This is a genomic window from Enterobacter sp. I4 (assembly GCF_022669095.1).
GTDB lineage: Bacteria > Pseudomonadota > Gammaproteobacteria > Enterobacterales > Enterobacteriaceae > Enterobacter > Enterobacter pasteurii.
Window position 1 is genome coordinate 223,284 of sequence record NZ_JALBUO010000003.1, and the last position, 57,671, is coordinate 280,954.

The following is a 57,671-nucleotide window of genomic DNA, read 5'->3' on the forward strand; positions in this document are numbered from 1 at the left end:
CGTGGGCAGGCAGCCTTGTGTCCGTGACCAAGCTCTGGCAACGCCACAAGCATATCGCACTGCGAGCATAGAATATGCCGATCGGCATGGTGCTGGTCACACATAGTTTATCCCTGTTTATGCGCCGTTTTTCAGAGACTCAAGATACTCCCAGCGCTCAAACGCTTCCTCCAGCGCCTGCTCGGCCTGGGAGAGCTCAGCCAGTACTTTCTGAGTATAGTCGTGAGGCTGCGTAAAGAATGACGCATCAGCAACCTGAATCTGCAGCGCTTCCAGCGCGGCTTCCAGCTCTTCCAGACGCTGCGGCAGGCCTTCCAGTTCGCGCTGCAGGTTATAGCTCATTTTAGCCGGTGATTTTTTGGCCGTTTCTGCTTTTGCAACAACGGGTTCCGCTACGCTTTTGGTCCTGGCCTGTTTTTGCGCCATGGACTGGGATTGCTGCCCGCGCGCGTCGTGATAGCCGCCAACGTACTGACCAATCCGGCCTTCGCCTTCGAAGATCCAGCACTCGGTCACGGTGTTATCCACGAACTGACGGTCGTGGCTAACCAGCATCACCGTGCCCTGATAGCCATCAATCAGTTCTTCAAGCAGCTCCAGCGTTTCGACATCCAGGTCGTTCGTCGGTTCATCGAGGATCAGTAAATTGCTTGGTTTCAGGAACAGACGCGCCAGCAGAAGACGGTTACGCTCCCCGCCGGACAGCGCGCGCACCGGGGTCATGGCGCGTTTTGGATGGAACAGGAAGTCCTGAAGGTAGCCCAGCACGTGGCGCGGCTTGCCGTTAACCATCACCTCCTGCTTACCTTCGGCAAGGTTATCCATCACCGTGCGGTCTGGATCCAGCTCGGCGCGGTGCTGGTCGAAGTACGCCACTTCCAGCTTGGTGCCGCAGTGAATACGGCCGCTGTCGGCCTGGAGCTGGCCCAGCATCAGCTTCAGCAGCGTGGTTTTACCGCAGCCATTCGGGCCGATAAGCGCAATTTTGTCGCCGCGCTGTACCTGCGCGGAGAAATCGTTCACCAGCACTTTACCGTCGACCGAATAGTTAACGTTTTCCATTTCGAAGACAATCTTGCCGGAGCGGGACGCCTCTTCAACCTGCATTTTGGCGCTGCCCATCACCTCACGGCGTTCGCTGCGTTCGCGACGCATCGCCTTCAGGGCGCGAACGCGGCCTTCGTTACGGGTACGACGCGCTTTAATGCCCTGACGGATCCACACCTCTTCCTGCGCCAGCTTGCGGTCGAACTCAGCATTTTGCAGTTCTTCCACGCGCAGGTTCTCTTCTTTCTCCAGCAGGTAGGTATCGTAATCGCCCGGATAGGTCACCAGCTTGCCGCGGTCGAGATCGACGATGCGTGTCGCCATATTGCGGATAAACGAACGGTCGTGCGAGATAAAGATAATGGTGCCGTTAAAGGTTTTCAGGAAACCTTCCAGCCAGTCAATCGCTTCGATATCCAGGTGGTTCGTCGGTTCGTCCAGCAGCAGCACCTTAGGTCCGCTCACCAGCGCACGGCCCAGCGCCGCTTTACGCAGCCAGCCACCGGACAGCGCCGACAGCTCCATATCCGCTTCGAGGCCAAGCTGCGCCAGCACTTCGTTAATGCGGTTTTCCAGCTGCCACAGGCCGTGGTGATCGAGCATCTCCTGCACCTTAGCCAGCTCGTTGAGATTCTTGTCGCTCGGGTCAGTCATCACCAGATGCGAAATCTCGTGGTAGCGCTTCAGGTATTCCGCCTGCTCAGAAATACCTTCCGCCACGAAATCATAAACGCTGCCGGTGACGTTGCGCGGCGGATCCTGTTGCAGACGAGAGACGATCAGATCCTGTTCGTAAACAATGCGTCCATCGTCCAGCCCCTGCTCGCGATTGAGGATTTTCATCAGCGTCGATTTGCCCGCGCCGTTACGGCCAACCAGGCAGACGCGCTCGTTATCTTCGATATGCAGCTCTGCATTATCGAGAAGCGGCGAGTCGCTGAAGGAGAGCCACGCGCCGTGCATACTAATTAAAGACATTTATTTTTCCTTTCAGACCGCGGAGATAAGCCAGCAGTTGTGGATTTGACGGTTACGGGCAAAGTCCTGAGACAGCGTTTTTTGGCTGATTTCTTGTGCTTTCAGTCCCAGTTCGGCCAGGCCGTCGTGATCCATGCGGAATCCGCGCTTGTTGTTCGAGAACATAATGGTGCCGCCCTTACGCAGCAGGCGCTTCAGGTCGGTCATCAGGCGCAGGTGATCGCGTTGAACATCAAAGCTATCCTCCATGCGCTTGGAGTTAGAGAACGTCGGTGGATCGATAAAGATCAGATCGAACTGTTCATCCGTATCGCGCAGCCAGCCCAGCACGTCCGCCTGCAACAGACGATGCTGACGCCCGGTTAAGCCGTTGAGACGCAGGTTACGCTCCGCCCACTCCAGATAGGTGCGGGACATATCCACCGTGGTGGTGCTGCGCGCGCCGCCAAGCCCTGCATGCACGCTGGCGCTGCCGGTGTATGAGAAGAGATTAAGGAAATCTTTGCCTTTGCTCATCTGGCCCAGCATGCGGCGGGCGATACGGTGATCGAGGAACAGGCCGGTATCAAGATAGTCGGTCAGGTTAACCCACAGGCGAGCGTTATATTCGCCCACTTCGATGAAGTCGCCCTTCTCGCCCATTTTCTGATACTGATTTTTACCTTTCTGACGTTCACGGGTTTTCAGCACCAGCCTGTTTGGCGAAATGCCGAGCACGGCGATGGTCGCCGCAATGACGTCCAGCATACGCTGACGCGCTTTTTGCGCATCAATGGTTTTCGGCGGGGCATACTCCTGAACGACCACCCAGTCCGCATAGCGGTCAACCGCCACGTTGTATTCCGGCAGGTCAGCGTCGTACAGGCGATAGCATTCGATCCCTTCCTGCTTCGCCCACTTCTCAAATTTCTTCAGGTTTTTGCGCAGACGGTTGGCGTAATCTTCCGCTACGCCGGAGGGCTTGCTGTCCGCCGCCGTCTCGGCCAGATGGTAGTTTTTCTGCACGCAGTCCAGCGGGCCGTTTTTCGCCTTGTACTGGCGATCCGCACGCAGTTGCAGGCAGCTCAGCAGCTCCGGCGAGGCGCTAAACAGGGAGAGATTCCAGCCGCCGAAATGCGCTTTCATGTTGCGGCCCAGCAGGCTGTGCAGCGCAATCAGCGCCGGCTCGCTGCCCAGACGTTCGCCGTAAGGCGGGTTGCTGATCACCGTACCGTACGGGCCCTTAGGCAGCGGGTTGGTCAGGTTCGCAACGTCCTTGACGTCAAATTGAATCAGCTCGCCAATCCCGGCGCGGCGGGCGTTGCTGCGGGCGCGTTCAATGACGCGGGCATCGCTGTCCGAACCATAAAAGCGAGACGTGTACTCCGCCAGCCCCTTGCGCGCGCGGGTCTGCGCGTCGTCCTTCACCTCTTTCCAGAGGGCTTCATCGTGCTGTGCCCAGCCTTTAAAGCCCCACTGTCCACGGTGCAGGCCTGGCGCACGGTCGGTAGCCAGCATCGCGGCTTCAATCAGCAGCGTGCCGGAACCGCACATCGGATCGAGCAGCGGCGTACCCGGCTGCCAGCCGGAGCGCATGACGATGGCCGCAGCCAGCGTTTCTTTGATGGGCGCCATCCCGGTGCGGTCGCGATAGCCGCGCAGATGCAGGCCCGCGCCGCTCAGATCCAGGGATATGCTGGCGGTGTCGCCGTTCAGCCAGACGTTGATACGCAGATCCGGATTTTCGCGGTCAACGTTCGGGCGTTCCTTATTTCGACGCGTGAAGCAGTCGACAATGGCGTCTTTGACGCGCAGAGCACCGTACTGGCTGTTGCGGATCTCATCGTTGACGCCGTTGAAATGCACCGCAAAGGTGGCGTCCGGGGTGAAGATCTCTGTCCAGTCGATCATCTGTACGCCGGTGTAGAGATCAAGATCGCTGTAGACCTTGCACTCTTTCATCGGCAGCATGATGCGCGACGCCAGACGGCTCCACATCAGGCTCTGGTAAATAAGCCGCGTGTCGCCCTCAAAATGGACACCACCCTGAACCACCCGGCACTCTCTCGCGCCCAGGCCTTCCAGTTCAGTTTTTAACAGCTCTTCCAGCCCACGGGCCGTACTGGCAAACAGAGAATTCATATCGTCACTTTTACTCTTAGAAAATTGTCGCGCATTATAGCTAATATGGCGTGTATGTCATAAAGTTGAAGGCTTATTTTCTTTTGCGGGAGTGTGCAGTGGCGACGTTATCCAGGCTTTTTATTCATCCGGTGAAATCCATGCGCGGTATCGGCGTTACGCACGCGCTGGCCGATATAAGCGGATTTGCCTTCGATCGCATATTTATGGTCACCGAGCCTGACGGTACGTTCATTACGGCACGCCAGTTCCCGCAGATGGTTCGCTTTACCCCTTCCCCGCTTCATGACGGTTTGCACCTGACCGCGCCGGACGGATCGAGCGTGGTGGTTCGCTTTACCGATTTTGCGCCGGTGGATGCGCCAACGGAGGTGTGGGGGAATCATTTTACCGCGCGTATCGCCCCGGACGCTATAAACCAGTGGCTGAGCGGCTTTTTCTCCCGTAACGTTCAGCTGCGCTGGGTTGGGCCAGCCCTGACCCGTCGCGTTAAGCGCCACAACGCGGTCCCCCTCTCCTTCGCGGATGGTTTTCCATTCCTGCTGACCAACGAGGCCTCGCTTCGCGACCTACAAAACCGCTGTAAAGCCAGCGTGCAGATGGAGCAGTTTCGCCCGAATCTGGTGGTGACCGGAGCGGATGCCTGGGATGAAGATACCTGGAAAACGATCCGCATCGGCAGCGTGATTTTTGACGTGGTGAAACCGTGCAGCCGCTGTATTTTCACCACCGTCAGCCCGGAAAAAGGCCAGAAGCATCCTTCCGGCGAACCGCTGAAAACGTTGCAGTCATTCCGTACCGCGCAGGACAGCGGCGACGTCGATTTCGGTCAGAACCTGATCCCCCGCTCAAGCGGCGCGATCCGCGTGGGCGACGAGGTCGAAATTCTTACCCGCGGTCCGGCACGCGTGTATGGCGCAGGTCAGGAAGAAGAGATGATCGACGCCGTGACCAACGTCGCTTCCGCGGTGGATATTCACTGGGAAGGCAAGGTTATCCGGGGTAACAATCAGCAGGTACTACTGGAGCAGCTGGAGCAGGCGGGTATTCGCGTACCGTATTCCTGTCGGGCGGGAATTTGTGGATGCTGCCGCATCAGGCTGGTAGACGGTGAGGTGAGTGCTCTGAAGAAATCCGCGATTGGCAATGACGGCACGATCCTGTGCTGTAGCTGCGTACCGAAAACGTCCGTACAGCTGGAAGCTTAAACCGCCTGTTCGAGGCTGAAGGAATCTACGCGCAGCTGTGGCTTCAGCCTGTCGTTCATTACCTTGATGGCATCACCTAACTGCATCACTCGCCCGGCAATGGTCACGCCGGGCTGTGCCAGCAAACAGAGCGCGGCGTTTTCGCCGGGTTCAACCACCAGCAAACTCACCTCTTCTTCGGTATCGCTCAGGCTCACGCTGGCCGCATCGCCCGTGGCCGGGGTCCAGCTCATGCCGTGCGCGAGGAAATGCCAGCTTTTCGGCATTTGGGGTTTCAGGAAGCGGATTGCCACCAGCGCGTTTAATACCAGTTCGGCGCGCTGTTCTTTGGAGAGATCGAGATCGCGGCATTTTTCTTCAAAAGAGAAATAGAGTGCGGCATCGTCAACGCAAAAGCCTGAGGGGGCAAACGCGTCTGGCGTGAGCATCCGGCGCGCAAAACGAGAGCGAAACAACATGCCATTGGCTAAGTCGAGCATCATTCGGTCATGCTCTTCGCAATAATACCAGCGCCAGTTATCGTCAGGTTTAATTCGCATGTTTCTCTCCCGTCCCCAAACGTCCTGTACTAAAAATGTCCTGTTTGCCGCTTCGTTTATAACACTAGTAATAAAAGACTATAATGTCTAAATAAGCAACAATGACGGAATATAAAACAACCAGGGCTGGAAATAAAGCCCTGGTTGTCTGATTAAGAGAAAAGATTAGATATGGGTGACAATTTCTTTAATCAACGGCGGCCCTTTAAAAATAAAGCCGGAATAAATTTGCACCAGCGATGCGCCCGCCGCCATCTTCTCACGCGCAGCGATGACGGAATCAATGCCGCCCACCCCAATAATCGGCAGCTGGCCTTTTAATTCCGCAGAAAGTGCGCGAATAATTTCGGTGCTTTTTAATTGTACCGGACGGCCGCTTAAACCACCCGCTTCGTCACAGTTTTTCATTCCCTGAACGAGGGATCGATCGAGCGTCGTATTGGTCGCAATAACACCATCAATATTATGGCGAACTAAACTGTCGGCAACCTGGATCAATTCTTCAGGAGAAAGATCCGGGGCGATCTTAACCGCGACCGGAACATATTTATGGTGGCTCGCCTGCAGCTCCGTTTGTTTATTTTTAATGGCGCTGAGAAGATCGTCGAGCGCTTCGCCATATTGTAATGAACGCAGCCCTGGGGTGTTTGGTGATGAAATATTCACCGCGATATAACCGGCATAGGCGTAGACTTTTTCCATACAAATCAGATAGTCATCTTTACCCTGCTCGACTGGGGTGTCTTTATTTTTACCGATATTAATACCCAGCACGCCATCAAAATGGGCTTTTTTTACGTTCTCTACCAGATGATCGACACCGAGGTTATTAAAGCCCATGCGGTTGATCAGCCCTTCGGCTTCGACCAGGCGGAACAGGCGCGGCTTGTCGTTACCCGGCTGCGGGCGCGGCGTCACCGTCCCGATTTCGATCGAGCCAAAGCCCATCGCACCGAGTGCATCAATGCATTCGCCATTTTTATCCAGGCCGGCCGCGAGGCCCAGCGGATTCTTGAAGGTCAGGCCCATGCACTGCACAGGTTTTTCCGGCACGTTCTGGCGCACCAGCGCCGCGAAAGGCGTTCCGGTAATGCGGCGTAACTGCTGAAACGTCAATTCATGAGCGCGCTCTGGATCGAGCTGGAAAAGGGCTTTACGAACGAAGGGGTAGTACATGAACTCTCCTGGATTCCCGGTGTGCAAACCGGGAGGGGATTATGTGCGATCCGGCACGGAAAGGGAATTGACCTGTGGCAAAAAAAAGCCGGGTAAAACGCAATCGTTTCCTTCGGGAAGACTTCTTATGCATTTTTTGGCATTTCACCTGAGGATAAATCATTTAGTGGAATAACGGCGCAATGTCACACTCCTGAAAATTGTTATGAATGTTAGATAAAAGCAAACAATTAGTTATAAGGAGCAACCATGCGCGTCATTACTCTGGCCGGAAGCCCGCGCTTCCCCTCTCGCTCCAGCGCCCTGCTGGAATACGCCCGCGAAAAGCTTAATGCTCTGGATGTGGAGGTATGCCACTGGAATCTGCACAATTTCGACCCTGAAGATCTGCTCTACGCCCGTTTTGACAGCCCGGCGCTGAAAGCCCTGACAGAACAGCTTAAAGGTGCGGATGGACTGATCGTCGCGACGCCCATTTATAAAGCCTCTTTTTCGGGTGCGCTGAAAACCCTGCTCGATCTGCTGCCCGAACGCGCGCTGGACGGCAAGGTCGTCCTGCCGCTGGCCACCGGCGGTACCGTGGCCCATTTGCTGGCGGTGGATTACGCCCTCAAGCCCGTTCTGAACGCGCTGAAGGCGCAGGAGATCCTGCACGGCGTCTTCGCAGACGACTCACAGGTGATTGACTACCAGCACAGGCCACACTTCACCCCGAACCTGCAAACCCGCCTCGACAGCGCGCTTGATACCTTCTGGCACGCCCTGAACCGCCGGGAACGCCATGCAGAGGCACGTCGTCAACCACAAGGAGTAGCGCATGTTTAAAATCCTTACCCGTATCAGGCTGGCGGGCCTGCTGGCAGTCGCGTCGCTGGCACACGCGGCGGAGGCCGCACCGGAGAGCCTGCGCATTGGCTATCAGAAAGGCAGCGTCAGCATGGTGCTGGCGAAAAGCCATGCGCTTTTGGAAAAACGCTTCCCGGACACCACATTCTCCTGGGTCGAATTCCCTGCCGGCCCCCAAATGCTGGAGGCGCTGAACGTCGGGAGTATTGATTTAGGCAGCACCGGCGACATTCCGCCGATCTTTGCGCAGGCAGCCGGGGCGGATCTGGTTTACGTGGGCGTTGAACCCGCGAAGCCAAAGGCAGAGGTGATCCTGGTGCCGGAAAATAGCGGGATTAAACGCGTCGCCGATCTGAAAGGGCATAAGGTTGCTTTCCAGAAAGGCTCAAGCTCGCACAACCTGCTTCTGCGCGCGTTGCAGGAGGCAGGCCTGTCGTTCACCGATATACAGCCCGTTTACCTGACGCCAGCCGATGCGCGCGCGGCGTTCCAGCAAAAGAACGTTGATGCCTGGGCTATCTGGGATCCGTACTACTCTGCCGCCCTGCTGCAGGGCGGCGTGCGGGTGCTGAAAGACGGCACGCCCCTGAAACAGACGGGTTCGTTCTACCTGGCAGCGCGTCCGTACGCCGAAAAGAACGGCGCCTTTATTCAGGAGGTGCTCGATACCTTCACGCAGGCCGATTCGCTGACCCAGACCCAGCGTCAGCAGAGCGTAACGCTGCTCGCGAAAACCATGGGCTTGCCTGAGCCGGTGATCGCCACCTACCTTGACCACCGTCCACCAACCACCATCGCCCCGGTTGACGCACGCGTTGCCGCCCTCCAGCAGCAAACGGCAGATCTTTTTTATCAAAACCGCCTGGTTCCAAAGCAGGTAAATATTCGCGAACGCATCTGGCAACCCGCCGGCATTGAAGGAAAAAAATCATGAGTCTGAATCTTTTCTGGTTTTTACCCACCCACGGTGATGGACGCTATCTTGGCACAGAAGAAGGCGCTCGCCCGGTCGATCACGGCTATCTTCAGCAGATAGCACAGGCGGCAGACCGCATCGGTTTTACCGGGGTGCTGATCCCGACGGGCCGATCGTGCGAGGATGCCTGGCTGGTTGCCGCCTCAATGATCCCCGTCACCCAGCGTCTGAAATTCCTGGTGGCGCTGCGCCCGAGCGTGGTATCGCCAACCGTCGCGGCGCGTCAGGCGGCAACGCTGGACAGGCTATCCAACGGGCGCGCGCTGTTCAATCTGGTCACCGGCAGCGATCCGCAGGAGCTGGCGGGAGACGGCGTGTTCCTCGATCACACCGAACGTTATGAAGCCTCCGCCGAGTTCACACGCGTCTGGCGGCGGCTGCTGGAGGGTGAAACCGTCACCTTCGAAGGAAAACATATCCACGTTCGGGATGCGAAACTCTACTTCCCGCCGGTTCAGCAGCCGCGCCCTCCCCTCTATTTCGGTGGTTCATCGGACGTGGCGCAGGATCTGGCGGCTGAGCAGATCGATCTCTATCTGACCTGGGGCGAGCCGCCTGCGCTGGTGAAGGAAAAAATCGCCCAGGTACGCGCTAAAGCGGCTGAACATGGCCGCAAGGTGCGCTTCGGTATTCGCCTGCACGTGATTGTGCGCGAAACCAGCGAAGAGGCCTGGCAGGCCGCCGACCGGTTAATTTCCCATCTGGACGACGACACCATCGCCAGGGCACAGGCGGCGTTTGCCAGTACCGACTCCGTGGGTCAGCACCGGATGGCGTCGCTGCACAACGGCAGGCGAGAAAATCTGGAAATCAGCCCGAACCTGTGGGCCGGCGTAGGTCTGGTGCGCGGCGGCGCCGGTACGGCGCTGGTAGGTGACGGCCCAACCGTAGCGGCACGCATCAATGAATACGCGGAGCTGGGCATCGACAGCGTTATCCTCTCCGGCTATCCGCATCTGGAAGAAGCATACAGGGTGGGCGAACTGCTGTTCCCGCATCTGGATGTCGCTGTTCCGGACATTCCGCAGCCGCGGCAGCTTCAGCTGCAGGGCGAAGCGGTGGCGAACGCGTTTATTCCGGGAAAAGTCGCGCAAAGCTAAGGAGCCTCTATGTCCGCAAATGCACAAAAATGGCTGCTGCGCGCCGCGCCGTGGTTCTTGCCCGTCGGCATTATCCTCGTGTGGCAGCTGGCATCTTCAACCGGCTGGCTGTCGAGCCGCATCCTGCCCTCTCCGGAGGGCGTTGTCGAAGCATTCTGGTCGCTAAGCGCCAGCGGCGAGCTGTGGCAGCATCTGGCTATCAGCTCCTGGCGTGCGGCAATCGGTTTTTCGATTGGCGGCAGCATCGGCCTGACGCTTGGGCTGATCAGCGGTCTCTCCCGCTGGGGAGAGCGGCTGCTGGACACCTCCGTGCAGATGCTGCGCAACGTGCCGCACCTGGCGCTGATCCCGCTGGTCATCCTGTGGTTTGGCATAGATGAGAGCGCAAAAATCTTTCTCGTGGCGCTGGGGACGCTGTTCCCGATCTATATCAATACCTGGCATGGGATCCGCAATATCGATCGCGGCCTGGTGGAGATGGCCCGCAGCTATGGCCTGTCGGGTTTTGCCCTGTTTACGCATGTCATTCTGCCGGGCGCCCTTCCCTCCATCATGGTCGGCGTGCGTTTTGCGCTCGGCCTGATGTGGCTGACCCTGATCGTGGCGGAAACCATTTCGGCTAATTCCGGCATTGGCTATCTGGCGATGAACGCCCGGGAGTTTCTGCAAACGGACGTGGTGGTGGTTGCCATTATCCTTTATGCCCTGCTCGGCAAGCTCGCAGACGTCAGCGCCCAGTGGCTGGAGCGTACCTGGCTGCGCTGGAACCCGGCCTATACCGCTCAGGAGGCGAAAGCATGAATACTGCACGACTGAATCAGGGAACACCGTTGCTGTTAAGCGGCGTAACCAAACGCTACGGCGAAAAAACCATTCTGAACGCGCTGGATCTGCATATTCCCGCCGGACAGTTTGTGGCCGTTGTCGGCCGCAGCGGCGGCGGAAAAAGCACCCTGCTGCGTCTTTTAGCCCGGCTGGAAGCCCCCAACGGGGGTGACATTCTGGCGGGCACCACGCCGCTGGCCAACATTCAGGACGATACGCGCATGATGTTTCAGGACGCGCGCCTGCTGCCGTGGAAAACGGTGATGGATAACGTCGGGCTTGGTCTGAAAGGCAGCTGGCGGGAGGAGGCCCGGCAGGCACTCGCCGCGGTCGGGCTGGAGGATCGCGCGGGTGAATGGCCTGCGGCGCTGTCGGGCGGTCAGAAGCAGCGCGTGGCCCTGGCGCGGGCATTAATTCACCGTCCCGGCCTGCTGCTGCTTGATGAACCGCTCGGCGCGCTCGATGCCCTGACGCGGATCGAGATGCAGGATCTGATTGCGTCCCTCTGGCAGACGCACGGCTTTACGGTGCTGCTGGTGACGCACGACGTCAGCGAAGCCGTGGCGATGGCCGACCGGGTGCTGTTAATAGAAGAGGGAAAAATTGGTCTGGATCTGACGGTGGACATTCCACGCCCTCGCCGCGTAGGCGCTGCAAGACTGGCAGAGCTGGAGGCGGAAGTGCTGGACAGGGTAATGAAGCGTGGGGTGAACGAGCGCGCGTTGATTAAAGCTAATGCCTGATGCCCTCACCCCGGCCCTCTCCCACAGGGAGAGGGAGGGTTAAGCTTTCTATCAGGCCAGCGCCTTCGCAATCTTTTCGTACAGATCGCCAGAGAGGTTTTCCAGCCCTTTCAGCTGCTCAAGCGCGGCTCGCATTTTCGCCTGACGCTGCGCGTCGTAGCGCTTCAGGCGGATCAGCGGCTCAATCAGGCGAGACGCCACCTGCGGGTTACGACTGTTCAGCTCGGTGAGCATTTCCACCATGAACTGATAGCCGCTGCCGTCTTCAGCATGGAACGCGGCCGGGTTGCTGCTGGCAAACGCGCCAATCAGCGAGCGAACGCGGTTCGGGTTGCTCATGGTGAACGAACGGTGCCTGAGCAGGCTGCGGACCTTGCTCAGCGCATCGGCCGCCGGGCTGGTGGCCTGCAGGATGAACCATTTGTCCATCACCAGACCATTCTCGTGCCACCTGTCGTCGTACTCCTGCATCAGCGCGTCACGGCACGGCAGCTCGGCGGCAACGCTCGCCGCCAGCGCGGCCAGCGCATCCGTCATGTTATCCGCTTCGTGGTACTGCTTGCTTACCAGCACGTTTGCCAGCTCGGCTTCACCAAACGCAAGGTAGCGCAGGCAGGTATTGCGCAGGGAACGCTTGCCAATGTCCGCATGCTCCACGCGATAGGCGTCCAGCCTGTTGGCGTTATAGATGGCGAGGAATTCATCCGCCAGTTCGGTCGCCAGCGTGCGGGTCAGCGCTTCACGCACGGCCACAATCGCAATCGGGTCAATGATGTCGAACAGCTCCGCGATTTCGGTCGCGGACGGCAGCGTCAGAATTTCAGCCGCCAGCGCCGGGTCAATCTTCTCATCCAGCAGTATGGCGCGGAAGGCATCTGCCACATGCACCGGCAGCGTCAGCGGCTGGCCCTGCTGGTAACGGTTGACGTTCAGCTTGATGTACGTCGCCAGCAGGCTTTGCGCCGCATCCCAGCGAGAGAAATCATTGCGCGCGTGACGCATCAGGAACGTCAGCTGCTGATCGCTCCACTTGTACTCCAGCTTAACCGGCGCGGAGAACTCACACAGCAGCGCAGGAACCGGCTGGAAGTAGACGTTATCGAAGATAAAGGTCTGCTCCGCCTGGGTTACGTTCAGCACGTTATGTACCGGATGCCCGCCCTTCTGCAACGGGATCGCGTTGCCTTCGTTGTCGTACAGTTCAATGCTGAACGGAATGTGTAGCGGATGTTTTTCCTCCTGCTCGGCCGTTGGCGGCGTGCGCTGGCTGATGGTCAGCGTGTACTGCTCGGTTTCCGGATTGTAATCGTCTTTCACGGTGACAATCGGCGTTCCGGCCTGGCTGTACCAGCGGCGGAAATGAGAGAGATCGACGTTGGACGCGTCTTCCATTGCCTGCACGAAGTCGTCGCAGGTGGCCGCGCTGCCGTCGTGGCGCTCGAAGTAGAGCTGCATCCCTTTCTGGAAGTTCGCTTCCCCCAGCAGGGTGTGGATCATACGGATAATTTCAGCGCCTTTCTCATACACCGTCAGGGTGTAGAAGTTGTTCATCTCAATCACTTTATCCGGGCGGATCGGGTGCGCCATTGGGCTGGCGTCTTCCGCAAACTGCAGGCCGCGCATGGTGCGCACGTTGTTGATGCGGTTCACCGCCCGCGAGCCGAGATCGGAGCTGAACTCCTGATCGCGGAAGACGGTCAGGCCCTCTTTCAGGCTCAGCTGGAACCAGTCGCGGCAGGTGACGCGGTTCCCGGTCCAGTTGTGGAAATATTCGTGACCGATGACGCGCTCGATATCGAGATAGTCTTTATCGGTGGCGGTATCGGTACGCGCCAGCACGTATTTGGAGTTAAAGACGTTAAGGCCCTTATTCTCCATCGCGCCCATATTGAAGAAGTCGACGGCGACAATCATATAAATGTCGAGGTCGTATTCGAGGCCAAAGCGCTCTTCGTCCCACTTCATGGAGTTGATGAGGGAAGTCATCGCCCACGGCGCGCGGTCAAGGTTTCCACGGTCGACGAAGAGCTCCAGCGCCACTTCACGGCCAGAGCGGGTTTTGAAGGTGTCGCGCAGAACGTCGAAATCCCCTGCCACCAGCGCAAACAGGTAGCACGGTTTCGGGAACGGATCCTGCCACTGCACCCAGTGACGGCCATTCTCCAGCTCGCCTTCGCCAATACGATTACCGTTGGAGAGCAGGAACGGGTACAGCGCTTTATCGGCAATAATTTTCGTGGTAAAGCGCGCCAGCACGTCCGGGCGATCCAGATACCAGGTAATGTGGCGGAAACCTTCTGCTTCACACTGGGTACACAGGGCTACGCCTGACTGGTAAAGCCCTTCCAGCGCGGTATTGGCGGCAGGGCTGATTTCATTCACGATGCGCAGCGTAAAGCGTTCCGGCAGGTTGTCGATGACCAGCTGGTTGCCTTCTTCTTTATAGTCTGACCAGGCTTCATCATTAATATGCAGGGAGACCAGCGTCAGGTCTTCACCATCCAGACGCAGCGGCACGGCCGTCGCGCTCTGGCGCGTCACCTGGCTTTCCGCCGTCACAACGGTTTTTGTAGCATCCAGGTCAAACGTCAGATCGATATCGCTAATCAGGTAATCCGGCGCACGGTAGTCGTGGCGGTATTTGGCTTGTGGCTGTTGTGTCATAGAAAACCTTATGCATCGTTTGTCGAGTAACGATTCAATATATTCCTGTTGTGTAAAACGCGCTATGCAGAATGTTCATCTTTTCAGGCACAACGACCTTTTTTGCTACATTTTTATAACACGGGGCACGAAATGCACTCGACCATAAAGTGTGCTTATGTTGTGATCGGGGTTCAATAAATCATTAAACAAGGTATACTCCGGAGTTGTTTATTGTACTAAACGCTCCCGTGAGAGGATGCTACAGCGCACCTATGACTCAATTCGCTTCTCCGGTTCTGCATACGTTGCTGGATACCGACGCGTACAAGCTGCATATGCAGCAAGCCGTGTTTCACCACTATCATGATGTTCATGTTGCGGCGGAATTTCGCTGCCGGGGTGACGACTTGCTGGGTATCTACGCAGACGCCATTCGTGAACAGGTCGATGCCATGCAGCATCTGGCGCTGCAGGATGACGAATATCAATGGCTTTCTGGCCTGCCGTTCTTCAAAACGGACTATCTGAACTGGCTGCGCGACTTCCGCTATAACCCGGAACAGGTCACCGTCTCGAATGATAACGGCAAGCTGGACATCCGCCTGACCGGCCCGTGGCGCGAAGTGATCATGTGGGAAGTGCCGCTCCTGGCCGTAATCAGCGAGCTGGCCCACCGCTATCGTTCCCCGGAAACCGGCGTTACCCAGGCCGTTGCCGCGCTGGAAAATAAACTCGTTGAGTTTAACCAGCTGACCGAAGGGCTGGATATGTCTCGCTTCCGGCTGATGGACTTTGGCACGCGCCGCCGCTTCTCACGCGACGTGCAGGAAGCCATCGTCAGACGCCTTCAGCAGGAGCCGTGGTTTGTTGGCACCAGCAACTACGATCTGGCGCGTCGCCTGGATTTAACCCCAATGGGCACCCAGGCGCACGAATGGTTCCAGGCACACCAGCAAATTAGCCCTGACCTCGCTAACAGCCAGCGCGCGGCCCTCGCCGCGTGGCTTGACGAATATCCGGATCGGCTCGGCATTGCCCTCACCGACTGTATTACCATGGACGCGTTCCTGCGCGACTTTGGTCCTGAATTTGCTGAACGCTATCAGGGCTTACGCCATGACTCCGGGGATCCGGTGGAATGGGGTGAGAAAGCCATTGCCCATTACGAAAAATTGGGTATCGACCCGATGAGTAAGGTGCTGGTCTTCTCCGATAATCTCGATCTCGCGAAAGCCGTTGACCTTTATCGCCACTTCTCCTCTCGGGTGAATCTTAGCTTCGGGATCGGTACGCGCCTGACCTGCGATATCCCTCAGGTGAAACCGCTGAACATTGTCATAAAACTGGTGGAATGTAACGGTAAGCCGGTGGCGAAGCTATCCGACAGCCCGGGCAAAACCATCTGCCATGACAAAGCGTTCGTTCGCGCATTACGTAAAGCCTTCGATCTGCCCCTGGTGAAAAAAGCCAGCTAACCGCTTCGGGGAGCCTCCATGGCTCCCCTTCTCTTATTTATTTCTTATTTCTTCTCTTAAGACTGCGAAATTTACTTGTCTGATAGCGGATGGCAGGTAACATAGATATCCCCCCTATAAGGGCGGACAAGTGTTTATTTTTTCCGACTATTAACAGAGAGAATATTATGAGCGTTGTGCCTGTAGCCGACGTACTCCAGGGCCGTGTCGCCGTTGACCAGGAGGTCACCGTGCGCGGATGGGTGCGTACTCGTCGAGATTCTAAAGCTGGCATCTCCTTCCTCGCCGTCTATGACGGTTCCTGCTTTGATCCTGTACAGGCCGTCATTAATAATTCTCTGCCCAATTACAATGACGACGTTCTGCACCTGACAACAGGCTGTTCCGTGATCGTTACCGGCGTTGTGGTGGCTTCTCCGGGCCAGGGTCAGAGCTTCGAAATTCAGGCGACTGCTGTGGAAGTAACCGGCTGGGTTGAAGATCCGGATACCTACCCGATGGCAGCAAAGCGTCACAGCATCGAATATCTGCGTGAAGTCGCGCACCTGCGTCCGCGCACCAACCTGATTGGTGCGGTTGCCCGCGTGCGTCACACCCTGGCGCAGGCGCTGCATCGCTTCTTTAACGAGCAGGGTTACTTCTGGGTTTCTACCCCGCTGATTACCGCATCCGACACCGAAGGTGCAGGTGAAATGTTCCGCGTTTCAACGCTGGATATGGAAAACCTGCCGCGTACGCCGGAAGGTAAAGTCGACTACGACAAAGACTTCTTTGGTAAAGAAGCCTTCCTGACGGTATCCGGTCAGCTGAACGGTGAAACCTATGCCTGTGCGCTGTCCAGGATCTATACCTTCGGCCCAACCTTCCGTGCGGAAAACTCCAACACCAGCCGCCACCTGGCGGAATTCTGGATGCTGGAGCCGGAAGTGGCCTTTGCCGACCTGAACGACGTTGCGGGCCTGGCGGAAGCGATGCTGAAATACGTGTTCAAAGCCGTTCTTGAAGAGCGCGCAGACGACATGAAATTCTTCGCTGAGCGTGTGGATAACGATGCCATCGCCCGTCTTGAGCGCTTTGTCTCCGCGGACTTCGCGCAGGTAGATTACACCGATGCGGTTGCTATCCTGGAAAAATGCGGCGAGAAGTTCGAGAACCCGGTTTACTGGGGCGTGGATCTCTCCTCCGAGCACGAACGTTATCTGGCAGAGAAGCACTTTAAAGCGCCGGTTGTTGTGAAAAACTATCCGAAAGACATTAAGGCGTTCTATATGCGCCTTAACGAAGACGGTAAAACCGTTGCCGCGATGGACGTTCTGGCACCGGGCATCGGTGAAATCATCGGTGGTTCCCAGCGTGAAGAGCGTCTGGATGTGCTGGATGCGCGTATGCAGGAGATGGGTCTGAACCCGGCTGACTACAGCTGGTATCGCGACCTGCGCCGCTACGGTACCGTTCCGCACTCCGGTTTCGGTCTGGGCTTTGAGCGTCTGATTGCCTACGTTACCGGTGTTCAGAACGTGCGTGATGTGATTCCGTTCCCGCGCACGCCGCGTAACGCAAGCTTCTAACCGACCTTCTTACCTATGGCCAGCAAACGCTGGCCATTATTTTATCCTGCAATGTCAGTTTTCGTCAGTCGAAAGTCAGCGTCTTTAAAACACAACCCCGCGATAACCTCTACCTGTTACGTTTTGTTTCCACGAAATATCTGTGAACAAAAAAACAACCTCATTCTTATTGCGCTTAATACATTTCTTAATTAATAGCACAAAAAACAACCAAACCCAGAGCCATCCGGACGTCTTATTACGGTCATAAGAAAATACACACCGTTTAGCTTCTGTTTATAAGTAATGCATTTAGCAAAATTAAAGATAAGCAAATCATATATATAGGGATAAAGGAGATGTTAAATTCGCCAGATGCCGCTGAAATTTGAGGTGCTTCACAAAGTTCCCTAAAATACACATTTAGTTACACATGATTTCTTTTTGTAACCGAATCTTGAAGATTGTAGCACTTTCAGTGTAGCGAAACGCTTCTATGAATGGAAAGATGCCTGTCAGATACAAAAAGACACCTAACTCTCATCAATAGTTCCGGAAATATTTATTGACAGAATTTATTGACGGCGGTGGCGAGTGTCATAAAAAAACCAATGAGGGTAATAAATAATGATGAAGCGCAATATCCTGGCAGTGGTAGTCCCTGCCCTGCTGGTAGCCGGTGCAGCAAACGCTGCTGAAATCTATAACAAAGACGGCAACAAATTAGATCTTTACGGTAAAGCAGTTGGCCTGCACTACTTCTCTGACTTCGCAGGCAACGATGGCGACAAAACTTATGCGCGTCTGGGCTTCAAAGGCGAAACTCAGATCAACGACCAGCTGACTGGTTACGGTCAGTGGGAATACAACTTCCAGGGTAACAACTCTGAAGGCGGCGATGCACAGGACGGCAACAAAACCCGTCTGGCATTTGCAGGTCTGAAATTCGGTGATGCAGGCTCCTTCGACTACGGTCGTAACTACGGCCTGGTCTATGATGCAATCGGCATCACCGATATGCTGCCTGAGTTCGGTGGTGATACCGGCGCGAGCGATAACTTCTTCGCAGGCCGTACCGGTGGTCTGGCAACATACCGCAACAGCAACTTCTTCGGCCTGGTCGATGGTCTGAACTTTGGCCTTCAGTACCTGGGCAAAAACGAGCGTGATGACGCATTACGTTCTAACGGTGACGGCTGGGCGACCTCTCTGAGCTATGAATACGAAGGCTTCGGCATTGTTGGTGCTTATGGTGCGGCTGACCGTACTGATGCACAGCAAACCAGCCTGGCCTGGGGCGAAGGCGATAAAGCTGAGCAGTGGGCAACCGGTCTGAAATATGACGCGAACAACATCTACCTGGCGGCAGTGTACGGCGAAATGCGTAACGCAGCACGTCTGGACAATGGTTTCGCTAACAAGTCTCAGGACTTCTCTGTCGTTGCTCAGTACCAGTTCGACTTCGGTCTGCGTCCATCCATCGCCTACTACAAATCTAAGGCGAAAGACGTAGAAGGTATCGGTGACGAAGACTACATCAACTACATCGACATTGGCGCGACCTACTACTTCAACAAAAACATGTCCACCTATGTTGACTACCAGATCAACCAGCTGAAAGACGACAACAAGCTGGGCATCAACAACGACGACGTTGTCGCTGTGGGTCTGGTTTACCAGTTCTAATCAGCACACCGCATTGTTATATGCTTAATAAACAGGGCTTCGGCCCTGTTTTTTTTATTTGTGCAGATAAAACTTAGCGACTTTTGAAAAGCCGCACGCTTTTCGTCGCAAACGGTTGGCATTTTGTAAATCTACCGTTAACCTGATAGCGGATTTCACTTCTGTAATCACAATGGAACTTCGTCATGTTTGAGAACATTACTGCCGCTCCTGCCGACCCAATTCTGGGCCTGGCCGATCTGTTTCGTGCCGACGACCGCCCTGGCAAAATCAACCTGGGTATTGGTGTATATAAAGATGAAACCGGCAAAACTCCGGTACTGACCAGCGTTAAAAAAGCTGAGCAGTACCTGCTGGAAAACGAAACCACCAAAAACTACCTCGGTATTGATGGTATTCCTGAATTTGGTCGCTGCACCCAGGAGCTGCTGTTCGGCAAAGGCAGCACCATTGTGAGCGAAAAACGCGCCCGCACGGCCCAGACCCCTGGCGGTACCGGCGCACTGCGCGTGGCGGCAGATTTCCTGGCGAAAAACACCTCCGTGAAGCGCGTGTGGGTGAGCAACCCAAGCTGGCCTAACCATAAGAGCGTATTCAATTCCGCGGGTCTGGAAGTGCGTGAATACGCCTACTACGACGCGGTAAACCACGCTCTGGACTTTGACGGTCTGCTGGCAAGCCTGAACGAAGCCCAGGCGGGCGACGTGGTGCTGTTCCACGGCTGCTGCCATAACCCAACCGGTATCGACCCTACCCTTGAGCAGTGGGAACAGCTGGCTAAGCTGTCCGTTGAAAAAGGCTGGCTGCCGCTGTTCGACTTCGCCTATCAGGGCTTTGCCCGTGGTCTGGAAGAAGACGCCGAAGGCCTGCGCGCGTTCGCTGCGGTGCATCAGGAGCTGATCGTAGCCAGTTCTTATTCCAAGAACTTTGGCCTGTATAACGAGCGCGTGGGAGCCTGTACGCTGGTAGCCGCTGACGAGCAAATCGTCGATCGCGCCTTCAGCCAGATGAAATCCGCGATCCGCGCTAACTACTCCAACCCACCAGCACACGGTGCATCTGTGGTCGCGACGATCCTGAGCAACGATGCGCTGCGCGCTATCTGGGAACAGGAGCTGAACGATATGCGTCAGCGCATTCAGCGCATGCGCCTGCTGTTTGTGAACACGCTGGCAGAGAAAGGTGCCGATCGTGATTTCAGCTTCATCATCAAGCAGAACGGCATGTTCTCCTTCAGCGGCCTGACCAAAGAGCAGGTGCTGCGTCTGCGTGAAGAGTTTGGCGTGTACGCCGTTGCCTCTGGCCGCGTAAACGTTGCAGGCATGACGCCTGACAACATGGCGCCACTGTGCGAAGCCATTGTCGCGGTGCTGTAATCTGCATCCACAAAAAAGCCTGCATAAGCAGGCTTTTTTTATTTCTGGTTACCAGACAGGCATTTCATCCTGAAGGAACGGGTTGTGTAACCGCTCATGGCCCAGCGTCGACATCGGCCCGTGACCCGGAATAAACGTCACGTCATCGCCCAGCGGCAACAGCTTCTGCTTAATCGACTGAATCAGCTGACCGTGATCGCCGCGCGGGAAATCGCTGCGTCCTACGCCGCCTTTGAAAATCACGTCACCGGAAATCAGCAGCCGCGACTGGTCGTCAAAGAAGACGATATGGCCGGGCGTATGCCCGGGACAATGCAACACCTGTAAAGTCACATTCCCTACGTTAACGCGCTCACCTTCGTTCAGCCAGCGGTCAGGCGTCAACGGCTGACACTCGTCCAGGCCAAACATGCGGCTTTGGGCGGGTAACCCCTGCAGCCAGAACTCATCTTCTTTTTCCGGGCCGATAATCGGCACACCGTAGTGTTCAGCCAGTTCAGCCGCTGCCCCAACATGGTCGAGATGACCGTGGGTCAGTAAAATCTGTACCAGCGTCACGCCGCTGGCAGCGACTTCCTGCCTGATTGTCCCGGCGTCACCGCCGGGATCGACAAGCGCGGCCAGCCTGGTTTGTTCGCACCAGATCAATGAACAGTTCTGTGAGAACGCGGTAACCGGAATAATACGATAGTTCATACTGCTCCTGTGTTTCGTTATTACCAGTGCCGAACCGGCCCGGTATCAATATGCACAAAGTTGCTACGTGGGTAGTATCCTACACCACCTGCGCGCATAGATAACGCCGCTTTGCGAATATTGGCTAACGAAACGCCTTCAATATGGAAATCCATCGCCTGCCCTTTCGTGTGGTAGCTTTTTTTCGCTACCCCACGGCTGTGGGCGCGCAGTTCATTGTTGGTGTCCAGAGAGCGGTAGCCAGAAATGAGCTGCACCGGCCTTTTGGTGCCCAGCAGGCCCTGCAGGCGGAAAAGCTGATCGAACAGTCCAGGGTCGATGGCTTTGATTTTATTCGCGCGGAAATCACGGAAAAAATGGTTGAGTCTTGCTAATTCATCCTGAATATAGCCTCTGCCATCGAAAAACTCCGCCTTAAGCGTCTCACCAGTATGCAGATTGTTGAGCGTTAAAATACGCGGACGAGGTGTCGAGAGGGTGGCAAATGCTGGCGTCGGAAGGATAGCCGCTGCGCCCAGCGCAACGCCACCTAACGCCAGCAATTTGCGGCGATTAGCGTCAAATTTGTCCATGATAATCAGGTCTACAGGTAAAAGAAATTGTCAACATGCTTAGCGCACGAAGGGCACCTTAACTGGCAAAGCCTGATACGTCAAGGCGCCCAACCCCAGCAAATACGCGGCCTGTAGCCAGATCGCCCCGTATTCACCATAACTTACGACAATCATTTTCCCCGAACTGCTTCATTTACCTGATTAATTGTTCCGCTTTTGGCAAAATTTGTGCGCCGGATCGCGCTGTCTGATCATAATTGTAAATATCTGTGCGGTACTGGGTGCGCCCGTCCGCGCCCACAAACGCGGTGAGATAATACAGGTTGACCGGAATATTGTGGCGGATATTGACGTAACGGGTATCCCCCTGCTTGAGGGCATCGGAGATCCGCGTGTCGTTCCAGCCCGCATCCTGCAACAGCATATTCGCCAGCTCCGATGCCTTATTCACACGCACGCAGCCTGAGCTGAGCGCGCGGGCATCTTTCTGGAACAGGTTATGGTTCGGCGTATCATGCAGATAGATAGCGTCCGAACTTGGCATGTTGAATTTATAGCGCCCCAGCGAGTTATGCGCACCCGGCGCCTGCTGGAAACGGAACGGCAGGTTCGACGGCGTAATCGTTGACCAGTCTACCATCCACGGATCGATCGTCTCTTTGCTGTTCCAGCCGCGGATCACCGTATAGTTATGACGCTCAAGATAGCCAGGATCGTTCCAGACCTTAGGCAGAATATCCTTGCGCGCCAGCGTTGGCGGCACGTTCCACGGCGGGTTCACCACCACGTTATTCAGGGCGCTGCTCATCATCGGCGTTTTCCGGTCAGGCCGCCCCACAATCACCCGGGAGGCCAGCACCTCGCTACCGTCCTGATAGTAGACCAGCGAATAAGCGGGAATGTTAACCATAATGCCGGTGGATAAGGTCCCCGGGAGCAAGCGCAGGCGCTGGATATTTAACGCCAGTACCCCAGCGCGCTGAGCCGGCGAGACGTTCAGCCAGTCGCGGGTGGATGGACCGATTACCCCGTCTGCGCCCAGACCCTGCGCGGCCTGGAACTGCTTAACCGCCGCGACCAGTTCGCGATCGTAGGCGGCGGGTTTGTTGCTCAGCGCAACGGCCTTTTTCTCTTTTACCGGGGCCGACGGGCTGATGACCGCGTTTTGCGTATCGTCGCCAGGCAGCGCAATCTTAGGACCGTTTTCGAGAATGCCGGAGCGTTTCATAATTTCGCGGATCGCCGGGACATCGCTGCTCCACTGCCCCGGACGAAGCGTGGTTGTCCCACGTACCTGAGGCCACGGGCGGGAATCCGCTACCAGCTCAAGCAGCGACTGATGCATGGTGGCATATTGCGGATGGGCAGGCGCCAGGCTTGCGATAAAGCGCGGCAGGTCACCGTTGTCCAGCGCCAGCTGCCACTGGTTAATCACGGACAGCGCAGGAGTCGCCAGCCTGTACGGCTTATTGCTGTAGAGCCAGCGGTTGCCGTTCACCGAAATGCCCGCCACAAACTGCAGGTAGCCCATCATAGCATCAGACAGCACCACGTCACGCGCCTGGCCCGTGACGGCGGGATCGGTGAGGAGTTCAACCCAGGTCGTGAACTGCGGCTGAAAACCTGCAATCGCCACTTCTGCCAGCTGCTGCTGGAAGGCGCGCACTGCATCCCGGTTTTCCCACATCGGTTTCATATCGCGCGCAGCGTACAGCAGCGTAAGCTGGTTGATATAGGCAGGAGTATAGCCCGCAGGCAGCCCGGTCATGAGCTGCTGGCGTAGTGATTCAGTATCGATGCCTTCCGGCAGCGGTTTAATGCCGGCCATAATGGCCGTCGCCGGAGACTGATCCAGCGGCTGTGACAGCGACGTCGGCTGCGCGCCCATCGTCGCAGAGCTGTCAGTCGGCACAATTTCAGGCTCGTCGGCCTGAGCGGTAAACAGTGGAGCAAACATCACTGTCAGGCACAAACTCAGCGCAGACAGCTGACGACCACGATTTTTCTTAAGCAACATCCCTTGCCCCCTGTTTTTACGACATGCCCAGTGTACTGGAGCTTTCCTTCAGTATAGGAAGGCATATACGCTGTTGCCTTACCTTATGTAAAGAAGTTTAAAGATAACGCAGCCCTGAACACAAGTTAAGTGAATAAAAAAAGCGGCGCATCAGCGCCGCCCTTTGTAATAACCCGCCTTACGAAGCGTCAGCCGTGCCGGGTAATGATTCCGGAGGCTGCGGCGCGAAACCGCGCAGGCCGACGACGTGTACGTGTTCACTGTTCTGGAACACCTTACGCACCAGTTTATAGGTCGTGCCTTTTTCCGGGCTGATGTTTTCCGGCGCCGCAATGATGAGCTGCATATCAAGTCGATCGCAAAGCTCAAACAGCGTGGCGATGGAGCGGGCATCAAGACGCGCGGCTTCATCGAGGAACAGCAGACGGCATGGAGAGATGTCTTTACCGCGCAGACGACGCGCTTCATCTTCCCAGCTCTGCACCACCATCACCAGAATCGACATACCGGTACCGATCGCTTCACCGGTAGAGAGCGCACCGGATTCAGCGCGCAGCCAGCCGTCGGAGCCACGGTTAACCTCAACCTCCATCTCGAGATAGTTGCGGTAATCCAGCAGCTCTTCACCGATGGTTTGCGGGGTACGCTGGCCCATGTCAATCTGCGGATTCAGGCGCTGATACAGTTTCGCCAGCGCTTCGGAGAAGGTCAGGCGGTTACTGTTAAACAGATCCTGATGCTGCTCATGCTGTTCAGACAGCACGTCCAGCAGCGTGGAGTGCGCTTCACGCACGTTCACGTTCAGCCGCACGCTGTTGACCTGGCCAAACGACACGCTTTGCAGGCCCTGGTTCAGCTGGCGGATACGGTTCTGCTCGCGCTGAATGGTTTTACGAATAATATTCGCCACGCTGCGGGAGCTGATAGCCAGCTTCTGCTCGCGGGAGGTCAGCTCTTCCGTCAGACGCCCCAGTTCGATCTCCATCTGCTCGATGGCTTCAACCGGATCGTCGGTGCGGATGATGTCCTGACGAATACGCTCGCGCAAGTGCTGATAAACCGCCACGAAGAACTGGATTTTGCGCTCGGGGCGCTTCGGATCTTCGGACATGCGCAGCACATCGCGCAGGTGTTCGTTGTCCGCCACGGCCAGACGCAGCGCACCCAGCGCCTTATCCGACATAGAACGCAGCTCATCGGCTGACAGATACGCCAGCTCGCGACGGTGCAGACGACGTTCCACGTTATTGTCTTTCACCATGCGCATCACCGCGCACCAGCCCGCCTTCGCGGTCACGACCTGTTCACGCATTTCGTGATAGTCGCGCTCCAGCTTGCGCAGGCGACGCGTCAGGTTGTCCATTTCCGCTTCACAGAAGGTCAGCGCTTTTTCCAGCTGGTTGCGACGCGCGCGGTTGTTGCTGAGCTGTGCATGCAGTTCATCGCGTCGGATACGGGCGCGCTCTTCCGCACCGCTGTCGGCGCGCACGCCGATGTCCTGAAGCTCTTTATGCAGGTCGTTTAGCAGCTCTTTCTTGGTGTCGAAGGAGCTTTTCAACGATGCCATCACCTGGCTGTACTGGCTCAGCTGTGCGGCGTGAGTACGCATCGCCTCACGCGCGCGGGTACGTTCCGCTTCGGCCTGCTCAAGACGCTGGCGCAGCTTTTCATTGAGATCGCTGTTCCCGCTCAGCATTTCTGCTGAATCGGAGTAGCCGAAGTGCGCGCGACGTTGCACCACTTCCGTCAGGGCAAACGCCTGCTGACGCGCTTCGCGCTGCACCTGCTGTGACCAGGCGTAATCTTCTTTTAACTGCTCAAACTGTTCCGGATCGCTCTGGAGAACGGAGACCATCGGCTCCAGTTTTGCCAGCTGGTTGCCGTGCTGCTGCACAAAGCGCGCCGCTTCCTGCGCTTCGTCAAGGCGTTCCTGAATTTCATCCACGCGATCGGCGAGGGTATCGTCCGCCAGCAGGTTCAGGCGCGGCAGAATGCGGTTAAGCGCAGCAACACCCTCTTTCGCCTGTTCGAACTGCACGCGGCTCTGCTGGTTGTCATTTTCATGGCTGGCCAGCGCGCGCTCCAGTTCACCACGGCGGGTGTTGAGCTTGCGAATTTCCGCTTCCGGATCGGGCTCAAAGGCCACGCCCAGATGGCTACCGATAAAGCGGCTGAACGCCTGATGCAGACGCTGCGTTTTCTGCACATCGAACGACAGCGTCGCAAAACGTTCAGAAAGCGTTTCACGCTCGGCGTGCAGGGTTTCAATACGGTTTTCACGGGCGGCGCGGCCAAACAGCGGCAGTTCCGGGAAGCGCGAGTAGCGCCACTGGCGATCGGCGATTTTCACCACCACCGCTTTTTCCAGCTCGTCTACGCTGAATACGCTGTCATCAAACGACTGCGGATCCCCTTCGATGAGGTAGAGATCTTCCGGGCAGTCCTCAAGCCCTGCGAGCTGCTCAGAAATCAGCGACAGATCCGGCACCACAATCGCGTTACGGGACGGACCGTACAGCGCGGAGAAGTACGGCGCATCGTCCAGGCCGACGTCGTCGTAAATTTCAGACAGCAGCACGCCGCCGAAACGCTCGGCTAACGCATTCAGACGCGGATCCTCTGACCCGCCCGGCTGGCTTAAGCGCTCAATTTCTTCATCGACGTCACGCTTGCGCGCGCCCACCTCGTCACGCTCAACAATCGCTTCACGCTCGCGCTCCAGCAGCTGTTGCATGTATTCGGTGACGTCCTGGCTGGAGGTAAACTCCTGGCCACACTGCTCGCTGAGCTGGTTCAGGCTGCTTTGCGCGGCCAGCCAGACTGGCGCACGTTGTAATAGCGTCTTCGAGCGGGACTGGAGCTGCTCAAGCTCCTGACGCAGCGTCATGCGCTGTTCGCTGGCATTCGAGACGGTATCGGACAGGGCCGCGATACGCGCCTCCAGCTCCTGATGCAGGGCTTCAAGCTCGTCGAAATCGTAATTTTTACCCTGACGCTTGCAGAAATCCGCCAGCAGACGTTCGGCTTCCTGCTGCTCGCGCAGGCGCTGTTCCAGCTCGTTCAGACGCATGCGCAGCGGCTGCACCTGCTCGGCCAGATGGCGCTGGTTCACGCCGTCGCGCAGCAGTTCACGGGCAACGTCCCACGCTTCGTTACGCGCCAGCGGGCCGTTGATCGCCACCACCAGCTGGTACGCCTGCTCAAACTGGCTGTGCGCCGTCTGGGCCACGCTCATTTTCTGATCGAGAGAGAGCAGTTTTTCCGTGGCTTCCTGCTCTTTCGCCTGGAAGGTATCCAGCCATTCGTCGGCGCTTTCCGGGGTGAGATCGGGCAGATGGCAGAGCGCTTTTGCACGCTGCAACGCCTGCAGCGCCTGGTTGTACTGGATCGCGCGGGTCTGCTGCACGTCCAGCGCCTGCTGGTAGTCAGCGAGCTGGCTTTTCAGCTCATCCACTTCCAGCTCGGCGGCTTCGGCGCGGGCTTCGTTCTCTTCCTGCAAATCGGCGGCTTCCGCCACCACTTCATTTTGCTCTTCGAGACGAATTTGCAGCTCATCGAGATCCGCTTCGTAGCGCTCGATTTTTTCCTGCTGGCGCAGCGCGGTTTGCACCAGGTTAAGGTGATCGCTGGCCGCCTGGTAATCGGCTTCCAGATCCCCTTCGGCGCCGTTGTGCTCGCCCAGCTCACGCGCCATTTCGACGTGCTTATACTGCTCGGCCACCAGCTGTTTGCGGGAGGTAAACAGCTCGCGACGATACTCTAGCGCCTGATCGAGATGAATGCGGCGCTCGTTGGCGTGGCGCATATAGTCTGCCGCCACGTAGTTAGTGGCTTCGCTGATCAGGTGTTTAAACAGATCGCGGTCAGACTGCGTAACGCGAATCGCTTCCAGCGTCATGCGGTTTTCACGCAGCGCGGCTTCCATATCCTGGAAGGCCTTACGCACGCCGCTGTTTTCCGGCAGCAGGTAGTCGCGCAGGGAGCGGGTAATGGCGCTGGAGATACCGCCGTACAGGGAGGCTTCGATCAGGCGGTAGTATTTACTACGATCGGACGCGCTGCGCAGACGGCGGGCAACCACGCCCAGATCGAACATCAGGGAGTGGTAGTCGGTAATAGAGTTGAACTGCTTGAACTGAACGCCTTCAATGGCTTCGAGCTTGTCTTTCAGCTCCTGAAGCGTCAGGACGCGCGCCTGGCGTTCATTCAGGGTTTCCGTCAGCAGCGCGGTCGGCTGTACGGACGTTGGCAGCCCCTGAATCGCAAACGGCTTGATATCCACTTTACGATCGCGCCCGGCGACCTGTTGCAGACGAACCCCCACGACCACGCGCTGGTGACGGGAGTTGATTACGTCCAGCACCGAATAACAGACGCCCGCTTTCAGCTTACCGTGCAGACCTTTATCGCGGGAGCCGCTTGTCGCCCCCGCTTCGGTGGTGTTACGGAAGTGCAGCAGCGTCAGGTCAGGGATCAGCGCCGTAACGAAGGCCGCCATGGTGGTGGATTTACCCGCCCCGTTACCGCCGGAGAGCGTCGTCACCAGCTCATCCAGATCGAAGGTTCGGGCAAAGAAGCCGTTCCAGTTAATCAGCGTTAGTGAGCGAAATTTACCGCGTTCAATCATTACTCTTCCTCCCCGCTATCCGGCTGATTCTCTTCATGCTCGTCATTGAGCTGCAAATGGTTTTCCACCGGCATCGCCTCACCGTCACGGATCATACGCAGCTGCGCTTCGCGCGCATCGTCGCCCGCGCGCACGTCGGCGCCAAAGCGGAAGACCGATTCGGTAATGCGGAACTTGCTGCTGTCGTGGCCCATGAACCAGACCATTCCCAGACGGCGCAGACGGTTAAGGGAAGAGCGTACTTTTTCCTGTAATTTCTGACGGTCCAGATCGGACCCCGTCGAACGATTGTTCACCAGCTTGAGAAGCTTGCTTTCATCCGCCAGCGACAGCAGCTCATCGTAAAGCTCCTGCTGGGTGAAGATCCCCTCATTCGCCAGACGTTCCGGACTGAGGTAGAGGTAGCAGAGAATTTTACCCACCATCATGTCCAGCTCGGAAAGCACGGAACGGGGAATAAGCGTGGTCGAGCGCGGACGCAGGTAGAAAAACCCTTCCGGCGCGCGGATAAGCTCAACGTTATAGCGAGCGTAAAACTCTTCCAGGTACTCCTGAAAGTCCATCAAAAAGGCGTGATTATCCAGCTCGTCAAGGCCAATGTGACGACCGGCACGCAGCTGGCTGTCCAGCGCCGGAAACAACGGATTCGCCAGCGCCTGTGCCAGCTTAACTGGCATCACTTGTTCAATATTTGTCAATGACATGCGCCTGTACCTTGGCTCCGTAATCGTTAATCGGCTGCCACTTCGGCGGCAGTCCGGTGAAATCGGCTTGTGCGATACCCAGGCGCACCGCCTGGTCTACAACAATGCGGGCAACGTCGAAGTGGCGCGCGCGCGGATACTGCGCCAGATAGTCGCGCACCACGAGGCCAAGATCCAGCGGCGCCTGTCTGGTTTTGTAGACAGCGAGCTGTTCCTCGATCATCGCCGCAAGCTGCTCGCGAATTTCGTTAAATTCTTCGTATTCCAGATCCGGCGGCAGTTCCCCGGTGACCTCTTCATCGCGCAGCGCCATCTCTTCGTCGCGCATATCCAGCAGACGATCGGCATTGGCGTAGGTCAGCGCCCATGGCGCATCGAAGTAGGTCTGTACCGACTGGCGCAGACGCTGGGCAAAGACGCGGTTTTTGTCCATATCGATGGCGGTACGGATAAATTTATGCACGTGACGGTCATAACCAATCCACAGATCGATCGACTGCTGGCCCCAGCTGATAATGCGGTCAAGCTTGCTCTGCAGATCGAACACCAGACGGTCGATAAAATGCAGATCGTCGTGCGCCATCGTCGCGTCCTGGATGCGCAGCAGGTTGGCCTGAAGCTTGTCGCCTGCCGCCTCCAGCGTATCCTGCAGTTCGCGCAGCGTACCGGAGGTTTCTGACAGTAAAAGTTCACAGCTGGAGATAGCCGCGCGCCAGTCCTTATTCAGCAGCTGCGCAATATCATCCTTAACCTGCTGCTGCTGTTCGTCCATCAGACGCTGGGTCAGATCGATACTGTCAAAAATCTCGGCGACCGAGTATTTCAGCGGTGCGTACACGTTGCGATGCCAGTGGAATTCGTCACCGTTTTCATCGGCCGCGTCGGCGGCACGCTTCAGCTCCCCTGCAACGATAGAGAGCTGCATGGAGAGGCGCAGCGTGGAAAATTCACGCTGGCGAATATAGTAATCGGTAATGCCGATGCCCAGTGGCGTCAGGCGATAGATAGCGTTTCCTTCCGCCTGCTCGCTGGTAAAGCGGTTCAGCAGACGTTGACGCACCATATCATTGATGGCGTTGTTGGCGCGCACGCTAATGGTTTCGCTGGTTTGCTCAAACGCATCACTGACGTGGCGGAACGCATCCACCAGTTCGCCTTCACTCATTTCGCCATCCAGGCGTTCGCCGTTTAGCGTCGCGACCGCCAGCAGGAAAGAGAGTCTGTCTACCGGCAGCGAGATGGAGAAATCATTTTTCCTGGCCCAGGCAACCAGTTCGGGGACTGTCTGGGAAAATTCACTCATAGATTATCCTTGCATCTGCGGCTTGCGCGCGGTGACGTGTATATAGCGGCCAAGGCTGAGATAAGGCTCCTGGCGGCAGTACCGCGTCTCTATTTCTGTTAAGGCGTCTAAACAGTCGTCCTGTTTTTGTTTATCACGCAGATAATCATGAAACACCCTCACGCCTGTTTTACCGGTAATTTCCCAACCGATCTCCTCCAGCCAGCCGTAGACCTGCTGCGGTTCACGTGGGAAATCCGGTGAAAGCGTGCGTCGTTTCTTTTTATACATGCCCTGCTGTACGTAGCCAAAATTGCCCACCAGCACGTTTCGCATCAGCAGGCCGTTGGCATTGTAAAACATCAGCGATAAGGCACCGCCCGGCCTCAGCATCGACCACAGCGTTTTTAACATCGCTTGCGGTTCAGCGACCCATTCGAGCACAGCATGAAACAATATCAGATCAACCTGCGTTTCCAAATGCTGCGGAATGTCCTGAGCGGCGCAATGTATAAAATGCATGTTGTCGCTCACACCTTTCTCTTGCGCCGCTCGCTCAGCGCGCGCCACCATCTCGGCAGAAAGATCGCACAGCGTGACGTGATGTCCCCGCTGCGCCATAAGGATCGCAGTCTGACCTTCCCCGCCACCGGCGTCCAGCACGCGCAACTGTCGGTCACCGAATTCGGCCAGCAGCTTGTCCAGATCCTGCCAGAGGATCGTCTGGCGAAGCTGACCTTTGGTGGTGCCATAAATGTTGCGCGAAAACTTTTCCGCGATGTCATCAAAATTGCGATCCCGCATTGGGAGGGTTCCACTCACTTACTGCAAAACCGCTATTTTGTCACACCCGCGCGGAGAATGAACCACTCTGGTGTAATATCACCGGAAATCGCCTGCTGTATGGTCAAAAAAGGAACCAAAAAGGATGCTTTTTACCCTAAAAAAATATATTGGAGGCATGATGCTTCCCCTACCCCTGCTGTTGATTATTATCGCGCTGGGGCTGGCACTGTTATGGTTTAGCCGGTTTCAGAAAAGCGGTAAATCCATCGTGACCGCGGGCTGGCTGGCGCTGCTGTTGCTCAGCCTGCAACCCGTCGCTGACGGTCTGTTACGCCCGATAGAAAACACCTACCCGACATGGCAGGGAAACCAGAAAGTGGGCTACATCGTGGTGCTGGGCGGTGGATATACGTGGGACCCGAACTGGGCCCCCAGCTCTAACCTGATCAACAATAGCCTGCCGCGTCTGAACGAGGGGATCCGCCTGTGGCTTGCCAATCCGGGATCGAAGATGATCTTCACGGGGGCCGCCGCAAAAACTAACCCGGTCAGCACCGCGGAAGCGGGTGCAAGAGTGGCTGAATCGCTTGGCGTGCCGCGTTCCGCCATCATTACTTTGGACAGCCCGAAGGATACCGAAGAGGAGGCGGCGGCGGTAAAACAGGCCATCGGCGACGTACCGTTCCTGCTGGTGACCTCTGCATCACACCTTCCACGCGCGATGATATTCTTTGAGAAGCAAGGCCTGCATCCGCTGCCAGCCCCGGCAAACCAGCTGGCTATCGACGCGCCGCTTAATACGTGGGAACGGATTATCCCGTCTCCGGTATGGCTGATGCACAGCGACCGCGTCGGATACGAGTCGCTAGGCCGCCTCTGGCAGTGGCTCAAAGGGTCGTCAGGCAAGCCAGGGCAAGAGTGATTTTGCGGCAAGGTCGAAGCCGGCGCGATTAAATCGCCCGGTGTTGACCAGCTGCGCGACCTCATCCCACAGCAGATAGAGCCAGCGACGCCAGAGGAACGCTTCCGCAACGGGGGCGCGCTGAAGGTAGTGCCAGAGCAAATCTTCCGCCGCCCCGCCCTCGCTCAGCCTGAACAGCTCGTACTCACGCGGCGCCCAGAGCATGATCCCCGGCCCGAGCATCGCAAGAAGCTGGTCGCTGCGGGGATCTTTTAACATGCTGCGCAGCGTGAAGTTGCCGTGCACCAGCACGCAGTTGTCGTTAAACCCCTCAAACAGCGTCGGCAGGCATTCCCGGGTGCGAAACAGAATGCGTTTGTCCTGCATCGTTAAGCCGGTGTTGTTGAACTGATTGAGCGTGCCCCACAGCACTTCAACGCGCTGGCGATACCACAGCGGCCAGAGGTTTTCCTGGGTGCTGTCTACCGCGCCAACCAGGCCGCGGCTGTCCTGCCGGTGCCAGGCAAGGAGAGCCTCAACAATCTGATCCTTCAGCTGTTCCCACCGCTCGGGCGTACGCGCCGGGGCTTCAACAGAGACGCCGCGTAAACGCTCGATAAGCAGGACATCCGGCCCAGGATGCTCCTCATGCGTCATCACGCCGTAAACCGTGGGCATACGCACCGTTCCTTCCCGCGCCAGCATCGACATTTTCCACGCCAGCTGTCTGGCGACGCCCGGTGAGGTAAAGCTTCTGGCCATCAGCGGCATGGGGTGTCCCTGACTGTCATACAATGACCAGAGCGCGGTATCGGCCTTTTCATTCACGCATTCCACCCGGCTTAGCTTTTCGCCAAGGAGATGGCTGAGTTCTGCACGCAGCTGTTCCATATGAGATTACCCCCATTAAGACTACTGCTTTTATAATGAGCGTGCGCGACCCGGATGTCACCCGGAAGAGATCAATAATGGACAAGAAAAGGAAAATAGCCTGGCGGGAGAACATCCCCTCAAACGAGGGGATGTTAACGAATTAACGCATTTCGACGCGAACGCGCTCGAGATCTTCAGGGGTATCCACGCCGGTGCCGGGCACTTCCCGGGCGACCGCAACGTGAATTTTCTCGCCGTACCACAGCACGCGAAGCTGTTCGAGCATTTCGATATGCTCAAGCGGGCTTGGTGCCCAGGCAACGTAGCGACGAATAAACCCTGCGCGGTAGCCGTAAATGCCAATATGGCGCAGGAAGGTGTCGCCAATCGTCTCTTTCGATTGCGCGAAACGATCGCGATCCCACGGAATGGTGGCGCGGGAGAAATAGAGCGCGTAGCCCTCTGCGTCCATGACCACTTTCACCGCATTTGGATTAAACGCCTCTTCAGCGTGGTGGATCGGCACCGCGAGGGTAGCCATGCCGACCTGACGCTGAGCCAGATTTTCGGCCACCTGACGGATGATCGCCGCCGGGATCGTCGGCTCATCACCCTGCACGTTCACAATCACCGTCTCGTCGCTAAAGCCGCACTTCTCGACGACTTCCGCCAGACGCTCGGTGCCCGACTGATGGTCGGCGCGGGTCATGCATACTTCCCCCCCCGCGGCCTCAACCGCGCGCGCGACGTCCGGGTGATCGGTCGCAACGATAACGCGCCCGGCCCCTGACTCACGCGCCCGTTCAAGGACGTGCACGATCATCGGTTTGCCGTTAATATCCACCAGCGGTTTACCTGGCAGGCGCGTTGAGGCATAACGCGCAGGAATAATGACAACAAAACTCATGGCTTGCTCTCTTCTGCCACCAGGGAACGGGCTTCGTTTTCCAGCAGGACCGGAATACCGTCACGCAGCGGGAACGCCAGGCTGTCCAGTTTGCAAATCAGCTCTTGTTTATCCTGGCTGTAATACAGTTTGCCGTTGCACACCGGGCAGGCAATAATTTCAAGTAAACGGTGATCCATAGTTCCTCCGTATGGGTAATCGCTAAAGCTTATCACATTCCCTTTTCAGAGAGTGTCTGTTTCCCAGCCGCCCAGGCAGGTTGTAAACAGCCCTGCGGGCACGCGGCCCAGCGTAATTTCACCTGCCCCCTGCCAGCGCGCAAATTCACTGAGAGCGGTCGTTAACCCTTTTTCCAGGCCAGCCGTGACCTTTACGCCCTCTTCAAGCCAGAGCGCGATAATCTCCAGAATGCCGGCTTTACGGTGCATTTTGGCATCCATGCGCCCGACAAGCTGCCCTTTGTGCAGCAGCGGCAAAACAAAATAGCCATACTGCCGCCTGGGCGCCGGGGTATAACATTCGAGACGGTAGCTAAAACCAAACAGCTGCTCGGCGCGCTTTCTGTCCCAGACAACCGGGTCAAACGGCGACAGCACGGCACTGTGGGTCGCCTGTAGTTTGCCCTCAAGCGCCTGCGGCAGCAGCGGGACGACATCCGCGTGTAGCCACATTTCACCTAACGTATCTACCGACACCGGAATAACGCGCTGCTCCTGATGCCACTGTTCCAGCAACGGTTTTAGCGCCGGCTGGCGCAGGCGATAGTAATCCGCCAGCCATTGGGGGCGAAATATCCCCAGGCTGCGGGCGCTGTTTTCAAGCATAACGGCTTCGGCTGCTTCCTGAGTAAGCAGGTCGCGAGCATCGTCCCAGTGCGGCATAACGCGGTGCGTGAGGTCATAGACGCGCTGAAAGTTGCGGCGCTCGACAACCATCACCTTGCCCGCCGTAAACAGCCCTTCCAGATGACGCTTGTGCGGCTTCCACTCCCACCAGCCACCGGCTCCTTTTCGCGGGTGTTCAAAATCCGCGGAGCGTACCGGGCCGTTTTCCTGAATATGGGCAATCAGTTGCTCAATTTCAGCCGCGTGTTCCGCCATCCAATCCTGCCGGTATTTCCAGCCCATGCTGTCCGGGGCGAGCATTCGGTGACGCACCAGCGCAAAATCGCTGCGCGGCAGAAAGCAGGCTTCGTGCGCCCAGTATTCCATCAGTTCGCCCTGGCTCAGCGCATTATCCAGCCATTGCGGTGGGTAGTTTCCCAGGCGGCTGAACAGAACCAGATACGGGCTGCGCGCCACGATGTTAATGGTGTCGATTTGCAGCAACGACATGCGCTGCACGGTAGAGAGGATATCCGCTGGACGCGCGCGGCGGCGGGGCTTTCGTAAAAGCCCCTGCGCGGCGAGATGCAGGTTACGTGCGGCTGCAAGTGAAAGTTGCGGTAGAGACATGCGTTTTCCTGTCAGTCAAAGCGCCACCGGAACCGCGTTGAAGTTACTGCACTAACGCGAGCAGTTCCTTGAGCAATTGTTCCGGCTGCTCGCCGCTGAGTTCGGCGTCAACCGGCAGGTACCACCAGTTTGCTTTCGCAAAGGCCCGGCATTTTACCGCGTCTTTTTCCGTCATGATCAGCGTCTGCCCGGGCGCGGTCAGCCCTTCGATCGCTTCGGCAACTAACGCCTGGTGATCGGCCAGCGGAACCCGCTTTTCAGGCCGGGCACCGCACTGCTCAAGCGTCGCGAAGAAACGCGGCGGATGGCCAATTCCGGCCATCGCCACCAGATGATCCAGCTGCGCGACGTCTCTGCGTTCGCCGGTCAGCATGTTCACCGCCTGTCCGGGGCGAAGACGCATAGGGATTTCGCCCGCTCTGGCTTCGCCACCGTTAACAATCACGGCATCTACGGTTTTCAGGCGCGACGCCCGCTCACGCATAGGACCGGCTGGCAGCCACCAGCCGTTGCCAAAACGACGAACGCCGTCAATGACCACTATCTCTTTATCACGCGCCAGCGCGTAATGCTGTAAGCCATCATCGGTGATTACGATCTGTACTTTGTGCTCCGCAAGCAGTGCTTTAACCGCATCGCTGCGCACCGGCGAGACCGCAACCGGCACGCCTGTACGCTGGTAGATAAGCACCGGCTCATCGCCGGCTTCGACGGTTGTCGTGTCAGGCGTCAGCAGCAGTGGATACTGCGCCGCCTTGCCACCGTAACCGCGGGAGACAACGCCCGGACGAATACCGCGCTTCTGGAGTTGCTCTACCAGCCAGATCGCAACCGGGGTTTTGCCGTTTCCGCCTGCCGTCAGGTTACCCACCACCACCACCGGCACCGGCGCGCGCCAGGCGCGCCTGATCCCGAGGCGGTAAAGCAGGCGAATACCACTGCTCACCAGGCCATACAGCCAGGAGAGCGGGAGGAGCAGCACCCACAGAGGAGATTCACCCGACCAGATGCGTGCAATCATTGACCGAACTGCATTTTATGAAGCTGGGCGTAAACACCGCGCTGTTCCAGCAGATCCATATGGCTGCCGCGTTCAACGATGACGCCGTCTTCCACCACCACGATTTCATCAGCCTGCTCAATGGTAGACAGACGGTGCGCGATAACCAGCGAGGTACGGTTTTTCTGAAGTTCATCCAGCGCCGACTGAATAGCGCGTTCAGATTCGGTATCCAGCGCGGACGTCGCTTCATCAAGGATCAGGATGGGGCTGTTGCGCAGGAGCGCACGGGCAATCGCGATACGCTGACGCTGACCACCGGAAAGCAGTACCCCGTTTTCACCAATGATGGTATCCAGACCATTATCCATCTTGTTGATGAAGTCCATCGCATAGGCCATACGCGCCGCATTCTCAATCTCTTCGCGGCTGTACTCTTCGGTACGGGCATAAGCAATATTATTCGCGACCGTATCGTTAAACAGATGCACGTTCTGCGATACCAGCGCGACCTGGTTACGCAGCGACTGTAGGGTATATTCCCGCAGATCGTGACCATCGAGCAGGATCTCGCCCTGATCGATATCGTAGAAACGGGTAATCAGGCTGGCAATCGTCGATTTGCCCGAACCGGAACGGCCGACCAGCGCAACGGTTTTACCCGCCGGAATCGACAGGCTAATATCGCGCAGCGCCGCCACTTCGCGGCCTGGATAAGTAAAGGTCACGTTGCGGAACTCAACGTCACCTTTTGCGCGCTCAATCACGCGTGTCCCTTCATCTTTTTCCTGCTCGGAATCGAGAATGCTGAACAGCGTCTGGCAGGCCGCCATCCCGCGCTGGAACTGGGCGTTGACGTTGGTCAGCGATTTCAGCGGACGCATCAGCGCAATCATGGACGAGAACACAACGGTGATGGTACCCGCGGTCAGGGTCTCCATAACGCTTGGGAAACTCGCTGCATACAGAACAAAGGCCAGGGCCAGAGAGGCGATCAGCTGAATAATGGGATCGGAAATCGACGAGGCCGATACCATTTTCATCCCCTGCAGGCGCATTTTGTTGCTGACCTTGTCAAAGCGTTTGGTTTCGACTTCCTGACCGCCGAAAATCAGCACTTCTTTATGGCCTTTCAGCATCTGCTCGGCGCTGGTGGTAACCTGCCCCATCGTGTTCTGCATATTTTTACTGATGCTGCGAAAACGTTTGGACACCACGCGGATCGCGATGGAGACTATTGGTGCCAGCACAATAAGGATGAGCGACAGCTGCCAGCTGTAGTAGAACATCATCGCAAACAGACCGATGATGGATGCGCCTTCACGCACCACGGTAATCAGCGCGCTGGACGACGACGACGCTACCTGCTCGGAATCGTAGGTAATACGAGACAGCAGCGTACCGGTTGACTGTTTGTCGAAGAAAGAGACCGGCATCCCCATCATATGGCTGAACAACCGGCGGCGCATGGTCATCACCACTTTACCGGATACCCAGGAGATGCAGTAGCTTGATACATAGCTGGAGATACCGCGTAAGATCATCAGCCCAATAACCACCAGCGGCATCCATAGCAGCACTGAACGATCCGTTTTACCAAAACCGTCATCCAGTAACGGTTTGAGAAGCGATAACATAAACGTATCGCTGGCCGCGTTGAGGACTAACGCTACGCCCGCCACGAACAAGCCTGCTTTGAAAGGAGCAATCATCGGCCAGAGCCGGCGGAACGTTTGCCACGTGGAGAGATCTTTGTCGTTATGCATTCAAAAAACCAGCATTTGTTGAAATAGCCGCATATTCTACCCGTTATCTACGGGCGCGCCAAACCACTGATGATACCAACGCGGTAAATTGTGCTCGCGTAAGCGGCGAATTTGCCTGCCGTGGTGCGAAAACGTCACGGATATTTGCCCGGACTGCGGGGTATCCAGCCAGAGATAACCCTCCTTTCGATAGCGCCGAAGCACCTTCACCGACGGGAAACGCCACGCGTTATAGCGGGCCATGGAGGCCAGCGAAATCGCCCCCTCCACGCGCTGAACCAGCGGCGCTGAGGACGAGGTGTTGCTGCCGTGATGCGGCACCTGAATCAGTGTAGACGCAAGCTGACGCCAGCGGTGGCTCAGCATCGCCAGTTCCGCCTGCGCTTCAATATCGCCGGTCAGTAAAACACTCTGCTCCCCGTCATCAATTTTTACCACGCAGGAGCGGTTGTTGCCTTTAGCGGCGGTGTTTTGCGGCGGCCAGTGCACGGTGAAGGATAATCCCTGCCACTGCCATCGCTGCCCGCGAAAACAGGGAAGATGCCCGGCCCAGGGTAAGGGACTCCTGACCCACATGGCAGGCCAGGCCGTTCGTAGCGATGCCAGCCCTCCCGCGTGATCGAGGTGCTCATGGCTCAGGATAACCCCTTCCGGCCTCAGATGATGCCAGCGTAGCCAGGGGATAATCAGCTGCTGCGCGCTGTCGCCACCGGGCCATGCCGGACCGGTATCATACAGAATGGCCTTCCCGTTACGCTCAACGACCATTGCCAGCCCCTGCCCCACGTCGAGCATATGCAGCGTCCAGCCGTCGGTTTTTGCCCTGTGCCAGAGCGGAAAGGAAAGCACGATACCGCCTGCCAGACATAGCGCAGGCGCTGTTCGCCAGGCGCGGAATCGCCAGCCAACTATCGCAAGCCATGGCAGCAACGTGAGGTACTGCCAGCGTTCATCAACGTCCTGCCAGCCATCCGGTAGGCGCTTCAGCAGCCAGAAAAGCCCTGCCAGAGACTTATCCGCTGCCAGCCACACGACATTTTCCAGCCCGGCCATCGGCAAGAGATGCAGCAGCATACCGAGCAGGATTAGCGGAACAGAGATAAAGGTGACCAGCGGAACCGCAAACAGATTCGCCACCAGCGAGGACAGGCTGAAGCCATGGAAAATGAGTACCTGAAGCGGTAACAACAGCAGCAGCATCCCGACCTGAAGATACAAAAGCGTAGCCAGCGGCCGCATGCGGCGGTCACGCAGCGGTTGCGGGAGTGGCAACCACTGATACCAGAAAATCAGCGCGGCTACCGCAAATGCCGACAACGCGAGGCTCTGCGACAGCACCGCCAGCGGATCGAAAATAAGGATTGCCGCCACGCAGGCAAGCCACACCTGCCAGGGTGACCACTGGCGACCGCTCATTCGTAACGCAGCCAGAACCGTAAGTGCCACAACCGTGCGCAGCGCCGGCGGCTGTAAGCCCGTTAACCACGCGTAAAACGCGGCAAAGCACAGTCCTGCCAGCAAGGGGGCTGGCCAGCGGATCCAGTGGCCCGGCAGGAAAAACTGAACGCCCCGCACCAGTAACCAGACCACGGAGGCGGCCAGGGCAATATGCAGTCCCGAGATTGCCATAAGGTGCATCGTCCCCGTCTCACGCATCAGATTTTTTATCTCCAGTGATACCGACAGGCGCTCCCCCATTCCCAGCCCCAGGATCACGGGCCCCCACTGATACGGCGAAAGTGTAGCCTGTAGCGATCCCAGATAGCGCGCACGCAGGCTACAGCGCTCGTCAACGATCTCCGCATGGGTAAATCGTCCGCTCAGCGTCTGGTGCCGGGCAAAGGCATTTTTCTGCGAATCATAGCCGCCGTCGTTGAGTTCACCGTGTACCGCCCTTAGCCGCAGGGTCATCGCCCAGCGCTGCCCTACGCAGACGCGCTGTGGCAGATAGTTACCATACATCGCCACTCCCGTTGCACCCCAGATACGCCTACCATTGAGGCTGACAATTTTCCCCTGGTGCATCGTTGCGCCATCCGTTGCCGTTATCACCACCTCTGCCTGCTGCGGCCCTTTTGTTAAATGGTTCATCGGCCATACGCCCTGGTGTGCCGCCAGCATACCCCAGCAAAAAAAGAGCAACCCTAAGCCTGAAAACGTTAGCCATTTTCTCTGCGGCACGGCCAACGCAACGCCTGCGGCAATCATCATCCAGATAGTGGGCAAACCTGGCAAAGCGGGTAGCCAGTAGAGCGGAATTATGGCCAGAATGGCGCAAATACTGATGACGTGGATCCCCATTTTCACCTCCCTGTTAAAGGCGAGTATGCGGCGAAACTGGCGCGTCGTCAGACGGAAAAGGCTTGGTTTACGGCGGGCGCTGCAGCGCTTTTAGGCGTTTGCAGAAAACTAAGGAAGATAGTGCGGCGGAGATTCAGAAATGAAGGGATGGGTACAAAAAAAGCACCCTAAGGTGCTTTCTTTAAACTCAGTTAAACCCTGCGGGCTAAACTCAGTTACCGTAAATATTGGCGCGGTCGCGCAGTTCTTTACCCGGCTTAAAGTGCGGAACATACTTACCTTCCAGCTCCACTTTATCGCCAGTCTTCGGGTTACGCCCGGTGCGTGGTGCACGATAGTGCAGAGAAAAACTACCGAAACCGCGGATTTCAATGCGCTCGCCCTGGGCAAGAGTGGTGGCCATATGCTCCAGCATCTCTTTAACGGCATCTTCCACAGCCTTAGCAGGGATATGCGGTTGCTGACTGGCAAGTCTTTCAATCAATTCTGACTTGGTCATGATTCCTCCGGTTCCTTTCAAACCAATTAGCTGAACAGCTCATTAAACAAGGGCGGCCGTAGCCGCCCTTTGTTATTGATTACAGGACGAATCCTGCAATCTGTCAAGTCTGCTCTCCATCCTTCACGCTGTAAATGCGTTACAGCTCAAATGATGGTACAAACCTGAACTTACTCGCCTTTAGCTGCTTTGAAAGCTTCAGCCATTGCGTTGTTAGAGAAGTTTGCATCTTCCTGTTTGTTCACAGTTGCGATTGCATCTTTCTCATCAGCTTCGTCTTTAGCACGAACAGACAGGCTGATTGCACGGTTCTTACGGTCAACGCCGGTGAACTTAGCTTCAACGTCGTCGCCAACGCTCAGAACCAGAGTTGCATCTTCAACGCGGTCACGTGAAGCTTCGGAAGCGCGCAGGTAACCTTCAACGCCGTCAGCCAGTTCTACGGTTGCGCCTTTCGCGTCAACTGCAGTCACTTTACCGTTTACGATTGCGCCTTTCTTGTTCAGTGCAACCCAGTTGTTGAACGGATCTTCTGCGAGCTGTTTAACGCCCAGTGAGATACGCTCACGCTCTGCGTCAACCTGCAGAACAACTGCTGCGATTTCGTCGCCTTTTTTGTATTCACGTACTGCTTCTTCGCCTGCAACGTTCCAGGAGATGTCAGACAGGTGAACCAGGCCATCGATGCCGCCGTCCAGGCCGATGAAGATACCGAAGTCAGTGATAGACTTGATTTTACCTTCAACACGGTCGCCCTTGTTGTGGGTTTCCGCGAACTGCTGCCATGGGTTGTTTTTGCACTGCTTCAGGCCCAGGGAGATACGACGACGTTCTTCGTCGATATCCAGAACCATCACTTCCACTACATCACCAACGTTAACAACTTTGGATGGGTGGATGTTTTTGTTGGTCCAGTCCATTTCGGAAACGTGCACCAGGCCTTCAACGCCTTCTTCGATTTCAACGAAGCAGCCGTAGTCAGTCAGGTTAGTAACGCGACCAGTCAGTTTAGTACCTTCTGGGTAACGCTTAGCGATAGCTACCCATGGATCTTCGCCCAGCTGTTTCAGGCCGAGGGATACACGAGTACGCTCGCGGTCGAACTTCAGCACTTTAACAGTGATTTCGTCGCCCACGTTCACGATTTCGCTTGGGTGCTTAACGCGTTTCCACGCCATGTCGGTGATGTGCAGCAGGCCATCAACGCCGCCCAGGTCAACGAATGCGCCGTAGTCAGTGAGGTTCTTAACGATACCTTTGACTTCCATGCCTTCCTGCAGGTTTTCCAGCAGCTGATCGCGTTCTGCGCTGTTTTCGGATTCGATAACGGCACGACGGGAAACAACAACGTTGTTACGCTTCTGGTCCAGCTTGATTACTTTGAACTCAAGCTCTTTGCCTTCGAGGTGCAGGGTGTCACGGACTGGACGAACGTCTACCAGTGAACCTGGCAGGAACGCACGAATACCATTCAGCTCAACAGTGAAGCCACCTTTAACTTTGCCGTTGATAACACCGACCACAGTTTCAGCTTCTTCGTAAGCTTTCTCCAGCGTGATCCATGCTTCGTGACGTTTAGCTTTCTCACGAGACAGCAGGGTTTCGCCGAAGCCGTCTTCTACTGCGTCCAGAGCAACGTCAACTTCGTCACCAACCTGGATTTCCAGCTCGCCCTGGGCGTTTTTGAACTGCTCAGCCGGGATGGCAGACTCAGATTTCAGACCGGCGTCAACCAGTACTACGTCTTTGTCGATAGCAACAACAACACCACGAACGATGGAACCCGGACGGGTTTCGATTTCTTTTAAGGATTCTTCAAACAGTTGAGCAAAAGATTCAGTCATGTTTAATCTTCAGGTTAATATTAACGTCCACCTGGCTCCGTGCCGGATGGGGTTGTTTCACATACCCGCCGTCAATCCATTGCAGCGGGGGTACTGCTAAATCGGTCGCAATTACGCGAGTGCCAGTTTTTGGCGCGCATATTGTAGCGCTTTTTCAATCACTTGCTCAATAGTTAAACTGGTTGAATCCAGCACTAATGCATCTTCTGCAGGAACAAGTGGAGCGACGGCGCGGTTACGATCGCGGTCATCGCGCTCTTTTATCTCGGATAAAAGGCGATCAAAGTTAACACTAAACCCCTTTTCCTGCAACTGAAGCATGCGGCGTTGAGCACGTTCTTCCGAAGAGGCGTCAAGGAAAATTTTCACTGGCGCATCAGGGAATACCACGGTTCCCATGTCGCGTCCGTCGGCGATAAGCCCGGGGGCTTCACGAAAACCGCGCTGACGACGTAACAGCGCTTCGCGAACGCGTGGGAATGCCGCGACCTGAGAGGCCGCGTTAGCCACTTCCTGCGTACGGATTTCACCGCTGACATCTTCCCCTTCCAGGATCACTTCGAGGTTGCCATCGGTAGAGACAAAGCGCACATCCAGATGCGCGGCCAGCGGCACCAGCGCTTCTTCAGAGGCAACATCCACATGATGATGCAGCGCAGCCAGAGCCAGCACGCGATAGATTGCTCCCGAATCTAAAAGATGCCATTGCAATGCTTCCGCCATCGCTTTGCACAGAGTACCTTTCCCTGCGCCACTTGGCCCATCAATGGTGATTACCGGGGCAACTGCCGTCATCTTTTTCTCCTTAATTAAGGCATACCGTTAACGTGAACGCCGCGCATTATACGCGCCAACGTGCGCAACTGTTACCTTTGCGTGTAAATTCCGGAATGATTGAAGCAGAGTGTAGAAGAAATGGGCGAAGATGACCGTCAGAAAGCGTAAGGAAATGCCGCATCGGGCGATGCGGCAGGTATGCATCAGGCAAGCGTGCTAATGCGCGCCAGCTGTTCGAAGTAGTCCGGGAAGGTTTTCGCCGTGCACTTCGGGTCAAGAATAGTGACTGGCGTATCTGAAAGCGCCACCAGCGAGAAACACATCGCCATACGGTGATCGTTGTAGGTGCCAATTTCCGCAAACTGGAGTTTCGCCGGCGGCGTGACGCGAATGTAGTCTTCGCCCTCTTCCACTTCGGCACCCACTTTACGCAGCTCGGTGGCCATCGCGAACAGGCGGTCGGTCTCTTTTACGCGCCAGTTATAGATGTTACGCAGCGTCGTGGTGCCTTTCGCAAATAGCGCTGCGGTGGCGATGGTCATTGCCGCATCAGGAATATGGTTCATGTCCATGTCGATGGCGTTCAGCTCGCCGCGCGTACAGGAGATGAAGTCATCGCCCCAGGTAACAACCGCGCCCATTTTTTCCAGCACGTCAGCAAAATGGATATCGCCCTGCACGCTGTTGCGGCCAATGCCGGTCACCCTGACGGTGCCGCCTTTGATCGCGCCCGCAGCCAGGAAGTAAGAAGCCGACGACGCGTCGCCTTCTACAAGATAGTTGCCCGGAGACTGATACTGCTGCGCTCCGCGCACCACAAAGCGCTGATAAGACTGGTTTTCCACCTCAACACCAAAGGTTTTCATCAGGTGCAGCGTGATATCAATGTACGGCTTAGAGACCAGGTCGCCTTTAATGCTAATGACGGTATCCTGTGGTGCCAGCGGTGCGGTCATCAGCAGTGCCGTCAGGAACTGGCTGGAGACGCTACCGTCCACCTCAACATTACCGCCAGTGAAACCACCGCGCAGACGCAGTGGCGGGTAGTTTTCCTGCTCAAGATAATCAATTTGCGCGCCGCCCTGACGCAGGGCATCCACCAGATGGCCGATCGGGCGCTCTTTCATGCGCGGCTCGCCGGTCAGCACAATATCGTTGCTTCCCAGGCACAACGCCGCCGCCAGCGGGCGCATTGCCGTACCGGCATTCCCCAGGAATAGCTCCAGCGCCTTAGCAGAACGTAACGCACCGCCGTTACCGGTGACTTCACAACGGGTACGATCCTCAGACAGCGTGTAATGAACTCCCAACGCTTTCAGCGCATTAAGCATATGGCGCACGTCATCGCTGTCCAGCAGGTTGGTAAGGACAGTGGTGCCGTTTGCCAGAGCTGCCAGCAGCAGAGCGCGGTTCGAGACACTTTTTGAACCAGGCAGATTAATGGTGCCATCTACCCGCGCGATAGGTTGTAACGTCAGGGATTCCATGAAACTCAACTCTCAACTCAACATAATAAAAACCCCGCAGCAAAACTGCGGGGGTGAAAAAAACAGCCAGTTAACCGTGACGACGCTCGAAGTCGATCATGAAATCAGTCAGGGCCTTAACGCCTTCCAGCGGCATAGCGTTATAGATAGAGGCACGCATACCGCCCACTACACGGTGACCTTTCAGCGCGTGCAGGCCCGCGGCGAAAGACTCTTCCAGGAACACGCTGTCCAGGTTACTGTCCGCCAGCTGGAACGGCACGTTCATACGTGAACGGTTAGCTTTGGCCACGTCGTTACGGTAGAAATCGCTCTTGTCGATCACGCCGTACAGCAGTTCGGCTTTCTGCTGATTAATCTTGTCCATCTCCGCCACGCCGCCTTTTTGCTTCAGCCATTTGAAGACCAGGCCGGAAAGATACCAGGCAAACGTGGGCGGGGTGTTGAACATAGAGTCGTTATCGTTCAGGACGGTGTAGTCCAGAATCGACGGGCAGGACTTATGGGCTTTGCCCAACAGGTCTTCACGCACGATGACGATGGTCAGGCCCGCGGGGCCGATATTTTTCTGCGCACCCGCGTAGATCACACCGTAGCGGCTGACGTCCAGCGGCGTGGACAGAATGGTGGAGGAGAAGTCCGCGGTCACAACCACGTTTTCGCCAAAGTCTGGCTCTTCGTGAATGGCGATGCCGTCAATGGTTTCGTTCGGGCAGTAGTGGAGATACGCCGCGTTGTCAGAAAGCTGCCATTCGCTCATCGGCTTCACGGCGCGCAGCCCGTCAACGGTCACTTTGGCATCGATAACGTTCGGCGTGCAGTATTTGTGCGCTTCTTTTACCGCACTGGCTGCCCAGTAGCCGGCATCAACGTAGTCAGCGGTGGTTTTGTCGCCCAGCAGGTTGAGCGGGATGCCCGCAAACTGACCGCGTCCACCGCCGTGACAGAACAATACTTTGTAGTTCGAGGGAATGTTCAGCAGATCGCGAAAATCCTTTTCTGCCTCTTCCGCTACCTGGATAAACGCTTTACCCCGGTGGCTGATTTCCATCACCGACGTACCCAGACCGTTCCAGTCACAAAGTTCCTGTTGAGCCTGTTTGAGTACGTCTGCCGGTAACATTGCCGGACCTGAACTGAAATTAAAGACTTGAGCCATTTCCCCTCACCACGCTAAATGCCATAAGTTATAACTGTGGATATCGGTTTTATCATTCAGTGACACGCGCCGCAATGTCTAAAACTTTTGACCGGAGAAATGTGCCCCTCGTCACACAAAACAATCTGCCGTACCGTTGTTATAAAACCGACAAAACCGCTGTCAGATGATGCGTTTAGCCCGGCTAACCTTCGTCCATTCTGGATTCGCACAGCGGGGGCATAATTGATGAGCGCCGGCCTGCATGACCACCACGTGGCTGCATTTTATGCAGGCATACTCCCCCGCGTCAGGCACGGTCTTGTACCGTTCAATGAGCATATCCGGCAGGATGCACAGTCCGGGCTTCACTTCCTCGTCGGGGTAGTAGTAGACGCTGATTTGACCGTTCGTTTCCATAATTGCCAGACGCACCTGGCCCAGCTGCTCAACGCTGCTTATGCGAAGCTCCATAAAGAACTCAAACTCCGTCATATTGGCGCGTTGCACATTCTCCCAGGCCAGCTGTCCGTCTTCGACTATAACCACCGGTTTCCCTTCGAACAGATCCTCTAGCTTTTCGCTTTTCGACATAAGCCACATGACCAGACGGTACAGCAGCGCAAGCGTTACGAAGACAATAAAGACCGGCACCATCGGCACATCGTCATAAAAGGCAACATCCCCTGCCGCCGACCCCAGCGTCAGGATGATCAGCACCTCAAACAGCGACATCTGGCGAACGCCGCGACGCCCGGTGATTTTCAGAAACAGGAAGACGAGCACAAAGGTGTACAGGCTGCGCAGCGCCACTTCGCCTAAAAACTCTGGTGGGACTTTATCAAACGCCATCCGCTGGAGATCAAATGCTTTCATTTTTCTATGCCTTAACAGTAGGTTACTGTCTATAAGCATAGCCCAGCCATTTATTTTCGCCGGAGATAGCACCCGTCACGCAAAACCCGTATCATTGCGCGCTTTACGTACGATAAAAGTGAACGCCATGACTCAAACGTTTATCCCCGGCAAAGACGCCGCTCTGGAAGATTCCATCGCTCGCTTCCAGCAGAAACTGACCGACCTGGGCTTTAATATCGAAGAAGCCTCCTGGCTGAACCCGGTGCCTCACGTCTGGTCTGTGCACATTCGCGACAAAGACTGCGCGCTGTGCTTTACCAACGGTAAAGGCGCAACCAAAAAAGCGGCGCTGGCCTCTGCGCTGGGCGAGTATTTTGAACGTCTGTCGACCAACTACTTTTTCGCCGACTTCTGGCTGGGCGATACCATCGCCAACGGCCCGTTCGTTCACTATCCGAATGAAAAATGGTTCCCGCTGACTGAAGACGACGAACTGCCGGAAGGCATTCTTGATGCCCGCCTGCGCGCGTTCTACGATCCGGAAAACGAACTGACCGCCAGCATGCTGATCGATTTACAGTCCGGCAATGAAGACCGCGGGATCTGTGCCCTGCCGTTCACACGCCAGTCTGATGAGCAGACCGTTTATATTCCGATGAACATCGTCGGCAACCTGTATGTGTCGAACGGCATGTCCGCCGGTAACACCCGCAACGAAGCGCGCGTGCAGGGATTATCTGAAGTCTTCGAACGCCACATCAAAAATCGCATTATTGCTGAGTCCATCAGCCTGCCGGAGATCCCGGCTGACGTGCTTGCGCGCTACCCGGGCGTGGTGGAATCCATCGCTAAACTGGAAGCGGAAGGTTTCCCTATCTTTGCCTATGACGGTTCACTGGGCGGCAAATATCCGGTTATCTGCGTCGTGCTGTTCAACCCGGCAAACGGCACCTGCTTTGCCTCCTTCGGCGCGCATCCGGACTTTGGCGTGGCGCTGGAGCGTACCGTCACCGAACTGCTGCAGGGTCGTAGCCTGAAGGATCTCGACGTGTTTACACCGCCAACCTTTGATGACGAAGAAGTGGCCGAGCACACCAACCTCGAAACGCACTTCATCGACTCCAGCGGTTTGATCTCCTGGGATATGTTCAAGCAGGATGCAGACTATCCGTTCGTGGACTGGAGCTTTGCCGGTACGACCGAAGAAGAGTTCGCCACCCTGATGGCAATCTTCAACGCCGAAGATCGCGAAGTCTACATTGCCGACTATGAACATCTGGGCGTTTACGCGTGCCGTATTATCGTGCCGGGCATGTCCGACATCTATCCGGCAGAAGATCTGTGGCTGGCAAACAACAGCATGGGTGCGCACCTGCGCGAAACCCTGCTGGCCCTGCCGGGCAGCGAGTGGGATAAAGAGGATTATCTGAACCTGATCGCCCAACTGGACGAAGAAGGCCACGATGATTTCACCCGCGTGCGCGAGCTGCTGGGTCTGGCAACCGGTAAGGATAACGGCTGGTACACGCTGCGCATCGGCGAACTGAAGGCGATGCTGGCGCTGGCGGGCGGCGATCTGGATCAGGCCCTGGCCTGGACAGAATGGACGATGGAATTTAACCAGTCGGTCTTCTCTGCCGAGCGCACTAACTATTACCGTTGCCTGCAAACGTTGCTTCTGCTGTCTCAGGAAGACGACCGTGAACCACTGCAGTACCTGAATGCGTTTGTGCGTATGTACGGTGCAGACGCCGTTGAAGCCGCCAGCGCGGCGCTGAGCGGTGAAGCGCCATTCTATGGCCTGCAGACGGTAGACAGCGATCTGAAAGCCTTCCCGGCACATCAGTCTCTGCTCAACGCCTATGAAAAATTACAGAAGGCAAAAGCCGCTTACTGGTCAAAATAAGCGCATATAACATTAATGGCAGTAGGCGTATTCACTCGCCTGAGCTATATTACGGGGCAATTTCATTGCCCCTTTTTTTATTTTTTCGCGCAATGACGTTTGATTGTAATAATTAAGTTAACTACGGGTAAATATAATAATACTTACCTGCGTTTTACTGTTACTTATTATGGCAAATACTCCATTTTAATTAACTGTTTTAAGGGAGGTGGACTGAAAAAATTCAACTCTTTTCATAACTTTTAAAATTTATTTTTATACGGATAATCAAATACTTACTCCGCTTTTGCTGTAAAACCATACACACTGCGGGCCTATAAGCCAGGCGAGATATGATCTATATCAATTTCTCTTCTATAATGCTTTGTTAGTATCTCGTCGCCGACTTAATAAAGAGAGAGTTAGTGTGAAAGCTGACAACCCTTTTGATCTATTACTCCCCGCTGCGATGGCGAAAGTTGCCGAAGAAGCGGGTGTCTATAAAGCAACGAAACATCCGATGAAGACGTTCTATCTGGCGATCACGGCTGGTGTGTTCATCTCTATCGCTTTCGTCTTCTATATCACCGCTACCACCGGTACTGCCGCGATGCCTTACGGCATAGCCAAACTGATTGGCGGCATCTGCTTCTCGCTGGGTTTGATTCTTTGCGTCATCTGCGGCGCCGATCTCTTCACCTCAACGGTGTTGATTGTTGTGGCGAAAGCCAGCGGAAGGATCACCTGGGGTCAACTGGCGCGCAACTGGCTTAACGTCTACGTTGGTAACCTGATTGGCTGTCTGCTCTTTGTTTTGTTGATGTGGCTTTCTGGCGAGTACATGACCGCCAACGGCGGATGGGGGCTTAACGTCCTGCAAACCGCTGACCACAAAATGCACCATACATTTATCGAAGCCGTTGCTCTCGGCATCCTTGCTAACCTGATGGTCTGCCTGGCGGTGTGGATGAGCTACTCTGGTCGTAGCCTGATGGATAAAGCCATGATTATGGTTCTGCCGGTTGCGATGTTTGTTGCCAGCGGCTTTGAGCACAGTATTGCGAATATGTTCATGATCCCGATGGGGATTGTTATCCGCAACTTTGCAAGCCCGGAGTTCTGGACTGCTGTTGGTTCAACCCCGGAAAGTTTCTCTCACCTGACTATTATGAATTTCATTACCGATAACCTGATCCCCGTCACTATCGGGAACATTATCGGTGGGGGTCTGTTAGTTGGGTTGACATACTGGGTCATTTACCTGCGTGGCGGCGACCATCATTGATGGTTGTCTCAGGCAGTAAATAAAAAATCCACTTAAGAAGGTAGGTGTTACATGTCCGAGCTTAATGAAAAGTTAGCCACAGCCTGGGAAGGTTTTACAAAAGGTGACTGGCAGAATGAAGTAAACGTCCGTGACTTCATTCAGAAAAACTATACCCCGTATGAAGGTGACGAATCCTTCCTGGCTGGTGCAACTGACGCAACCACCAAGCTGTGGGACAGCGTAATGGAAGGCGTTAAACTGGAAAACCGCACTCACGCGCCAGTTGATTTTGACACCTCCGTTGCTTCCACCATCACTTCTCACGATGCTGGCTACATCAACAAAGCCCTTGAGAAAATCGTTGGTCTGCAAACTGAAGCACCACTGAAACGCGCAATCATCCCGTTCGGTGGTATCAAAATGGTTGAAGGTTCCTGCAAAGCGTATAACCGCGAGCTGGACCCAATGCTGAAAAAAATCTTCACCGAATACCGTAAAACCCACAACCAGGGTGTATTCGATGTTTACACCAAAGACATTCTGAACTGCCGTAAATCTGGCGTTCTGACTGGTCTGCCAGATGCATATGGCCGTGGCCGTATCATCGGTGACTACCGTCGCGTTGCGCTGTACGGTATCGACTTCCTGATGAAAGACAAATACGCGCAGTTCGTCTCCCTGCAGTCCGATCTGGAAAACGGCGTAAACCTGGAAGCGACTATCCGTCTGCGTGAAGAGATTGCTGAACAGCACCGCGCGCTGGGTCAGATCAAAGAGATGGCGGCTAAATACGGCTGCGATATCTCCGGTCCTGCTACCAACGCTCAGGAAGCTATCCAGTGGACCTACTTCGGCTACCTGGCCGCGGTTAAGTCTCAGAACGGTGCAGCGATGTCCTTCGGCCGCGTATCCACCTTCCTGGATGCGTACATCGAACGTGACCTGAAAGCAGGTAAAATCACCGAGCAAGACGCTCAGGAAATGATTGACCACCTGGTCATGAAACTGCGTATGGTTCGCTTCCTGCGTACCCCAGAATATGATGAGCTGTTCTCTGGTGACCCAATCTGGGCAACAGAATCTATCGGTGGTATGGGCGTAGATGGCCGTACTCTGGTAACCAAAAACAGCTTCCGCTTCCTGAACACCCTGTACACCATGGGTCCTTCTCCGGAGCCGAACATCACCGTTCTGTGGTCTGAAAAACTGCCTCTGAACTTCAAGAAATTCGCCGCTAAAGTGTCCATCGACACCTCTTCTCTGCAGTACGAGAACGATGACCTGATGCGTCCTGACTTCAACAACGATGACTACGCTATCGCTTGCTGCGTAAGCCCAATGGTTGTTGGTAAACAAATGCAGTTCTTCGGTGCGCGTGCAAACCTGGCGAAAACCATGCTGTACGCAATCAACGGCGGCGTTGATGAAAAACTGAAAATGCAGGTTGGTCCTAAGTCTGAACCAATCAAAGGCGACGTGCTGAACTATGACGAAGTTATGGATCGCATGGACCACTTCATGGACTGGCTGGCTAAGCAGTACGTGACTGCGCTGAACGTTATCCACTACATGCACGACAAGTACAGCTACGAAGCTTCTCTGATGGCGCTGCACGACCGTGACGTTGTTCGCACCATGGCATGCGGTATCGCAGGTCTGTCCGTTGCGGCTGACTCCCTGTCCGCAATCAAATATGCGAAAGTTAAACCAATTCGTGACGAAGATGGTCTGGCTATCGACTTCGAAATCGAAGGCGAATATCCGCAGTTTGGTAACAACGACGCTCGCGTTGATGACATGGCGGTTGACCTGGTAGAACGTTTCATGAAGAAAATTCAGAAACTCACTACCTACCGTAACGCTATCCCGACTCAGTCTGTTCTGACCATCACCTCTAACGTTGTGTATGGTAAGAAAACCGGTAACACCCCAGACGGTCGTCGTGCTGGCGCGCCATTTGGCCCAGGTGCTAACCCAATGCACGGTCGTGACCAGAAAGGTGCTGTTGCCTCTCTGACCTCCGTTGCTAAACTGCCGTTTGCTTACGCGAAGGATGGTATCTCTTACACCTTCTCTATCGTGCCAAACGCGCTGGGTAAAGATGACGAAGTACGTAAAACTAACCTCGCGGGTCTGATGGATGGTTACTTCCACCACGAAGCGTCCATCGAAGGTGGTCAACACCTGAACGTGAACGTAATGAACCGTGAAATGCTGCTCGACGCGATGGAACATCCTGAGAAATATCCTCAGCTGACCATCCGCGTATCTGGCTACGCAGTACGTTTTAACTCCCTGACTAAAGAACAGCAGCAGGACGTTATCACCCGTACTTTCACTCAGTCCATGTAAGTGGAATTGACTGAAATCACGCGTTAAAAAGCGTACAATAAAGGCTCCACGTCAGTGGGGCCTTTTTCTTCCCCACCCCAGTCTCTTTTGGCCGCTATCTATACTGAATGGATAACAGCCAAAACAGACTCGACATAGCCTTTGAGCTGTGCACCTACACAGGCCCCTGGATGGGCCAAATTCGGAGATATCACCGCAATGTCAACTATTGGTCGCATTCACTCCTTTGAATCCTGTGGCACTGTCGATGGCCCGGGGATCCGCTTTATTACATTTTTCCAGGGCTGCCTGATGCGCTGCCTGTACTGCCATAACCGTGATACCTGGGATACCCATGGCGGCAAAGAAGTCACCGTGGAAGATCTGATGAAAGAGGTGGTGACCTATCGCCACTTTATGAACGCATCCGGCGGCGGTGTGACGGCATCCGGCGGTGAAGCCATTCTTCAGGCTGAGTTTGTGCGAGACTGGTTCCGCGCCTGCCACAAAGAAGGCATTCATACCTGTCTCGACACCAACGGCTTCGTGCGCCGCTACGATCCGGTTATCGACGAGCTGCTTGAAGTCACCGATCTGGTGATGCTCGATCTCAAACAAATGAACGACGAAATCCACCAGAATCTGGTTGGCGTTTCGAACCACCGTACGCTGGAGTTTGCCAAATACATTGCCAACAAAGGCGTCAAAACCTGGATCCGCTACGTGGTGGTGCCGGGCTGGTCAGATGATGACGATTCCGCGCACCGTCTGGGCGAATTTACCCGCGATATGGGCAACGTAGAGAAAATTGAACTCCTGCCCTATCACGAGCTGGGTAAACATAAATGGGTGGCGATGGGCGAAGAGTACAAGCTGGATGGCGTGAAGCCGCCGAAAAAAGAGACGATGGAACGCGTCAAAGGTATTCTTGAGCAGTACGGCCACAAGGTTATGTACTAAATAAAAGGCCCGGTTCTCACCGGGCCTTTTAATATTCTATTCAAAGACGCCGTTAATAACGGCAGTCACAATTGCCGTACTCAGGGCAATTAAGACCAGGTCATCTCCCACCACGCGCCACTCATATCCCGGGTAGGAGGGAAGCTGGCCCAGCATTGAGGCCGGCACGGCTTTCTTCGCTATGCCCGGAGGCAGCGGCTTTCCACGCGCCAGGTTTTTCGCGATCCCTGGAGGCAGAGAATCATAGCCCGTTAAGCCGTAATTCAGTGCCAGATGGCGGGCACGATCGAAGCTAACGCGAGCGTCGACGTCATTACCGACATCTTTGCTGTTTTTAAAGCTCTTGTCCGATTTTCCTGGGTTATCCTGACCTTTATTTTGCTTATTACCATGGTTACCAGCGTTGCCGTTACCATGATTGCCGCTATTACCCTGCCCGCCACCGTTTCCGTGCCCACCGCCATTCCCGTTTCCAGGATTAGCCATGACCGGAGCCGTTGCAAACGTTAAAGACAACACTACGGCAAGCGCGGTAGTGGAAAAACGACGAGTAGACATGATTGCTGCCTTTTAGTGGGAGAACTCATCTGAATTATCGCCAGGCGGGTAAAACTCACAATAAGTAAAAGTCTTATATGTGACAGGGACAAAAAAGCCCGTCATCGACAGGCTTTTAATTAATCAGGCATGTGCCACAGGCGTTGGATGTTCGCCGACTTTGCGCAGCAGCATTAACAGATAGATAAACGATACGCTGGCGATCATGATAAACAGCAGGTTATCGGAATAATTTTGCATGAGCATGGCGGTAAAGGTCGGACCGAGCAAACTGCCGATGGTGTAGCTCAGCAATAATGCCTGGTTCATCGCCACCAGCTGATGATGCTCAACTTTCTCACAGGCCCAGGCCATCGCAACCGGATAGAGCGTAAAGCCCGCGGCACCCAGAATGAACAGCGCAGGCGCCATCGCGGCGTTGCTGAGCATGGCGAGACATCCCATGATCACCACAAAAACCTGAACGCGCAGCACCAGCAGGCGACCAAAGCGATCGGCCAGTCGACCGATCGGCCATTGACCGACGATCCCTGCGCTGACCATCACCGCCATCCAGAAGCCAATCCCGGAATCGCTAACGCCCTGATGGTTAAGATAGAGCGGCATCAGGCCATAGAGTGAGCCCAGCACGATCCCGGAGATAATGCAGCCGTTCACGCCTAAACGTGCCTGGCGAAGCCTCAGCATTGGCCAGACGTGGGTGGCTTCCTGATGCTCGCTGTTCTGGTTCACGATACGGGTGAAGAGCAGCGGCAGGATCGCGGCCAGCACCATCCCCGTCACCCACGGCAGAACGCTCATCAGGTCGGTTGGGAATTTACTGACCATTAGCTGGCCGATGACGGTACCCACGTAGTAAACCATCATATAGGCGGCCAGCAGGCGTCCACGGTTACGGGAAGTACCGCTGCACATCAGGGCGCTTTCGACCACCACCCAGATCATCGCGCAGCCGACGCCCGCAATAAAGCGCCAGACCATCCAGCTCCAGAAGCCGACCATCAGGCCTAAACCGACGCATCCGGCGGCAAAAATCAGCGAGGCCAGATAATAGCTGCGGTTAAAACCAAAACGCTTAATAAGGCTTCCCGTTAATAAGGTACCCAGCAGGTTTCCGGTAAAAAAGGACGAGCTAACCATACCCACCTGCCAGGTCGGTAAGTTTTCATGGGCGAGCCATAGCGGGACGAGTGTGTTTAACACCGCGATCGCCAGGGTCAGCAAAAGCAAGCCACAGAGCAGCAAAAGCACCGGGCGGGTATAGGTGGTCATGGATTAAAAACCGTGAGGAAGTTCAGATTTCGTGCGCATCATGCCACCGGCAAAAACAAAGTCAATCCACCGATTCAGGCGTCACGCACGATATGCGCCATGTCGATTTAAAAAACTCATCCAGCTAATGCAAAGCCTGCTACAGATATTAATTATCTATTTGTTTTTATTTATTTCAGGGAATTTTTAATACGAAACGTCAGTCGAAAAATTTCATGAATGAAAAAAGAAAAGCCGGGCGCTATGTCCCGGCTTTTTATAACAAAAAATGAAATTAGCTGGCGATAGCCATACCGACGGTCATATGCAGACCATAAAACACGCCGCGACCAATCAGCTCCCCGGCCAGCACCAGCACAAAGGCCAGTGAAAGCAACGGCAGCGCAGGCTGGTAACCTTTGAGCTGAGGTGCAATCCAGCACACCAGCGCAGCCGCCAGCAACACCACGCGCCAGGCCATCAGCGCACCGTAGTCCGGCACCAGCGCAGAGGCCTGCTGGATAGAGCTGTGGATGGTGGCCAGCTCAGCCCCCTGCATCAGCGCCACAACAGCACTGATGACCAGCGCCAGCAGCGAGACCGCTGGCAGCAGACGCATTCCCCAGCCGTCCACCCCAGCGACGCGCAGCAGCAGATAGCCCAGCAGAGGACCGCCGATAAACATCGTCAGGAAGAAGCTCATCGGCGTCCAGATGCTGTACCAGGTAGGAACGGTATCAATGGTGTTGTACACCCGAACCATCATCCATACGAATACCACGCCCAGAACCATGGTGACGATGAGCCACAGCGCGCGTAACCCTGACGGCAGTTTTTTCAGCGCCGCCAGCAGCCAGCCCAGCCCGCCCACGGCAAAGAAGATTGCGCCACTGGCAATCTCGTTACTCAGCGAAGAGGCACCCACGCGGTTCAGGGAGTTGAACGCGCGCATCGGCGAGCCCAGGTGCAGCGTGGAGGCGATAAACCCAATGCCCATCAACACCCACAGGCCAAACATACTCAACACCAGACGCTGCTGCTGTTCGGCACTGAGATTACCTTTCATTAGCGCCAGCGCGAGTACGATAAAACCACCGACCACGCACTGCCCAAACACCGTGAAGATCATCAGCGGCCATTCATGCCATCCACTTCCCATCTCACACCTCCTTCGGGTTTGCCAGGTAGCCGGTGGTGTCACCCGTCGGACGGCTGTTGGCGTTAGGTTTGATCACAATGCTCGGCTTCGTAAAGTGCGCAGACGGCAGCGGCGCAACGGCGGCAAGCTGGCCGTGCTTTTTGCGCAGCTCCTCAATCGGGCCGAAGTCCAGCGCGCGCAGCGGGCAGGACTCGACGCAGATCGGCTTTTTGCCGTCCGCCACGCGGCTGTGGCAGCCGTCGCACTTGGTCATGTGGCCTTTGGCGGCATTGTACTGCGGCGCGCCGTACGGGCAGGCCATGTGGCAGTAGCGGCAGCCGATGCAGACATCCTCGTCCACCACCACAAAACCGTCGTCGCGCTTGTGCATCGCCCCGCTCGGGCAGACCTTGGTACAGGCCGGATCCTCGCAGTGGTTGCAGGCAATCGACAGATAGTAGGCAAAGACGTTCTGATGCCAGACGCCGTTATCCTCCTGCCAGTCGCCGCCCGCGTATTCGTAAATCCGGCGGAAGCTGACGTCCGGGGTTAAGTCTTTGTAGTCCTTACAGGCCAGCTCGCAGGTTTTGCACCCGGTGCACCGGCTGGAATCAATAAAAAATCCATACTGGGTTGTCATCGGTTACTCCTTACGCCTTTTCAACCTGAACGAGGTTTGTGTGGGACGGGTTGCCCTTCGCCAGCGGCGACGGGCGCTGCGTGGTCAGAACGTTGATGCAGCCCGCCTGGTCAATACGGTTTGCATCCGGGTTATACCAGGCCCCTTCCCCCAGCGCGACCACGCCAGGCATCATGCGCGGAGTCACTTTCGCTTCGATATGCACCTCTCCACGCCCGTTGAAGATACGAACGCGATCGCCATTACTGATGCCGCGCGCTTTCGCATCCATCGGGTTGATCCACATTTCCTGCCGGCATGCGGCTTTCAGCACGTCAACGTTGCCGTAGGTGGAGTGCACGCGAGCCTTATAGTGGAAACCGGTCAGCTGTAGCGGGAATTTCTCCGTCAGCGGATCGTTGTAGTTTTCAAATCCGGGGGTGTAGATCGGCAGCGGATCGATAACGTCCCCTTCCGGCAATTCCCAGGACGCGGCGATGTTTGCCAGCGCTTCGGAGTAGATCTCGATTTTGCCCGACGGCGTGGTCAGCGGATTCGCCTGCGGATCGTCGCGGAAGGCTTTATACGCCACATGATGCCCTTGCGGATCGCGCTGCTTGTACATGCCCTGCTTGCGGAAGGTATCGAAGTCCGGCAGGTCAGGAATGGCTTTGCGGGAAAGCTCGTGCAGATGGCGCATCCACCCTTCCTGAGTGCGCCCCTCGGTGAACTGCTGTTCAACGCCAAGCCGTTTCGCCAGTTCGGAGGTCATCTCATAGATGGTTTTGCACTCGAAGCGCGGCTTGATGGCCTGGTCAGTGAAAATCACGTAGGACATGTTGCCGCAGGAGGCGTCCAGCGCGAAGTCCATCTGCTCAGACGCGGTGCAGTCCGGCAGCAGA

At 56.0% G+C, this 57,671-nt stretch carries 46 protein-coding genes (2 of these 46 cut by a window edge); 15 read left to right on the top strand and 31 right to left on the bottom strand.

Features of this window, described 5'->3' with window-relative positions:
- The 3 genes in view from pqiA to rlmKL are tightly spaced (at most 13 nt apart) and all read right to left on the bottom strand, a layout consistent with a single transcriptional unit that may run on beyond the window.
- Positions 1 to 104, bottom strand: the 5' end (the start) of a protein-coding gene (gene pqiA / locus MOQ06_RS20385) for a membrane integrity-associated transporter subunit PqiA (protein WP_242174607.1). The gene continues 1,150 nt to the left of window position 1, outside the view; the window shows 104 of its 1,254 coding nt (coding positions 1-104); the start codon lies at positions 102 to 104; its stop codon lies beyond the left edge, outside the window.
- Between the two features lie 13 nt (positions 105 to 117).
- The gene (locus MOQ06_RS20390) at positions 118 to 2,025 is read right to left on the bottom strand and encodes an ABC transporter ATP-binding protein (protein WP_193356365.1); all 1,908 of its coding nucleotides are present in this window, start codon (positions 2,023 to 2,025) and stop codon (positions 118 to 120) included.
- Positions 2,026 to 2,037: 12 nt separating this feature from the next.
- On the bottom strand, positions 2,038 to 4,146 hold the full coding sequence (gene rlmKL, locus MOQ06_RS20395; protein WP_176610711.1) for a bifunctional 23S rRNA (guanine(2069)-N(7))-methyltransferase RlmK/23S rRNA (guanine(2445)-N(2))-methyltransferase RlmL: 2,109 nt from the start codon (positions 4,144 to 4,146) through the stop codon (positions 2,038 to 2,040).
- A gap of 98 nt (positions 4,147 to 4,244) precedes the next feature.
- Between rlmKL and MOQ06_RS20400 the strand changes: the two genes are divergently transcribed.
- The gene (locus MOQ06_RS20400; RefSeq protein WP_242174608.1) at positions 4,245 to 5,354 is read left to right on the top strand and encodes a YcbX family protein; all 1,110 of its coding nucleotides are present in this window, start codon (positions 4,245 to 4,247) and stop codon (positions 5,352 to 5,354) included.
- Here MOQ06_RS20400 and zapC read toward each other — a convergent pair.
- Together zapC and pyrD are read right to left on the bottom strand one after the other, a co-directional pair.
- The gene (gene zapC / locus MOQ06_RS20405; protein WP_148421004.1) at positions 5,351 to 5,893 is read right to left on the bottom strand and encodes a cell division protein ZapC; all 543 of its coding nucleotides are present in this window, start codon (positions 5,891 to 5,893) and stop codon (positions 5,351 to 5,353) included. The two genes, MOQ06_RS20400 and zapC, sit on opposite strands and share 4 nt — an antisense overlap.
- Before the next feature lie 165 nt (positions 5,894 to 6,058).
- The gene (gene pyrD / locus MOQ06_RS20410) at positions 6,059 to 7,069 is read right to left on the bottom strand and encodes a quinone-dependent dihydroorotate dehydrogenase (RefSeq protein WP_242174610.1); all 1,011 of its coding nucleotides are present in this window, start codon (positions 7,067 to 7,069) and stop codon (positions 6,059 to 6,061) included.
- A gap of 249 nt (positions 7,070 to 7,318) precedes the next feature.
- On the opposite strand from pyrD, the gene ssuE reads away from it, so the two are divergent.
- The 5 genes from ssuE to ssuB are packed head-to-tail and all read left to right on the top strand — an operon-like array spanning position 7,319 to position 11,559.
- Positions 7,319 to 7,894 carry an NADPH-dependent FMN reductase gene (gene ssuE / locus MOQ06_RS20415; protein ID WP_242174611.1) on the top strand — a complete coding sequence of 192 codons (576 nt, stop codon included), beginning with the start codon at positions 7,319 to 7,321 and terminating at the stop codon, positions 7,892 to 7,894.
- Positions 7,887 to 8,849, top strand: a complete 963-nt coding sequence (locus tag MOQ06_RS20420; RefSeq protein ID WP_242174612.1) for a sulfonate ABC transporter substrate-binding protein — start codon at positions 7,887 to 7,889, stop codon at positions 8,847 to 8,849. The genes ssuE and MOQ06_RS20420 overlap by 8 nt, the downstream gene beginning before the upstream one ends.
- Entirely contained in the window at positions 8,846 to 9,991 is a 1,146-nt protein-coding gene (gene ssuD / locus MOQ06_RS20425) for an FMNH2-dependent alkanesulfonate monooxygenase (RefSeq protein ID WP_242174613.1), read from the top strand. Before MOQ06_RS20420 ends, ssuD begins: the two co-directional genes overlap by 4 nt.
- Positions 9,992 to 10,000: 9 nt before the next feature.
- The gene (gene ssuC / locus MOQ06_RS20430; RefSeq protein WP_176610715.1) at positions 10,001 to 10,792 is read left to right on the top strand and encodes an aliphatic sulfonate ABC transporter permease SsuC; all 792 of its coding nucleotides are present in this window, start codon (positions 10,001 to 10,003) and stop codon (positions 10,790 to 10,792) included.
- Positions 10,789 to 11,559 (top strand): aliphatic sulfonates ABC transporter ATP-binding protein, encoded by a 771-nt coding sequence (gene ssuB / locus MOQ06_RS20435; protein WP_242174614.1) that lies wholly within the window; start codon positions 10,789 to 10,791, stop codon positions 11,557 to 11,559. Before ssuC ends, ssuB begins: the two co-directional genes overlap by 4 nt.
- Before the next feature lie 51 nt (positions 11,560 to 11,610).
- Here the strand turns inward: ssuB and pepN are convergent, their stop codons facing one another.
- Positions 11,611 to 14,223 (bottom strand): aminopeptidase N, encoded by a 2,613-nt coding sequence (gene pepN, locus MOQ06_RS20440; RefSeq protein ID WP_242174615.1) that lies wholly within the window; start codon positions 14,221 to 14,223, stop codon positions 11,611 to 11,613.
- Positions 14,224 to 14,477: 254 nt separating this feature from the next.
- Between pepN and pncB the strand changes: the two genes are divergently transcribed.
- The 4 genes from pncB (at position 14,478) to MOQ06_RS20460 (ending at position 20,289) form a co-directional block, all read left to right on the top strand.
- On the top strand, positions 14,478 to 15,680 hold the full coding sequence (gene pncB / locus MOQ06_RS20445) for a nicotinate phosphoribosyltransferase (protein ID WP_242174616.1): 1,203 nt from the start codon (positions 14,478 to 14,480) through the stop codon (positions 15,678 to 15,680).
- A 167-nt stretch (positions 15,681 to 15,847) separates the two neighbouring features.
- Entirely contained in the window at positions 15,848 to 17,248 is a 1,401-nt protein-coding gene (gene asnS, locus MOQ06_RS20450) for an asparagine--tRNA ligase (protein WP_148421022.1), read from the top strand.
- 606 nt (positions 17,249 to 17,854) lie between these two features.
- Positions 17,855 to 18,913, top strand: a complete 1,059-nt coding sequence (gene ompF, locus MOQ06_RS20455) for a porin OmpF (protein WP_274857760.1) — start codon at positions 17,855 to 17,857, stop codon at positions 18,911 to 18,913.
- A 185-nt stretch (positions 18,914 to 19,098) separates the two neighbouring features.
- Positions 19,099 to 20,289 carry an amino acid aminotransferase gene (locus MOQ06_RS20460; RefSeq protein WP_242174618.1) on the top strand — a complete coding sequence of 397 codons (1,191 nt, stop codon included), beginning with the start codon at positions 19,099 to 19,101 and terminating at the stop codon, positions 20,287 to 20,289.
- A gap of 48 nt (positions 20,290 to 20,337) precedes the next feature.
- Here MOQ06_RS20460 and MOQ06_RS20465 read toward each other — a convergent pair whose 3' ends face one another.
- The 7 genes from MOQ06_RS20465 to cmoM all read right to left on the bottom strand — a co-directional run bounded on the left by MOQ06_RS20465 (position 20,338) and on the right by cmoM (position 30,973).
- On the bottom strand, positions 20,338 to 20,985 hold the full coding sequence (locus MOQ06_RS20465; RefSeq protein ID WP_148421027.1) for an MBL fold metallo-hydrolase: 648 nt from the start codon (positions 20,983 to 20,985) through the stop codon (positions 20,338 to 20,340).
- A gap of 20 nt (positions 20,986 to 21,005) precedes the next feature.
- A complete protein-coding gene (locus tag MOQ06_RS20470) occupies positions 21,006 to 21,557 on the bottom strand; it encodes a YcbK family protein (RefSeq protein ID WP_176610717.1) in 552 nt (183 codons plus the stop codon).
- Positions 21,558 to 21,732: 175 nt separating this feature from the next.
- The gene (gene ldtD, locus MOQ06_RS20475) at positions 21,733 to 23,556 is read right to left on the bottom strand and encodes a L,D-transpeptidase (RefSeq protein ID WP_242174621.1); all 1,824 of its coding nucleotides are present in this window, start codon (positions 23,554 to 23,556) and stop codon (positions 21,733 to 21,735) included.
- Between the two features lie 178 nt (positions 23,557 to 23,734).
- Positions 23,735 to 28,183: a chromosome partition protein MukB gene (gene mukB, locus MOQ06_RS20480; protein WP_176610719.1), complete on the bottom strand. Its 4,449-nt coding sequence runs from the start codon at positions 28,181 to 28,183 to the stop codon at positions 23,735 to 23,737.
- Positions 28,183 to 28,887, bottom strand: coding sequence for a chromosome partition protein MukE (gene mukE / locus MOQ06_RS20485; RefSeq protein WP_003858208.1), 705 nt, complete (start codon positions 28,885 to 28,887; stop codon positions 28,183 to 28,185). The genes mukB and mukE overlap by 1 nt, the downstream gene beginning before the upstream one ends.
- Positions 28,868 to 30,190, bottom strand: coding sequence for a chromosome partition protein MukF (mukF, locus tag MOQ06_RS20490; RefSeq protein WP_015570962.1), 1,323 nt, complete (start codon positions 30,188 to 30,190; stop codon positions 28,868 to 28,870). Before mukF ends, mukE begins: the two co-directional genes overlap by 20 nt.
- A 3-nt stretch (positions 30,191 to 30,193) precedes the next feature.
- A complete protein-coding gene (gene cmoM / locus MOQ06_RS20495; protein WP_148421034.1) occupies positions 30,194 to 30,973 on the bottom strand; it encodes a tRNA uridine 5-oxyacetic acid(34) methyltransferase CmoM in 780 nt (259 codons plus the stop codon).
- A 124-nt stretch (positions 30,974 to 31,097) separates the two neighbouring features.
- Here cmoM and elyC point away from each other — a divergent pair, with 124 nt between their 5' ends.
- Positions 31,098 to 31,877: an envelope biogenesis factor ElyC gene (gene elyC, locus MOQ06_RS20500; RefSeq protein WP_148421036.1), complete on the top strand. Its 780-nt coding sequence runs from the start codon at positions 31,098 to 31,100 to the stop codon at positions 31,875 to 31,877.
- Here elyC and MOQ06_RS20505 read toward each other — a convergent pair.
- The 13 genes from MOQ06_RS20505 to MOQ06_RS20565 all read right to left on the bottom strand — a co-directional run bounded on the left by MOQ06_RS20505 (position 31,854) and on the right by MOQ06_RS20565 (position 46,778).
- Positions 31,854 to 32,747: a YcbJ family phosphotransferase gene (locus MOQ06_RS20505; RefSeq protein ID WP_148421038.1), complete on the bottom strand. Its 894-nt coding sequence runs from the start codon at positions 32,745 to 32,747 to the stop codon at positions 31,854 to 31,856. The genes elyC and MOQ06_RS20505 overlap by 24 nt on opposite strands.
- A gap of 142 nt (positions 32,748 to 32,889) precedes the next feature.
- A complete protein-coding gene (gene kdsB, locus MOQ06_RS20510; RefSeq protein WP_148421040.1) occupies positions 32,890 to 33,636 on the bottom strand; it encodes a 3-deoxy-manno-octulosonate cytidylyltransferase in 747 nt (248 codons plus the stop codon).
- Positions 33,633 to 33,815, bottom strand: coding sequence for a protein YcaR (gene ycaR, locus MOQ06_RS20515; protein ID WP_006174474.1), 183 nt, complete (start codon positions 33,813 to 33,815; stop codon positions 33,633 to 33,635). The genes kdsB and ycaR overlap by 4 nt, the downstream gene beginning before the upstream one ends.
- A 45-nt stretch (positions 33,816 to 33,860) precedes the next feature.
- Positions 33,861 to 35,090: a winged helix-turn-helix domain-containing protein gene (locus tag MOQ06_RS20520; RefSeq protein WP_242174624.1), complete on the bottom strand. Its 1,230-nt coding sequence runs from the start codon at positions 35,088 to 35,090 to the stop codon at positions 33,861 to 33,863.
- Between the two features lie 43 nt (positions 35,091 to 35,133).
- Positions 35,134 to 36,111 (bottom strand): tetraacyldisaccharide 4'-kinase, encoded by a 978-nt coding sequence (lpxK, locus tag MOQ06_RS20525; RefSeq protein ID WP_242174625.1) that lies wholly within the window; start codon positions 36,109 to 36,111, stop codon positions 35,134 to 35,136.
- On the bottom strand, positions 36,108 to 37,856 hold the full coding sequence (gene msbA, locus MOQ06_RS20530; protein WP_176610724.1) for a lipid A ABC transporter ATP-binding protein/permease MsbA: 1,749 nt from the start codon (positions 37,854 to 37,856) through the stop codon (positions 36,108 to 36,110). The genes lpxK and msbA overlap by 4 nt, the downstream gene beginning before the upstream one ends.
- A gap of 36 nt (positions 37,857 to 37,892) precedes the next feature.
- Positions 37,893 to 40,157: a ComEC family protein gene (locus MOQ06_RS20535; protein ID WP_242174626.1), complete on the bottom strand. Its 2,265-nt coding sequence runs from the start codon at positions 40,155 to 40,157 to the stop codon at positions 37,893 to 37,895.
- 211 nt (positions 40,158 to 40,368) lie between these two features.
- Positions 40,369 to 40,656, bottom strand: a complete 288-nt coding sequence (gene ihfB, locus MOQ06_RS20540) for an integration host factor subunit beta (protein ID WP_003858233.1) — start codon at positions 40,654 to 40,656, stop codon at positions 40,369 to 40,371.
- Positions 40,657 to 40,826: 170 nt separating this feature from the next.
- A complete protein-coding gene (rpsA, locus tag MOQ06_RS20545) occupies positions 40,827 to 42,500 on the bottom strand; it encodes a 30S ribosomal protein S1 (RefSeq protein ID WP_003858235.1) in 1,674 nt (557 codons plus the stop codon).
- A gap of 111 nt (positions 42,501 to 42,611) precedes the next feature.
- Positions 42,612 to 43,295 carry a (d)CMP kinase gene (gene cmk, locus MOQ06_RS20550; protein WP_152084089.1) on the bottom strand — a complete coding sequence of 228 codons (684 nt, stop codon included), beginning with the start codon at positions 43,293 to 43,295 and terminating at the stop codon, positions 42,612 to 42,614.
- Positions 43,296 to 43,480: 185 nt separating this feature from the next.
- Complete coding sequence (gene aroA, locus MOQ06_RS20555; RefSeq protein WP_242174627.1) at positions 43,481 to 44,764, bottom strand: 3-phosphoshikimate 1-carboxyvinyltransferase; 1,284 nt, start codon at positions 44,762 to 44,764, stop codon at positions 43,481 to 43,483.
- A 70-nt stretch (positions 44,765 to 44,834) separates the two neighbouring features.
- Positions 44,835 to 45,923, bottom strand: coding sequence for a 3-phosphoserine/phosphohydroxythreonine transaminase (gene serC / locus MOQ06_RS20560; protein ID WP_242174628.1), 1,089 nt, complete (start codon positions 45,921 to 45,923; stop codon positions 44,835 to 44,837).
- Between the two features lie 162 nt (positions 45,924 to 46,085).
- Positions 46,086 to 46,778 carry a DUF421 domain-containing protein gene (locus tag MOQ06_RS20565; RefSeq protein WP_176610727.1) on the bottom strand — a complete coding sequence of 231 codons (693 nt, stop codon included), beginning with the start codon at positions 46,776 to 46,778 and terminating at the stop codon, positions 46,086 to 46,088.
- 127 nt (positions 46,779 to 46,905) lie between these two features.
- Here MOQ06_RS20565 and ycaO point away from each other — a divergent pair, with 127 nt between their 5' ends.
- The 4 genes from ycaO (at position 46,906) to pflA (ending at position 53,203) form a co-directional block, all read left to right on the top strand.
- A complete protein-coding gene (gene ycaO, locus MOQ06_RS20570; RefSeq protein WP_242174629.1) occupies positions 46,906 to 48,666 on the top strand; it encodes a 30S ribosomal protein S12 methylthiotransferase accessory factor YcaO in 1,761 nt (586 codons plus the stop codon).
- Between the two features lie 406 nt (positions 48,667 to 49,072).
- The gene (gene focA / locus MOQ06_RS20575; protein ID WP_176610729.1) at positions 49,073 to 49,930 is read left to right on the top strand and encodes a formate transporter FocA; all 858 of its coding nucleotides are present in this window, start codon (positions 49,073 to 49,075) and stop codon (positions 49,928 to 49,930) included.
- Positions 49,931 to 49,981: 51 nt separating this feature from the next.
- A complete protein-coding gene (gene pflB, locus MOQ06_RS20580) occupies positions 49,982 to 52,264 on the top strand; it encodes a formate C-acetyltransferase (RefSeq protein ID WP_003858247.1) in 2,283 nt (760 codons plus the stop codon).
- 198 nt (positions 52,265 to 52,462) lie between these two features.
- The gene (pflA, locus tag MOQ06_RS20585) at positions 52,463 to 53,203 is read left to right on the top strand and encodes a pyruvate formate lyase 1-activating protein (RefSeq protein ID WP_193356383.1); all 741 of its coding nucleotides are present in this window, start codon (positions 52,463 to 52,465) and stop codon (positions 53,201 to 53,203) included.
- 36 nt (positions 53,204 to 53,239) lie between these two features.
- Here pflA and MOQ06_RS20590 read toward each other — a convergent pair whose 3' ends face one another.
- From MOQ06_RS20590 to dmsA, 5 genes are all read right to left on the bottom strand, one after another.
- Positions 53,240 to 53,761, bottom strand: a complete 522-nt coding sequence (locus MOQ06_RS20590; RefSeq protein WP_176610730.1) for an anti-virulence regulator CigR family protein — start codon at positions 53,759 to 53,761, stop codon at positions 53,240 to 53,242.
- A 123-nt stretch (positions 53,762 to 53,884) separates the two neighbouring features.
- Entirely contained in the window at positions 53,885 to 55,033 is a 1,149-nt protein-coding gene (locus MOQ06_RS20595; RefSeq protein WP_148421062.1) for an MFS transporter, read from the bottom strand.
- A 274-nt stretch (positions 55,034 to 55,307) separates the two neighbouring features.
- A complete protein-coding gene (locus MOQ06_RS20600; protein ID WP_242174630.1) occupies positions 55,308 to 56,171 on the bottom strand; it encodes a dimethyl sulfoxide reductase anchor subunit family protein in 864 nt (287 codons plus the stop codon).
- 1 nt (position 56,172) lies between these two features.
- Complete coding sequence (locus MOQ06_RS20605) at positions 56,173 to 56,790, bottom strand: DMSO/selenate family reductase complex B subunit (RefSeq protein ID WP_017384545.1); 618 nt, start codon at positions 56,788 to 56,790, stop codon at positions 56,173 to 56,175.
- Positions 56,791 to 56,800: 10 nt separating this feature from the next.
- On the bottom strand, positions 56,801 to 57,671 hold the 3' portion of the coding sequence (gene dmsA / locus MOQ06_RS20610) for a dimethylsulfoxide reductase subunit A (RefSeq protein WP_148418765.1). It continues 1,574 nt past the right edge of the window; only the last 871 of its 2,445 coding nucleotides appear in the window; the start codon falls outside the window, past its right edge; its stop codon occupies positions 56,801 to 56,803.

What these genes read in the sequence shown, in the direction of transcription:
- MOQ06_RS20390 (WP_193356365.1), bottom strand. Translation starts at nt 2,025, where the DNA reads ATGTCTTTAATTAGTATGCACGGCGCGTGGCTCTCCTTCAGCGACTCG.
- rlmKL (WP_176610711.1), bottom strand. Translation starts at nt 4,146, where the DNA reads ATGAATTCTCTGTTTGCCAGTACGGCCCGTGGGCTGGAAGAGCTGTTA.
- zapC (WP_148421004.1), bottom strand. Translation starts at nt 5,893, where the DNA reads ATGCGAATTAAACCTGACGATAACTGGCGCTGGTATTATTGCGAAGAG.
- pyrD (WP_242174610.1), bottom strand. Translation starts at nt 7,069, where the DNA reads ATGTACTACCCCTTCGTTCGTAAAGCCCTTTTCCAGCTCGATCCAGAG.
- ssuE (WP_242174611.1), top strand. Translation starts at nt 7,319, where the DNA reads ATGCGCGTCATTACTCTGGCCGGAAGCCCGCGCTTCCCCTCTCGCTCC.
- MOQ06_RS20420 (WP_242174612.1), top strand. Translation starts at nt 7,887, where the DNA reads ATGTTTAAAATCCTTACCCGTATCAGGCTGGCGGGCCTGCTGGCAGTC.
- ssuD (WP_242174613.1), top strand. Translation starts at nt 8,846, where the DNA reads ATGAGTCTGAATCTTTTCTGGTTTTTACCCACCCACGGTGATGGACGC.
- ssuC (WP_176610715.1), top strand. Translation starts at nt 10,001, where the DNA reads ATGTCCGCAAATGCACAAAAATGGCTGCTGCGCGCCGCGCCGTGGTTC.
- ssuB (WP_242174614.1), top strand. Translation starts at nt 10,789, where the DNA reads ATGAATACTGCACGACTGAATCAGGGAACACCGTTGCTGTTAAGCGGC.
- pepN (WP_242174615.1), bottom strand. Translation starts at nt 14,223, where the DNA reads ATGACACAACAGCCACAAGCCAAATACCGCCACGACTACCGTGCGCCG.
- pncB (WP_242174616.1), top strand. Translation starts at nt 14,478, where the DNA reads ATGACTCAATTCGCTTCTCCGGTTCTGCATACGTTGCTGGATACCGAC.
- asnS (WP_148421022.1), top strand. Translation starts at nt 15,848, where the DNA reads ATGAGCGTTGTGCCTGTAGCCGACGTACTCCAGGGCCGTGTCGCCGTT.
- ompF (WP_274857760.1), top strand. Translation starts at nt 17,855, where the DNA reads ATGATGAAGCGCAATATCCTGGCAGTGGTAGTCCCTGCCCTGCTGGTA.
- MOQ06_RS20460 (WP_242174618.1), top strand. Translation starts at nt 19,099, where the DNA reads ATGTTTGAGAACATTACTGCCGCTCCTGCCGACCCAATTCTGGGCCTG.
- MOQ06_RS20465 (WP_148421027.1), bottom strand. Translation starts at nt 20,985, where the DNA reads ATGAACTATCGTATTATTCCGGTTACCGCGTTCTCACAGAACTGTTCA.
- MOQ06_RS20470 (WP_176610717.1), bottom strand. Translation starts at nt 21,557, where the DNA reads ATGGACAAATTTGACGCTAATCGCCGCAAATTGCTGGCGTTAGGTGGC.
- ldtD (WP_242174621.1), bottom strand. Translation starts at nt 23,556, where the DNA reads ATGTTGCTTAAGAAAAATCGTGGTCGTCAGCTGTCTGCGCTGAGTTTG.
- mukB (WP_176610719.1), bottom strand. Translation starts at nt 28,183, where the DNA reads ATGATTGAACGCGGTAAATTTCGCTCACTAACGCTGATTAACTGGAAC.
- mukE (WP_003858208.1), bottom strand. Translation starts at nt 28,887, where the DNA reads ATGTCATTGACAAATATTGAACAAGTGATGCCAGTTAAGCTGGCACAG.
- mukF (WP_015570962.1), bottom strand. Translation starts at nt 30,190, where the DNA reads ATGAGTGAATTTTCCCAGACAGTCCCCGAACTGGTTGCCTGGGCCAGG.
- cmoM (WP_148421034.1), bottom strand. Translation starts at nt 30,973, where the DNA reads ATGCGGGATCGCAATTTTGATGACATCGCGGAAAAGTTTTCGCGCAAC.
- elyC (WP_148421036.1), top strand. Translation starts at nt 31,098, where the DNA reads ATGCTTTTTACCCTAAAAAAATATATTGGAGGCATGATGCTTCCCCTA.
- MOQ06_RS20505 (WP_148421038.1), bottom strand. Translation starts at nt 32,747, where the DNA reads ATGGAACAGCTGCGTGCAGAACTCAGCCATCTCCTTGGCGAAAAGCTA.
- kdsB (WP_148421040.1), bottom strand. Translation starts at nt 33,636, where the DNA reads ATGAGTTTTGTTGTCATTATTCCTGCGCGTTATGCCTCAACGCGCCTG.
- ycaR (WP_006174474.1), bottom strand. Translation starts at nt 33,815, where the DNA reads ATGGATCACCGTTTACTTGAAATTATTGCCTGCCCGGTGTGCAACGGC.
- MOQ06_RS20520 (WP_242174624.1), bottom strand. Translation starts at nt 35,090, where the DNA reads ATGTCTCTACCGCAACTTTCACTTGCAGCCGCACGTAACCTGCATCTC.
- lpxK (WP_242174625.1), bottom strand. Translation starts at nt 36,111, where the DNA reads ATGATTGCACGCATCTGGTCGGGTGAATCTCCTCTGTGGGTGCTGCTC.
- msbA (WP_176610724.1), bottom strand. Translation starts at nt 37,856, where the DNA reads ATGCATAACGACAAAGATCTCTCCACGTGGCAAACGTTCCGCCGGCTC.
- MOQ06_RS20535 (WP_242174626.1), bottom strand. Translation starts at nt 40,157, where the DNA reads ATGGGGATCCACGTCATCAGTATTTGCGCCATTCTGGCCATAATTCCG.
- ihfB (WP_003858233.1), bottom strand. Translation starts at nt 40,656, where the DNA reads ATGACCAAGTCAGAATTGATTGAAAGACTTGCCAGTCAGCAACCGCAT.
- rpsA (WP_003858235.1), bottom strand. Translation starts at nt 42,500, where the DNA reads ATGACTGAATCTTTTGCTCAACTGTTTGAAGAATCCTTAAAAGAAATC.
- cmk (WP_152084089.1), bottom strand. Translation starts at nt 43,295, where the DNA reads ATGACGGCAGTTGCCCCGGTAATCACCATTGATGGGCCAAGTGGCGCA.
- aroA (WP_242174627.1), bottom strand. Translation starts at nt 44,764, where the DNA reads ATGGAATCCCTGACGTTACAACCTATCGCGCGGGTAGATGGCACCATT.
- serC (WP_242174628.1), bottom strand. Translation starts at nt 45,923, where the DNA reads ATGGCTCAAGTCTTTAATTTCAGTTCAGGTCCGGCAATGTTACCGGCA.
- MOQ06_RS20565 (WP_176610727.1), bottom strand. Translation starts at nt 46,778, where the DNA reads ATGAAAGCATTTGATCTCCAGCGGATGGCGTTTGATAAAGTCCCACCA.
- ycaO (WP_242174629.1), top strand. Translation starts at nt 46,906, where the DNA reads ATGACTCAAACGTTTATCCCCGGCAAAGACGCCGCTCTGGAAGATTCC.
- pflB (WP_003858247.1), top strand. Translation starts at nt 49,982, where the DNA reads ATGTCCGAGCTTAATGAAAAGTTAGCCACAGCCTGGGAAGGTTTTACA.
- pflA (WP_193356383.1), top strand. Translation starts at nt 52,463, where the DNA reads ATGTCAACTATTGGTCGCATTCACTCCTTTGAATCCTGTGGCACTGTC.
- MOQ06_RS20590 (WP_176610730.1), bottom strand. Translation starts at nt 53,761, where the DNA reads ATGTCTACTCGTCGTTTTTCCACTACCGCGCTTGCCGTAGTGTTGTCT.
- MOQ06_RS20595 (WP_148421062.1), bottom strand. Translation starts at nt 55,033, where the DNA reads ATGACCACCTATACCCGCCCGGTGCTTTTGCTGCTCTGTGGCTTGCTT.
- MOQ06_RS20600 (WP_242174630.1), bottom strand. Translation starts at nt 56,171, where the DNA reads ATGGGAAGTGGATGGCATGAATGGCCGCTGATGATCTTCACGGTGTTT.
- MOQ06_RS20605 (WP_017384545.1), bottom strand. Translation starts at nt 56,790, where the DNA reads ATGACAACCCAGTATGGATTTTTTATTGATTCCAGCCGGTGCACCGGG.